The organism is Blastococcus sp. TF02A-26 (assembly GCF_003319125.1).
In the GTDB taxonomy this organism is placed as follows: domain Bacteria; phylum Actinomycetota; class Actinomycetes; order Mycobacteriales; family Geodermatophilaceae; genus Trujillonella.
The window spans coordinates 112,471-168,815 of sequence record NZ_QOHG01000005.1; the positions used below are offsets into that span (position 1 = coordinate 112,471).

Annotated in this window: 53 protein-coding genes, 1 tRNA gene and 1 pseudogene (2 of these 55 only partly in view); 29 read left to right on the forward strand and 26 right to left on the reverse strand. The window is 71.3% G+C overall.

Going from position 1 to position 56,345, the window contains the following annotated elements; genetic code table 11:
• On the forward strand, window positions 1–581 hold the final stretch of the coding sequence (locus tag DQ240_RS23225; RefSeq protein ID WP_158548583.1) for a glycoside hydrolase family 3 N-terminal domain-containing protein. The gene continues 742 nt to the left of window position 1, outside the view; the window shows 581 of its 1,323 coding nt (coding positions 743–1,323); the start codon falls outside the window, past its left edge; it ends in the stop codon at window positions 579–581.
• Between the two features lie 4 nt (window positions 582–585).
• On the opposite strand, the gene DQ240_RS07370 is transcribed toward DQ240_RS23225, so the two are convergent.
• Complete coding sequence (locus DQ240_RS07370; protein ID WP_113838980.1) at window positions 586–1,107, reverse strand: DUF4190 domain-containing protein; 522 nt, start codon at window positions 1,105–1,107, stop codon at window positions 586–588.
• Between the two features lie 153 nt (window positions 1,108–1,260).
• Here DQ240_RS07370 and DQ240_RS07375 point away from each other — a divergent pair, with 153 nt between their 5' ends.
• Window positions 1,261–1,728 carry a diguanylate cyclase domain-containing protein gene (locus tag DQ240_RS07375; RefSeq protein ID WP_113838981.1) on the forward strand — a complete coding sequence of 156 codons (468 nt, stop codon included), beginning with the start codon at window positions 1,261–1,263 and terminating at the stop codon, window positions 1,726–1,728.
• Window positions 1,729–1,775: 47 nt separating this feature from the next.
• On the opposite strand, the gene DQ240_RS07380 is transcribed toward DQ240_RS07375, so the two are convergent.
• The 3 genes from DQ240_RS07380 to DQ240_RS07390 form a co-directional block, all read right to left on the reverse strand.
• Complete coding sequence (locus DQ240_RS07380; protein ID WP_113838982.1) at window positions 1,776–3,500, reverse strand: hypothetical protein; 1,725 nt, start codon at window positions 3,498–3,500, stop codon at window positions 1,776–1,778.
• A gap of 31 nt (window positions 3,501–3,531) precedes the next feature.
• On the reverse strand, window positions 3,532–3,732 hold the full coding sequence (locus DQ240_RS07385) for a hypothetical protein (protein ID WP_113838983.1): 201 nt from the start codon (window positions 3,730–3,732) through the stop codon (window positions 3,532–3,534).
• Between the two features lie 71 nt (window positions 3,733–3,803).
• Entirely contained in the window at window positions 3,804–5,993 is a 2,190-nt protein-coding gene (locus tag DQ240_RS07390; protein WP_113838984.1) for an acyltransferase family protein, read from the reverse strand.
• Between the two features lie 195 nt (window positions 5,994–6,188).
• Between DQ240_RS07390 and gmd the strand changes: the two genes are divergently transcribed.
• Together gmd and DQ240_RS07400 are read left to right on the forward strand one after the other, a co-directional pair.
• A complete protein-coding gene (gene gmd / locus DQ240_RS07395; protein WP_113838985.1) occupies window positions 6,189–7,169 on the forward strand; it encodes a GDP-mannose 4,6-dehydratase in 981 nt (326 codons plus the stop codon).
• Between the two features lie 2 nt (window positions 7,170–7,171).
• Window positions 7,172–8,155 (forward strand): GDP-mannose 4,6-dehydratase, encoded by a 984-nt coding sequence (locus tag DQ240_RS07400; protein WP_113838986.1) that lies wholly within the window; start codon window positions 7,172–7,174, stop codon window positions 8,153–8,155.
• Window positions 8,156–8,210: 55 nt separating this feature from the next.
• Here DQ240_RS07400 and nrfD read toward each other — a convergent pair whose 3' ends face one another.
• The 3 genes and pseudogenes from nrfD to fdh all read right to left on the reverse strand — a co-directional run bounded on the left by nrfD (window position 8,211) and on the right by fdh (window position 13,742).
• Entirely contained in the window at window positions 8,211–9,248 is a 1,038-nt protein-coding gene (nrfD, locus tag DQ240_RS07405) for an NrfD/PsrC family molybdoenzyme membrane anchor subunit (protein WP_113838987.1), read from the reverse strand.
• Window positions 9,245–10,312: a 4Fe-4S dicluster domain-containing protein gene (locus DQ240_RS07410; protein WP_113838988.1), complete on the reverse strand. Its 1,068-nt coding sequence runs from the start codon at window positions 10,310–10,312 to the stop codon at window positions 9,245–9,247. The genes nrfD and DQ240_RS07410 overlap by 4 nt, the downstream gene beginning before the upstream one ends.
• Before the next feature lie 115 nt (window positions 10,313–10,427).
• Window positions 10,428–13,742: pseudogene (fdh, locus tag DQ240_RS07415) on the reverse strand (formate dehydrogenase).
• 68 nt (window positions 13,743–13,810) lie between these two features.
• Here fdh and DQ240_RS07425 point away from each other — a divergent pair.
• From DQ240_RS07425 to DQ240_RS07445, 5 genes are all read left to right on the forward strand, one after another.
• Entirely contained in the window at window positions 13,811–14,215 is a 405-nt protein-coding gene (locus DQ240_RS07425) for a VanZ family protein (protein ID WP_113838990.1), read from the forward strand.
• A gap of 95 nt (window positions 14,216–14,310) precedes the next feature.
• Window positions 14,311–15,117 (forward strand): MBL fold metallo-hydrolase, encoded by an 807-nt coding sequence (locus DQ240_RS07430; protein ID WP_113838991.1) that lies wholly within the window; start codon window positions 14,311–14,313, stop codon window positions 15,115–15,117.
• The gene (locus DQ240_RS07435; RefSeq protein ID WP_113838992.1) at window positions 15,114–15,776 is read left to right on the forward strand and encodes a DedA family protein; all 663 of its coding nucleotides are present in this window, start codon (window positions 15,114–15,116) and stop codon (window positions 15,774–15,776) included. Before DQ240_RS07430 ends, DQ240_RS07435 begins: the two co-directional genes overlap by 4 nt.
• On the forward strand, window positions 15,773–17,992 hold the full coding sequence (locus tag DQ240_RS07440) for a phage holin family protein (protein WP_113838993.1): 2,220 nt from the start codon (window positions 15,773–15,775) through the stop codon (window positions 17,990–17,992). The genes DQ240_RS07435 and DQ240_RS07440 overlap by 4 nt, the downstream gene beginning before the upstream one ends.
• Complete coding sequence (locus DQ240_RS07445; protein WP_113838994.1) at window positions 17,989–18,960, forward strand: glucosyl-3-phosphoglycerate synthase; 972 nt, start codon at window positions 17,989–17,991, stop codon at window positions 18,958–18,960. Before DQ240_RS07440 ends, DQ240_RS07445 begins: the two co-directional genes overlap by 4 nt.
• 25 nt (window positions 18,961–18,985) lie before the next feature.
• On the opposite strand, the gene DQ240_RS07450 is transcribed toward DQ240_RS07445, so the two are convergent.
• Both DQ240_RS07450 and DQ240_RS07455 read right to left on the reverse strand, forming a co-directional pair.
• A complete protein-coding gene (locus DQ240_RS07450; RefSeq protein ID WP_113838995.1) occupies window positions 18,986–19,651 on the reverse strand; it encodes an HAD family hydrolase in 666 nt (221 codons plus the stop codon).
• Between the two features lie 106 nt (window positions 19,652–19,757).
• Window positions 19,758–20,870 carry an NDMA-dependent alcohol dehydrogenase gene (locus tag DQ240_RS07455; protein WP_113838996.1) on the reverse strand — a complete coding sequence of 371 codons (1,113 nt, stop codon included), beginning with the start codon at window positions 20,868–20,870 and terminating at the stop codon, window positions 19,758–19,760.
• Between the two features lie 126 nt (window positions 20,871–20,996).
• Here DQ240_RS07455 and DQ240_RS07460 point away from each other — a divergent pair, with 126 nt between their 5' ends.
• Both DQ240_RS07460 and DQ240_RS07465 read left to right on the forward strand, forming a co-directional pair.
• Entirely contained in the window at window positions 20,997–21,455 is a 459-nt protein-coding gene (locus tag DQ240_RS07460; protein ID WP_255410878.1) for a DUF5946 family protein, read from the forward strand.
• Between the two features lie 27 nt (window positions 21,456–21,482).
• Window positions 21,483–22,151 carry a TetR/AcrR family transcriptional regulator gene (locus DQ240_RS07465; protein WP_113838998.1) on the forward strand — a complete coding sequence of 223 codons (669 nt, stop codon included), beginning with the start codon at window positions 21,483–21,485 and terminating at the stop codon, window positions 22,149–22,151.
• A 6-nt stretch (window positions 22,152–22,157) separates the two neighbouring features.
• Here the strand turns inward: DQ240_RS07465 and DQ240_RS07470 are convergent, their stop codons facing one another.
• The 4 genes from DQ240_RS07470 to DQ240_RS07485 form a co-directional block, all read right to left on the reverse strand.
• Window positions 22,158–22,754, reverse strand: a complete 597-nt coding sequence (locus DQ240_RS07470; RefSeq protein ID WP_113838999.1) for a TetR-like C-terminal domain-containing protein — start codon at window positions 22,752–22,754, stop codon at window positions 22,158–22,160.
• A gap of 97 nt (window positions 22,755–22,851) precedes the next feature.
• Window positions 22,852–23,160: a hypothetical protein gene (locus DQ240_RS07475; protein WP_113839000.1), complete on the reverse strand. Its 309-nt coding sequence runs from the start codon at window positions 23,158–23,160 to the stop codon at window positions 22,852–22,854.
• Between the two features lie 21 nt (window positions 23,161–23,181).
• Complete coding sequence (locus tag DQ240_RS07480; protein ID WP_113839122.1) at window positions 23,182–24,069, reverse strand: 1,4-dihydroxy-2-naphthoyl-CoA synthase; 888 nt, start codon at window positions 24,067–24,069, stop codon at window positions 23,182–23,184.
• 55 nt (window positions 24,070–24,124) lie between these two features.
• Window positions 24,125–24,976, reverse strand: a complete 852-nt coding sequence (locus tag DQ240_RS07485) for a hypothetical protein (RefSeq protein ID WP_147261953.1) — start codon at window positions 24,974–24,976, stop codon at window positions 24,125–24,127.
• Window positions 24,977–25,050: 74 nt separating this feature from the next.
• Between DQ240_RS07485 and DQ240_RS07490 the strand changes: the two genes are divergently transcribed.
• Window positions 25,051–25,857, forward strand: a complete 807-nt coding sequence (locus tag DQ240_RS07490) for an endonuclease/exonuclease/phosphatase family protein (RefSeq protein ID WP_233498572.1) — start codon at window positions 25,051–25,053, stop codon at window positions 25,855–25,857.
• A 28-nt stretch (window positions 25,858–25,885) separates the two neighbouring features.
• Here DQ240_RS07490 and DQ240_RS07495 read toward each other — a convergent pair whose 3' ends face one another.
• Window positions 25,886–26,347 carry an NUDIX domain-containing protein gene (locus DQ240_RS07495; RefSeq protein WP_113839002.1) on the reverse strand — a complete coding sequence of 154 codons (462 nt, stop codon included), beginning with the start codon at window positions 26,345–26,347 and terminating at the stop codon, window positions 25,886–25,888.
• A gap of 42 nt (window positions 26,348–26,389) precedes the next feature.
• On the opposite strand from DQ240_RS07495, the gene DQ240_RS07500 reads away from it, so the two are divergent.
• The 4 genes from DQ240_RS07500 to DQ240_RS07515 are packed head-to-tail and all read left to right on the forward strand — an operon-like array spanning window position 26,390 to window position 29,354.
• Entirely contained in the window at window positions 26,390–26,692 is a 303-nt protein-coding gene (locus DQ240_RS07500; RefSeq protein WP_113839003.1) for an NIPSNAP family protein, read from the forward strand.
• Entirely contained in the window at window positions 26,689–27,258 is a 570-nt protein-coding gene (locus DQ240_RS07505; RefSeq protein ID WP_113839004.1) for a TIGR00730 family Rossman fold protein, read from the forward strand. Before DQ240_RS07500 ends, DQ240_RS07505 begins: the two co-directional genes overlap by 4 nt.
• 48 nt (window positions 27,259–27,306) lie before the next feature.
• Complete coding sequence (locus tag DQ240_RS07510; protein ID WP_113839005.1) at window positions 27,307–28,215, forward strand: alpha/beta fold hydrolase; 909 nt, start codon at window positions 27,307–27,309, stop codon at window positions 28,213–28,215.
• Between the two features lie 26 nt (window positions 28,216–28,241).
• Window positions 28,242–29,354 (forward strand): NAD(P)/FAD-dependent oxidoreductase, encoded by a 1,113-nt coding sequence (locus DQ240_RS07515; protein WP_113839006.1) that lies wholly within the window; start codon window positions 28,242–28,244, stop codon window positions 29,352–29,354.
• Here the strand turns inward: DQ240_RS07515 and DQ240_RS07520 are convergent.
• Window positions 29,351–30,391, reverse strand: a complete 1,041-nt coding sequence (locus tag DQ240_RS07520) for a diguanylate cyclase (protein ID WP_233498573.1) — start codon at window positions 30,389–30,391, stop codon at window positions 29,351–29,353. The two genes, DQ240_RS07515 and DQ240_RS07520, sit on opposite strands and share 4 nt — an antisense overlap.
• 157 nt (window positions 30,392–30,548) lie before the next feature.
• Here DQ240_RS07520 and DQ240_RS07525 point away from each other — a divergent pair, with 157 nt between their 5' ends.
• From DQ240_RS07525 to DQ240_RS07535, 3 genes are all read left to right on the forward strand, one after another.
• A complete protein-coding gene (locus tag DQ240_RS07525; protein WP_113839007.1) occupies window positions 30,549–31,499 on the forward strand; it encodes a PH domain-containing protein in 951 nt (316 codons plus the stop codon).
• Window positions 31,500–31,593: 94 nt separating this feature from the next.
• Window positions 31,594–32,541, forward strand: coding sequence for a hypothetical protein (locus tag DQ240_RS07530; protein ID WP_113839008.1), 948 nt, complete (start codon window positions 31,594–31,596; stop codon window positions 32,539–32,541).
• A gap of 921 nt (window positions 32,542–33,462) precedes the next feature.
• Window positions 33,463–33,870, forward strand: coding sequence for a four-helix bundle copper-binding protein (locus DQ240_RS07535; RefSeq protein WP_113839009.1), 408 nt, complete (start codon window positions 33,463–33,465; stop codon window positions 33,868–33,870).
• A gap of 53 nt (window positions 33,871–33,923) precedes the next feature.
• Here DQ240_RS07535 and DQ240_RS07540 read toward each other — a convergent pair whose 3' ends face one another.
• From DQ240_RS07540 to DQ240_RS07550, 3 genes are all read right to left on the reverse strand, one after another.
• Window positions 33,924–34,547, reverse strand: a complete 624-nt coding sequence (locus DQ240_RS07540; RefSeq protein ID WP_113839010.1) for a DUF305 domain-containing protein — start codon at window positions 34,545–34,547, stop codon at window positions 33,924–33,926.
• Window positions 34,548–34,634: 87 nt separating this feature from the next.
• Complete coding sequence (locus DQ240_RS07545) at window positions 34,635–35,093, reverse strand: DUF6153 family protein (RefSeq protein ID WP_147261954.1); 459 nt, start codon at window positions 35,091–35,093, stop codon at window positions 34,635–34,637.
• Between the two features lie 46 nt (window positions 35,094–35,139).
• Entirely contained in the window at window positions 35,140–37,602 is a 2,463-nt protein-coding gene (locus tag DQ240_RS07550; RefSeq protein WP_113839012.1) for a cation-translocating P-type ATPase, read from the reverse strand.
• Window positions 37,603–38,207: 605 nt separating this feature from the next.
• On the opposite strand from DQ240_RS07550, the gene DQ240_RS07555 reads away from it, so the two are divergent.
• Window positions 38,208–38,474, forward strand: a complete 267-nt coding sequence (locus DQ240_RS07555) for a hypothetical protein (RefSeq protein WP_113839013.1) — start codon at window positions 38,208–38,210, stop codon at window positions 38,472–38,474.
• Window positions 38,475–38,507: 33 nt separating this feature from the next.
• Window positions 38,508–38,672, forward strand: a complete 165-nt coding sequence (locus tag DQ240_RS23570; RefSeq protein WP_199589145.1) for a hypothetical protein — start codon at window positions 38,508–38,510, stop codon at window positions 38,670–38,672.
• A gap of 319 nt (window positions 38,673–38,991) precedes the next feature.
• Here the strand turns inward: DQ240_RS23570 and DQ240_RS07560 are convergent.
• A tRNA-Ser gene (locus DQ240_RS07560) sits at window positions 38,992–39,079 on the reverse strand.
• A gap of 372 nt (window positions 39,080–39,451) precedes the next feature.
• Window positions 39,452–39,892 carry a hypothetical protein gene (locus DQ240_RS07570; protein WP_113839015.1) on the reverse strand — a complete coding sequence of 147 codons (441 nt, stop codon included), beginning with the start codon at window positions 39,890–39,892 and terminating at the stop codon, window positions 39,452–39,454.
• A 495-nt stretch (window positions 39,893–40,387) separates the two neighbouring features.
• On the opposite strand from DQ240_RS07570, the gene DQ240_RS07575 reads away from it, so the two are divergent.
• A complete protein-coding gene (locus DQ240_RS07575; RefSeq protein WP_199589146.1) occupies window positions 40,388–41,221 on the forward strand; it encodes an HNH endonuclease signature motif containing protein in 834 nt (277 codons plus the stop codon).
• Between the two features lie 13 nt (window positions 41,222–41,234).
• Here DQ240_RS07575 and DQ240_RS23105 read toward each other — a convergent pair whose 3' ends face one another.
• Entirely contained in the window at window positions 41,235–41,828 is a 594-nt protein-coding gene (locus DQ240_RS23105) for a hypothetical protein (protein ID WP_147261955.1), read from the reverse strand.
• A gap of 1,453 nt (window positions 41,829–43,281) precedes the next feature.
• Between DQ240_RS23105 and DQ240_RS07585 the strand changes: the two genes are divergently transcribed.
• The 4 genes from DQ240_RS07585 to DQ240_RS07600 all read left to right on the forward strand — a co-directional run bounded on the left by DQ240_RS07585 (window position 43,282) and on the right by DQ240_RS07600 (window position 49,621).
• Window positions 43,282–45,360, forward strand: coding sequence for a site-specific DNA-methyltransferase (locus DQ240_RS07585; protein WP_113839018.1), 2,079 nt, complete (start codon window positions 43,282–43,284; stop codon window positions 45,358–45,360).
• Window positions 45,360–47,822, forward strand: coding sequence for a DEAD/DEAH box helicase (locus DQ240_RS07590; RefSeq protein WP_113839019.1), 2,463 nt, complete (start codon window positions 45,360–45,362; stop codon window positions 47,820–47,822). The genes DQ240_RS07585 and DQ240_RS07590 overlap by 1 nt, the downstream gene beginning before the upstream one ends.
• A 122-nt stretch (window positions 47,823–47,944) precedes the next feature.
• Window positions 47,945–48,772, forward strand: a complete 828-nt coding sequence (locus DQ240_RS07595; protein ID WP_113839020.1) for an abortive infection family protein — start codon at window positions 47,945–47,947, stop codon at window positions 48,770–48,772.
• A gap of 87 nt (window positions 48,773–48,859) precedes the next feature.
• Entirely contained in the window at window positions 48,860–49,621 is a 762-nt protein-coding gene (locus DQ240_RS07600) for a hypothetical protein (protein ID WP_113839021.1), read from the forward strand.
• A gap of 73 nt (window positions 49,622–49,694) precedes the next feature.
• Here DQ240_RS07600 and DQ240_RS07605 read toward each other — a convergent pair whose 3' ends face one another.
• Complete coding sequence (locus tag DQ240_RS07605) at window positions 49,695–50,621, reverse strand: integrase core domain-containing protein (protein ID WP_199589147.1); 927 nt, start codon at window positions 50,619–50,621, stop codon at window positions 49,695–49,697.
• A 17-nt stretch (window positions 50,622–50,638) separates the two neighbouring features.
• The gene (locus DQ240_RS07610) at window positions 50,639–50,956 is read right to left on the reverse strand and encodes a transposase (RefSeq protein WP_113839023.1); all 318 of its coding nucleotides are present in this window, start codon (window positions 50,954–50,956) and stop codon (window positions 50,639–50,641) included.
• A gap of 90 nt (window positions 50,957–51,046) precedes the next feature.
• Between DQ240_RS07610 and DQ240_RS07615 the strand changes: the two genes are divergently transcribed.
• Both DQ240_RS07615 and DQ240_RS07620 read left to right on the forward strand, forming a co-directional pair.
• Complete coding sequence (locus tag DQ240_RS07615) at window positions 51,047–51,943, forward strand: hypothetical protein (protein ID WP_147261956.1); 897 nt, start codon at window positions 51,047–51,049, stop codon at window positions 51,941–51,943.
• Entirely contained in the window at window positions 51,940–52,935 is a 996-nt protein-coding gene (locus DQ240_RS07620; protein WP_113839025.1) for a tyrosine-type recombinase/integrase, read from the forward strand. The genes DQ240_RS07615 and DQ240_RS07620 overlap by 4 nt, the downstream gene beginning before the upstream one ends.
• Window positions 52,936–52,972: 37 nt before the next feature.
• Here the strand turns inward: DQ240_RS07620 and DQ240_RS07625 are convergent, their stop codons facing one another.
• From DQ240_RS07625 to DQ240_RS07635, 3 genes are all read right to left on the reverse strand, one after another.
• Window positions 52,973–53,413 carry a hypothetical protein gene (locus tag DQ240_RS07625; RefSeq protein ID WP_255410879.1) on the reverse strand — a complete coding sequence of 147 codons (441 nt, stop codon included), beginning with the start codon at window positions 53,411–53,413 and terminating at the stop codon, window positions 52,973–52,975.
• Window positions 53,397–54,089: a DUF433 domain-containing protein gene (locus DQ240_RS07630; protein ID WP_113839027.1), complete on the reverse strand. Its 693-nt coding sequence runs from the start codon at window positions 54,087–54,089 to the stop codon at window positions 53,397–53,399. The genes DQ240_RS07625 and DQ240_RS07630 overlap by 17 nt, the downstream gene beginning before the upstream one ends.
• A 668-nt stretch (window positions 54,090–54,757) precedes the next feature.
• A complete protein-coding gene (locus tag DQ240_RS07635) occupies window positions 54,758–55,537 on the reverse strand; it encodes a ParA family protein (RefSeq protein ID WP_113839028.1) in 780 nt (259 codons plus the stop codon).
• A gap of 396 nt (window positions 55,538–55,933) precedes the next feature.
• Here DQ240_RS07635 and DQ240_RS07640 point away from each other — a divergent pair, with 396 nt between their 5' ends.
• Window positions 55,934–56,345 carry the 5' portion of an AAA family ATPase gene (locus DQ240_RS07640; protein WP_113839029.1) on the forward strand. The gene runs 2,603 nt beyond the window's last position, so the window shows 412 of its 3,015 coding nt (coding positions 1–412); the start codon lies at window positions 55,934–55,936; the stop codon falls past the right edge of the window.

Below are 56,345 nucleotides of genomic sequence, written 5' to 3' on the forward strand. Positions count from 1 at the left end.
TCGGCCGGCAGTACGGCTCGACCGCGGCGGCCGTCGTCCCGGCCGCGGGCGCCGTCGTCGACGGGCTGGCGGCGCACGGCGTCACCGCCACGATCAAGCACTTCCCCGGGCTCGGCCGGGTCGAGGGCAACACCGACGACGTCTCCGGCGTGACCGACACCGTCACCACCCGCGACGACGAGCAGGTGGCCGCCTTCGGCACCCTGGCCGGCTCGGCGTCCGCGCCGTTCGTGATGACCAGCTCGGCCACCTACACGCTCATCGACCCGACCGCGCCCGCGGCCTTCTCCCCCGTCGTCGTCACCGACCTGCTGCGCGGGCAGCTGGGCTTCGACGGCGTCGTCATCTCCGACGACCTCGGCGCTGCCGAGGCGGTGCAGGACATCCGCCCCGGCGACCGCGCCGTCCGGTTCCTCGCCGCCGGCGGCACCCTCGTGCTCACCGTGACCGCCGCGGTGCTGCCCGCGATGATCGACGGTGTGCTCGCCCGCGCCGAGGCCGACCCGGCCTTCTCCGCGCAGGTCGACGCCGCGGTGCGGACGGCGCTGCTGGCGAAGGCCGAGCGCGGGCTGCTCGGCTGACCGGTCAGTAGAAGTAGGGGCTCGCGGACCAGGTGACCAGGAAGAGGACGAAGAGCACCACGCCGATCGCCCCCAGCACCAGGCCCGCGATGGCCAGGCCCGAGTTCCCGCCGTACCGCCTGAGCTGGCTCATGCCGATGGCGCCGAAGACGACGCCCAGGACCGCGCAGATCACGCCGAGCCCCGGGATCCAGCACAGCAGCACACCGAGCAGGCCGGTGACGAAGCCGGCGATGCCCATCCCCGCACCGGGCGGCTGCGCCGGCCCCGCGGCGTAGGCGGGCGGGTAGCCGTACTGCTGGGCGGCGTACGGGTTCGCGTACGGATCGGCGCCGTAGGCCGGCGGCTGCCCGTACTGCGGGGCGCCGTACGGCTGCGCTCCGTACTGCGGGGCGCCGTACTGCGGGGCGCCGTAGGCCGGCGGCTGGCCGTACTGCGGGGCGCCCTGAGGCTGCGCGCCGTACGGGGGCGGCCCGTAGGGCTGCCCCTCCGGCTGGGCCGGCCCGCTGGTGCGCTCGTCGTCCACGCCCCGATCGTCCCACCCGGGGAACCCGCCGCTTCGCTCCGGCGCGGACCGCGAGAGCTGGGTCACCTCCCCCGCGTGCGGGCGTCATCCCTTGGGAGGGGGTGCGCGTTTGGCCGCTCGGGGATCGGGCATTCGGCGCCGATCTGCTCTCCCATGAGCATTGCGCACAACCAGACCGCACTCGGCACAGCGTCCTTCCCGGTGCTGCTGCCCGGTCCCGCCGAGGTCCCCGCCGAGATCGACGCCCGGGCCGGGACGCCGACCGATCTCCTCCTCGTCGGCCTGCTGCGCCGCGACGACAGCTGGCCGCTGTCCAGCGCCACCCTCACGACCGTCACGGCGGCCCTGGCCTGGTGCATCCGCGGCGAGGACTGGCTGGGCCGCGCCGGCGCCGCCGAGTTCGCCGTCCTGCTGGACGCCGGGGCCGCCGAGAACGTCGCCGAGCGGCTCGTCACCGCCGTCACCACCGCCGCCGGCCCCGCGCTGTCGGCCGCCGCCGGCATCGCCACGGTCCAGCCCGGGACCTCCGCGCACGAGACCCTGCGCCGCGCCACGCTCAGCCTGAGCACCGCCCGCTCCCTCGGCGCGGGCACCACCATCCGCTACGCCGGCACCCGCTGAGCCGCCGCGTCCGCAACGGCGCGGACGCGACGGCGCGGGATCGGCGCTCAGGGAACCGGCGGCACCCCGCCGAACACCTGGAACTGCTCGCCGACCCCCAGCACCTGCTGCCACGGCTCGGGCACCGCGGTCGTGTCCTCGACGGCGGCCACGGTCACCACGTAGCCCGCCTCGTCGATGCGCTCGACGTACCGCTGCCCGAACGGCATCACCCACCGCGGCTGCACCTGGACGTCGACGCCGTCCCGGACCAGCTGCACCGCCAGTGCCGGACCGACGTGCGCCGACACCACGAACTCGGGCCCGGACGACGTCGAGAAGTCCACGCGGACCACCGGGGGGTCGGGGACCGTCCGCAGACCCAGCCGGTCGAGATCGGCGACGACCGCCTGCTCGAGCCGGCCGATCTCGTCCGTGGAGTCGAACGTCGGCGTCTCCGCGCGGGCCACGCCGACCGCGGTGACCACCGCGGCGATCGTCGCCAGCACCACCAGCGGCGCCCCGAGGACGACGTCCGGGAGCAGCGGCCGCCGCCCCAGCAGCCGCGCCACCCCGGCGCGGAGGTCGGGCATCAGCGCGAGGCCGACGGTGATCCAGGCCAGCACGCCGACGACCGCCGTCCACCGGGTCAGGTAGGGCAGCCACGGACCGTCGACCCGCACGAGCGCGGCCACCCCGGCGGCGGCGAGGGCGAGCGTCAGGGCGCCCAGCCACAGGGCGTCCCCCCGACGACGGCGGACGGCGACCCCGAGCGCGACGACGACGGCGATCACCCCGACGGCGGTGGCCCACCCCGGTGGCCGTCCGGCCGACGCGCCGGCCACGTACGCGGGCAGCCGGCCGAACTCCTCGCCGATCATCCGCACGGCGGTCGAGGACGACAGCGTCGGATCGGCGGGGCCCGCGCGCAGGTAGTCGACGAGCATCCCGATGTTGCCCGGTGTCCCGGCGATCTGCTGCGCGATCGGGGGCAACCAGAGCACCAGGCCCACCACGACCGCGGCCGCGCCCGCGACCGACCACCGGCCCGGCATCCGCCGCCGCTCCCGGTCCCCCCGCCGGCACGCGAGCCGGCTGCGGAGAGCCCGGACCAGGAGCCCCGCTGCGACGACCGCCCCCACGGCACCGACGGGCGCGAGGTACCCGACGTGGGACTGGACGGCCAGCGACATCGGCACCACGGCGAGCGGCAGCGCCCAGGCGTCGCCGCGGATCGCCGTCCAGCACAGCAGCACGCCCAGCAGGAAGGGCAGCACCGGGAGGTAGGGGTTCCAGACGTCCCGGATGAACTCCGCGCCGAGCAGGCGGACGCCGATGGTGAGCACCAGCAGCGCCCATGCGGCGGCCAGCAGACCGGCCCGCCGGCGGACGACGAGCACGGCGCCGACGGAGCTGATCCCGGCCAGCACGAGCGTCCCCACCACCAGCGACGCGCTCGCCCCGTCCATCAGCCGGTAGGGCACGGCGAGCAGGTACGTCGCCATCGGCCCGGGGTGGTACCAGCCGAAGCGCGAGTAGGCACCCAGCAGCTCCGGGTGCTCCCCGACGTCGTTGACGTGGAGCTCCATGATCCCGTGGTCGGCCAGGAGGTAGCCGTCGCGGTGGGCCAGCACGTCCCGCACGCCCAGGACCGCCGGCAGCGCCGCGAGCACCAGCAGGACCAGCCCGGCGAGCCAGCGCCGGCCGCGGACGGTCCACACCCGCTGCGGAGCCGGCGCCACCTCCGGCTCGACCGCCACGGCCGGGATCGGCTCGGTCAGGGCAGTGGCCATCCCGCTCCCCGACGCCGGAGGGCGCGACCCCTCAGCCCGACCGCCGGCGGACCCGGCGCCGCCACCGTACGGCCGCCGTGACGACGGCGAGCAGCAGCACGCCGCCGGTCGCCCACCCCACGCCCTCGCTCAGGGCCGGGGAGGCACCGAACCAGCCGGCGACCGTGAACCCGGCCGCGTAGCCGAGGACGACGACCAGCAGCACCGGCACGGCGACCACGAAGACCCCCACGTGGGCCCCCTCCGCCGACGACGTGTCCTGCCGGTGTTCGCGGGTCGCGGTGCATCCGGATGCGGCGGAGCTCAGCCGAGCAGGGCCGGCGCCAGCAGCGGGGCCAGCCGCTCGGCGTACGGCGCGACCATGTGGGTCCCGTCGGCGTAGATCGGCACGGTCCCGACGAAGAGCGGGCAGCGCTCCGCGGCGTCGCAGAACCACGACCTGGTGTCGACGTAGGACGCCTGCAACGCCGTCCCCCGGAACTGCGCGACCGTCTCCTGCTCCACCCGGATGAAGTCGTTCGTCTCCTCGCCGATCGGGGAGACGCAGTCCTGCGGCCCGTTGAACCGGGTCATGCACTCCTGGATGTTCTCCCCCGGCGGCGGCGTCCCCAGCACGACCATCCGCGCCGGCATCGCCTCGAGCGAGGCCAGCATGGTGGTCAGGCCCGTGCGCCACTCGGCGAGGGCGGCGTCGCCGGAGTTGTCCGACAGCAGCCGGACCAGCGAGTTCGCCGCCGACGACATGATGATCAGGTCCGGTTGGATCAGCCGGACCTGCTCGAGCGCCCACACCTGGTGCTGCGGGCACTTCTCCTCGAAGTTGTCGCCGCCGCGGTAGGCGCGGACCTCCACCGGCACCTGCGGGCACTGGCCGAGCGTGAGCACCTGGATCCGCCAGCCGGAGCCCTCGAGAGCGCGCCGGATGCCCGGCATCCAGCTGATCGCCACGGAGTCACCGACCAGGACGGCGGTCTGCTCCGCCGCGGGATCGCCGTACGAGCACCGGGCCATGTCGGCCTCGTCGGCGATGTTCAAACACTCGTCGACGACCCACTCCGGGCTGTAGACCTCCTCCCCCGGGGAGTTCAGGCCCGGGGAGAGCTCCGGCCACTCGGTCGCCGCCAGGGACGCCGCGATGTCCGCGGTGAGGACCTGCTGCGCCTGCGCGGCGAGCGCCGCGGCCTCGGCGCCGGGGTCCACCTCGACCAGCGGCGGCGCGGCGGGCGGTGCCGCGGTGGGCGAGGCCGGCTGCGGCCAGGGCCAGGTGGCGCCCGATGCCGGGAGGACGACGAAGACGGCGACCAGCGCCGCGGCGAGACCGGTCGCGGCCCAGCCGCCGAACGCCGCGACCCGTCGGCGGGGCGGGCGCGGGCCCGGCCGCAGCCACGCCGACCGCCGGATCGGCTGCTCGACGAGGTGGTAGCTGGCGGTCGCGGCGAGCAGGGCCGCCGCGCCGACCGTCGCGTAGTAGAGGCCGTCCTGCGGCATCAGCTCGGCCAGCAGCACGATCGCCGGGAAGTGCCACAGGTACAGCGAGTACGACAGCGCCCCGATGTAGCGCCCGACCGGGTTGTCGACCAGGACGATGCGGGAGTCCCCACCGGTGCCCGCGGCGATGACGGCGACGGTGCTGAGCACCGGGACCAGCGCCCACGGCGCCGGGAACGCCGTCGAGGAGTCGATGAGGACGGCGCCGGCCGCGATCCCGACCAGCCCGGCCCAGCCGAGCAGCGGGCGCAGGGCCGCCGGGATGCGGACCGCCAGCGGCGCGCAGACCGCGAGCAGCGCGCCGAGCCCCAGCTCCCACGAGCGGGAGAACGTGGAGAAGTAGGCCCAGGTCGGCGCGGACGCCGTCTCGTGCACCGCCCACGCGTAGCCACCGGCCACGACGAGGACGGTGACCACGGCCATCGCCACGAGACCTGCCCGACCGCGCCGCGCGGCCAGACCCAGCACCACCAGCAGCACGACGGGCCAGACGACGTAGAACTGCTCCTCCACCGACAGCGACCAGTAGTGCTGCAGCGGGGAGACCGCGTCGCCGGCCTGCTGGTAGTCGGTGCCGTCGATAGCGAAGTGCCAGTTGCCGGCGAACAGCAGCGCCCACAGGGCGTCGTCCACCGTCTCGCGGGCCCGGTTGGCGAAGAAGACGACCTGCGCCAGGACGGCGGTGACGACGAGGACGAGCACCGACGCCGGCAGGATGCGCCGGATCCGCCGGCGGTAGAAGTCGGCGAACGAGATCCGGCCGGTCCGCTGGTGCTCGCGCAGCAGCAGCCCGGTGATGAGGAACCCGGAGATCACGAAGAAGACGTCGACACCGATGAAGCCGCCGTGCGGCCAGCCGAAGAGGTGGTCGGCGACCACGAGTAGGACGGCGACGGCGCGCAGCCCCTCGATGTCGCCGCGGACGTGGTGGGCACCGTCGCGCGGCAGACCGGAGACCGGCCGATCCGGCACCTGGGCCGGGGTCCGGATCGTGTCAGTCGCCATCGGCGGAGGAGCTCCCGTGTCTCGGTCGTCGCCGGTCGCGGCCTTCGACCCATGCACGATACGCACGCTGAGACGCCCGCCACCCCTCCCGACGGGGTATGACGCCCGGCGACTCGTCCGGCTGTTCGCTCGTGCCCCACTAGTCTCCTCGGGGCCACGGTCTCGCGGGGGCCGACGTTCGACGGAAGGTGGCTCATGCCCACAGCCCTGATCACCGGTGTCACGGGTCAGGACGGTCTCTACCTGAGCGAGTTCCTGCTCGGGAAGGGCTACGAGGTGTACGGCCTCGTCCGCGGGCAGAACAACCCCAAGGTCGACATCGTGCGGAACATCCCCGGGCTGAAGCTGCTCTTCGGCGATCTGACCGACCTGTCGAGCCTCCTGCGCGCCGTCCACACGGCCCGGCCCGACGAGATCTACAACCTGGGCGCGATCTCCTACGTGGCGTACTCCTGGGAGAACGCCCGCCTCACCTCGGACGTGACCGGGATGGGCGTGCTCAACATGCTGGAGGCGACGCGGCTGTACGCCGGCGACGACCCCGGCCGGGTCCGCTTCTACCAGGCGTCGAGCTCGGAGATGTTCGGCAAGGTCCAGGAGGTGCCGCAGCGGGAGTCCACGCTGCTGTGGCCCCGCTCGCCCTACGGCGTGGCCAAGGTCTACGGCCACTACATGACGATCAACTACCGCGAGTCCTACGGGATGCACGCCTCGTCCGGGATCCTCTTCAACCACGAGTCGCCCCGCCGCGGGCCGGAGTTCGTCACTCGCAAGGTCAGCCAGGCCGTCGCGCGGATCGTCCTGGGGCTGCAGCAGAAGCTGGAGCTCGGCAACCTCGACGCCCGCCGCGACTGGGGCTTCGCCGGCGACTACGTCGAGGCGATGTGGCTGATGCTCCAGCAGGACACCCCGGACGACTACGTCATCAGCACCGGGGAGACGCACTCGATCCGCGAGCTGCTCGACGTCGCCTTCGCGCACGCCGGCATCGACGACTGGACGTCCTACGTCGAGCTGAACCCGGCCTTCCTGCGACCGGCGGAGGTCGACCTGCTGATCGGCGACTGCAGCAAGGCCCGGGAGGCCCTCGGCTGGCAGCCCAAGGTCGGCTTCGAGGACATGATCCGCATGATGGTCGACGCCGATCTCGCGGAGCAGCGCGCCCTGGTGGCCTGAGCATGGTCACCGCGCTGGTCACCGGGGTGACCGGGCAGGACGGCGGATACCTCGCCGAGCAGCTCGTGGACGCCGGCCACGAGGTGCACGGCATCTGCCGTGGCGAGCCCGCGCGGGCCCGGGAGATCCCGCACCTCGCCGCTCTGGGGGACCGGCTCACGCTGCACCGGGCGGACATCCGCAACCTCCCCTCGCTCATCCGCGTGGTCGACGACCTCGCGCCGGACTGGCTGTTCAACCTGGGTGGCCTGTCGAGCGTCGCGGCCTCGTGGACCGAACCCCTGATCACCTTCGACACCAACGCCCGTCCGGTGATCGGCGTGCTGGAGTACCTCCGCGGGCGCCACCGTCGCGGCGAGCGGCCCATCCGCTTCATCCAGGCGTCCAGCGGTGAGAGCTTCGCCGGAGCCGACACCGGGAAGCCGATCGACGAGACCTGCCCCGTCGACCCGGTCAACCCGTACGGCGCCGCCAAGGCCGTCGGTCACCAGCTGATGGGGATGTACCGGACGCAGGGTGTCTTCTGCAGCTCGCTGATCCTGTTCAACCACGAGTCGCCCCGCCGTCCGGCGCGCTTCGTCACCCGCCGGATCACCGCCGGTGTCGCGGCCATCGCGACCGGCCGGGCCACCCAGCTCACCCTCGGGAACCTGGACGTCTGCCGGGACTGGGGCTGGGCGCCGGACTACGCGCGCGCCATGCTGCTGGCGGCGGAGGCCGACGAGCCCGACGACTACGTGGTCGCGACCGGGGAGTCCAACAACCTCACCGACCTGATCGCGATCGCCTTCGCCCGCGTGGGCATCACGGACTGGGCGAGCTACGTGACCTCCGACCAGTCCCTGCTCCGGCCCGCCGACACCGCGGCCCTCGTCGGGGACTCGACCCGGATCCGCGAGCGCCTGGGCTGGGCGCCGACTGTCGGGTTCCGCGAGATGGTCGAGGCGATGGTGGACGCCGACCTCGCGGAGCTCGGCGCCTCCTGACCCGCACGGGCAACAGTGCGGTTCTACCCGGGGCAGGAGCGCCCTATTGCCCCGGTCAGCGGGTGATCGTGGAGGCGTGCTCGTTCTTGCGCGCCTCGAGCCGCTCCCGCTGCGGGACGACCGTGTACTTCGGGTCCCGGGCGCTGGCCATGCCGGCCTCGTAGACGCCGAACCGGGTCAGCGCCGAGCCCGCCGCCAGCAGCGCGCCGCCCAGCACGGCACCGGCCCGGCGGCGACCCACCGCCACCGTCACGGCGGCACCCGCGGCGGTGCAGGCCTTGGCCGCGCGCAGCAGCGCCCCCGCCTTGCCCTCGTGGTACGGCTCGCTGACGATGCCGTGGTCGTTCTCCACTTTGTGCATGTAGGCCAGCTCGATCACCGCGCCGGTGACGGCGAACCGCCGCGCCGGCGCGGCCTCGGCCACCGGCGACAGCGCCATCGTGATGCCCCCGCCCGCGGCCATCCCCGACGCCCCGAAGACGTAGGGCAGCTGCGTCCCGGCGGCGTGCCACGAGGGGACGGCGGTGTTGGCCAGCAGGACGCCGGTGTAGGTGGCCAGCGGACCGGCGAACACCGCCGAGCCGACCGCGCCCAGCCGCCGCAGCACCGGCCACCGGCCGAGCACGTGCAGCCCCGCCGTCGCCACCGCCAGGGCGCTGAACGGCGAGAGGATGTAGCTGCCCACCGACAGCGGCGACGTCGGCTTGAACACGCGCAGCATGTGCAGGAACCGCTCCGGGCGGCCCAGGTCGACGATGAGCAGGCCCACCGAGGCCAGCGCCCCTCCGCCGGCGAAGAGGTGCGCCGACCGGGTCATCACCGGCCGGCGGGTGAACTCGCCGAGCGCGCCCAGGATCGCCGCCGCCCCCGACGCGCCGCCGAAGAACAGGTACAGCTGGACCTCGGGGCTCTTCCACACCGGCGGCTTGATGACCGGCCGGCCGTAGTACGAGGTGAACTCGACGTCGTCGACCATGGCGACCTCGCCACGGCCGCGCCGTCCGCCCTTCCGGCGCTTCTTGCCGCGGGTCTCCGCCGGCGGGCCGTCGGCCCGGCGCCAGCCCCCGCCCGGGGTCGCGATCCCCTCGGTCACCGCGGCCGCCTCGAGCTGAGCACGGCGCCCAGCGCGGCGCCGACGATCATGACCGCCGCCTTGCCCGCGGCCTTCCACATCGCCGGCAGGTCCCGCGTGGTGACGATCGGGTCCGGCGGCAGGCCGTAGACCTCCGGCTCGTCGAGGAGCAGGAAGAACGCACCGTTGCCGCCGACGCCGTCGTCCTCGTCGCGGCCGTAGAGCCGGGCGGTCTCCACGCCCTGGTCCTTGAGCGTGGCGAGCCGGGCGTCGGCGCGGGCCTGGAGCTCGTCGAGGTCACCGAACTGGATCGACTGGGTGGGGCACGCGGTGGCGCACGCCGGCATCAGCCCGTCGGTCAGCCGGTCGTAGCACATCGTGCACTTGAAGACCCGGCCGTCGTCCTCCCGGCGGTTGATCACGCCGTACGGGCAGGACGGCACGCAGTAGCCGCAGCCGTTGCAGATGTCGCCCTGGACGACGACGGTGCCGAACTCGGTGCGGAACAGCGCGCCGGTCGGGCAGACGTCGAGGCAGCCCGCGTGCGTGCAGTGCTTGCAGACGTCGGAGCTCATCAGCCAGCGGACCTGCTTGTCGCTGCCGCTCTGCCCGGTCTGCGGGTCGAACTCGCTCAGCGCCTCGGCGTTGAGCACGCTGGCCTGGCCCAGGGCCTGCGCGTCCGGGTGGTCGTGGGCGGCCGGGGAGGGGCCGTTGCCCTGCCGGTCGTCGCCGGGCCGGCCGAAGGTGGGCATCGGCAGGTCGACCGTGCGCACCTGCTCGATGAACGCGACGTGCCGCCAGCTGTTGGCGCCCAGCTGACCGGTGTTGTCGTAGGACATCCCGGACAGGCCGATGACGTCGCGGGTGCCGTGGGAGTCGTCCATCGGGAGCGTGTTCCACTCCTTGCAGGCGACCTCGCAGGCCTTGCAGCCGATGCACACCGAGGTGTCGGTGAAGAACCCGACGCGCTTGGGGTGGCCCTCGTCGTACCCGGCCTCGGCCGTGACGTCGGGCAGCGGCCCGAACAGGCGGTTCTTCGGGTCCTTGCCGGTGAAGGCCGGGCTCGCCGAGCTGATCGAGGTCATGCCGGCCTCCCTCCCGGGGTCAGGTGTGTGGTCCGGCGACGCTCGTGCTCTGCCCGTATGTGCGGGCAGAGCACGAGCGTGCGCGGGACAGGGGTGCCCGCCGGGGTCGACGGGCTCACGAGCCGGTCTCCGTGTGGCCGGTGGAGGCCTCGACCGGGGCGCGGCCGTTGACCCCGACCCGGCCGGAGGCGACCCCGGCCCGGCGGCGGTAGGACTCGACGAACTCGAGCATCTCCGGCCCGCGCGGACGCCGGCCCGGGACGATGTCGCAGGTGCTGACCTTGTCCTCCTGGATGTGGGTGTTCGCGTCGAGCACGATGCCCAGCAGGTCGTTGGCCGAGTCGCCGGTCGACAGGCCGCTGTAGGCCCAGTGGTAGGGCATGCCGATCTGGTGCACGACCTGCCCGTCGCGCAGCTTGATCGGCCGGATCCGCTCGGTGACCAGCACCTTCGCCTCGATCGCCGTCCGGGCGCTGACCAGCGTGGCGAACTCCCCGTGGGTGAGCCCGCGCAGCGCGGCCAGCTCCGGGCTGACCTCGACGAAGAACTCCGGCTGGAGCTCCGACAGGTAGGGCAGCGTGCGGCTCATCCCGCCGGCGGTGTGGTGCTCGGTCAGCCGGTAGGTGGTCACCTGGAACGGGAAGACCTCGCTCATCGAGGGGTTCTCCCGGTTCCACGGGCCCTCGATCCGCTCCACGGTCGGGCTCGCCTGCTGCTTGTAGAAGGCGTTCTCGACGACGGACTCCACCGGCTCGTAGTGCGTCGGCAGCGGCCCGTCGACCAGCCCGGCCGGCGCGTACAGCCACGCCTTGCCGTCGCCCTGCATGACGAACGGGTCGTTGCCGGCCAGCGCGTCCTGCGCCTTGGCACCCTCCGGCGGCACGTAGTCCGGGCGCTTGTTCTTCTCGAAGTCCGGGACGTCCGGGCCGGTCCACTCACCGGCGGCCTCGTCCCAGTACACGTACTTCTTGCGCTCGCTCCACGGCTTGCCGTCCGGGTCGGCCGACGCGCGGTTGTAGAGCATCCGCCGGTTCAGCGGCCACGCCCAGCCCCACTCGGAGGCGACGGCGCCCTGCTCCGACCGCGGCTTGCGCCGCGCGGCCTGGTTGACCTCGTCGGCGTAGACGCCGGTGTAGATCCAGCAGCCGCCGGTGGTCGACCCGTCGTCCTTCATGTCCATGTAGGTCGACAGCGCGCGACCGTCCGGGCCGGTGCCGTTGATCTCGCGCAGCACGGCCTCGGCGTCGGGGTCCTGGGTCTCCCCGTGCAGCGGGTAGTCCCAGGTCATGTGCAGCAGCGCCTGGTCCCGCGGGTCGGTGGAGTCCTGGAGCCGCTCCCGCAGGATCCGGCCCAGGTGGTAGTAGAACCACAGGTCGCTGCGGGCGTCGCCCGGCGGCTCGACCGCCTTCTCCCGCCACTGCAGCATCCGCTGCGTCTGGGTGAAGGTGCCCTCCTTCTCCACGTGCGAGGCGCAGGGGAGGAAGAAGACCTCGGTGCCGATCGTCTCCGGCGCGAGCTCCCCGGTCTCGACCTCCGGTGACTCGTTCCAGAAGGTGGCCGACTCGATCATCTGCAGGTCGCGGACGACCAGCCAGTCCAGGTTGGCCAGGCCGAAGCGGTTCATCCGGCCGTTGGGGTGCCCGACCGTGGGGTTCTCGCCGACGAGGAAGTAGCCGGAGACCTTGCCCTCGATCATGTCGGCGATCGTCCGGTAGGAGCTGTGGTCGCCGTTGATCTTCGGGATCCAGTCGAACCGGAAGTCGTTCTCCGGCTGCGCGGCGTCGCCGAACCAGGCCTTGAGCAGGCTCACCATGTACGCCCGCTTGTTGCCCCAGAACCCGGCCTTGCCGGCCGCGTCGGCGCAGTACTCGTCCAGCGTCTGGTGCTGCATCGCGTGCGGCATCGGCAGGTAGCCGGGCAGCAGGTTGAACAACGTCGGGACGTCGGTCGAGCCCTGGATGCTCGCGTGCCCGCGCAGCGCCATGATCCCGCCGCCGGGACGGCCGATGTTGCCCAGCAGCGTCTGCAGGATCGACGCGGTGCGGATGTACTGCGCGCCGACGCTGTGCTGCGTCCAGCCCACCGAGTAGACCCACGCCGTCGTCCGCTCGCGGTTGGAGTTCTCCGTGACCCACTTCGCGACCTGCTCGAACACCGCCGGCTCGATGCCGCACACCTCGGCGACCATCTCCGGGGTGTAGCGGGCGTAGTGCCGCTTGAGGATCTGGAAGACCGTCCGCGGGTGCTCCAGCGTCTCGTCGCGCTTGGGCTTCGCCGGGATCGGCGGGCCGCCGCTGCCGGCCGCCTGCGCCCGGTCGGAGTCCTTGACGTCGGGGTGCTGCTCGCTGCGGTCCTGCTCGGCTGCGCCGGCGGGGTCGTCGGACCCGGAGTGGGCCGGCTCCTCCGGCTCGTACTGCCAGCTGGCCTCGTCGTAGTGGTTGGTCTCCGGGTCGAAGCCGGAGAACAGCCCGTCGAGCTCCTCGGTGTCGACGAACTCCTCACCGACCAGCGCCGCGGCGTTCGTGTAGGCGACGACGTACTCGCGGAACCAGAGGTCGTTCTCCAGCACGTACCGGATCAGCCCGCCGAGGAACGCGATGTCGGTGCCGATCCGCAGCGGCACGTGCAGGTCGGCGACGGCGCTGGTCCGGGTGAACCGCGGGTCGATGTGCACGATCTTGGCGCCGCGCGCCTTGGCCTCCATCACCCACTGGAAACCGACCGGGTGGCACTCGGCCATGTTCGAACCCTCGATGACGATGCAGTCGGAGTTCGAGAGGTCCTCCAGGAAGTTCGTGGCACCGCCACGACCGAACGAGGCACCCAGACCGGGCACCGTGGAGGAGTGCTATATGCGCGCCTGGTTCTCGATCTGGATCGCGCCCAGGGCGCTGTAGAGCTTCTTCATGAGGTAGTTCTCCTCGTTGTCGAGGGTCGCCCCTCCGAGGCTCGCTATCCCCATGGTCCGGTTCACCCGGTGCCGGTTCCCCGGCGGTCCGTCCTCGTCCTGCCAGTGCTTGCGCCGGGCCTCCAGCACGCGGTCGGCGATCATCTCCATAGCCGTGTCGAGCTCGAGGTCCTCCCACTCCGTCCCGTACGGACGGCGGTAGCGGACCTTCGTCACCCGGGACGGGCTGGTCACCAGCTGCTTGCTCGCCGCGCCCTTGGGGCACAGCCGGCCGCGGTTGACCGGCGAGTCCGGGTCGCCCTCGATCTGGGTGATCCGGCCGTCCTCGACGTAGACCTTCTGCGCGCAGCCGACGGCGCAGAACGGGCAGACGCTCTTCGCGACGTGGTCGGCGGTCGCGGTGCGGCTGACCACCGCCTCGGTTCCCTTGCTGCGCGCGGCCTTGCCCCGCCCCAGCGGATCGGAGCCGGTGAGCTGCCGGAACACCGGCCACGCGTCGAGCCACGTCTTCACCCCGCCGATGCTGCCACCGCAGGCGGCCACCCGCGCGGGGAGCGGGAACGGATCCGTCCGGCGGCTACCGTGCGCGCATGGTCCGGGCGGCACGCATCGCCCTGGCGCTGTACCTGCTCGCCGGTGCGGCGATCACCCTCGGTCCGACGCCGGACGGGGTGTTCGGCCGCGGGCAGCGGGCCGTCGGGGAGGTGACCGACGGGGCGCTGTCGGCGGGGGCCATCGAGGCCGGCGCCAACATCGCGGTCTTCGTCCCGCTCGGATTCCTGCTGTGCCAGGCGTTCCCCGCCGTGCGCCGCTCCCTGATGTGGCTGCTCTGCGTCACTGCCTCCGCGGGGATCGAGGCGTACCAGTACCTCTTGCCGGGCCGCGACGCATCGGTCCGCGACGTCGTCATGAACGGTCTCGGCGCCGCGCTGGGCGTGCTGCTCAGCTGGGTCCTGGACGGCGTCCTCGCCCGTCGGCGGGCCCGCTCCGGATGACCGCCACCACATGTGTCGGAACGGACGCACCTCCAGGGGGTGAACCAGGGGAAACCCCGATGTCCCTGTCGGTGGCGCGGAGGACACTGGTCCCCGTGACCGCCCCGGTGCTGCACTTCCTGGGCCACTCGACCGTCCGCGTCGAGCTGGCCGGCCGCACCGTGCTCACCGACCCGGTCCTCACCTCCCGCGTCGGTCCGCTGCGGCGGGTGGTCCCGCTCCCGGACGCGGCCTCCTGGGCCGGCGTCGATCTGGTGCTGCTCAGCCACCAGCACGGCGACCACCTGCACCTGCCCTCGCTGCGGCTGCTCGGTCCGTCGGTGCGGATCGTCGCCCCGCGCGGGGCCGGGGCGTGGCTGCGCGCCCGCGGGTTCCGGCACGTCGACGAGCTGGCGCCCGGGGAGTCGCTCACCGACGGCGGGCTCCGGGTGACCGCCGTCCCGGCCGCGCACAGCAGCCACCGCTGGGGGCCGCGGCTGACCCACGGCCCCGAGGCACCGGCCGTCGGGCACCTGCTCGAGGGCGGCGACCGGACCGTCTACGTCTCCGGGGACACCGACCTGTTCGACGGGATGTACCGGCTCGGCGACACCGGCATCGACGTGGCGCTGCTGCCGGTGTGGGGCTGGGGTCCCTCGCTCGGCCCCGGTCACCTGGACCCGACGCGCGCCGCGGAGGCCGTCGCCCGGGTCCGGCCGAGGGTCGTCGTCCCGGTGCACTGGGGCACCCTCGCGCTGCCCGGCAGCACCGTCGTCCCCCCGCTGCGCGCCCGGATGCGGCGGCTGCTGACCGAGCCGCCCCGCACGTTCGCCGACGCCGTCACCGCCCGCGGCCTGGACACCCACGTCGCGCTCACCGAGCCCGGCGCCGCCGTCCTCCTCCCGACCGGGGACCGGACGTGAGCGCGCTCGCGTCGAGCTGGACCGACGCCTCCTCGCTCGGCTACCCCGTCGTCTTCGGCGGGGTGCTGCTCGGCTCGATCGTGCCGGTCGTCCCCACCGGCGCGGTGGTCGGCGCCGCGGCCGCGCTCGCCACGACCTCCGCCGGGCTGGACCTCGTCCTCGTGCTGCTCCTGGCCACCGTCGCGGCCTGGACCGGCGACGTCGTCACCTTCGCCGTCTGCCGGTTCGGCGGGCCGGCCGCCGTCCGCTGGGTCGCCCGCGGTCAGCACGCCGACCGGATCGCCGAGGTCCGCGAGCAGTTCCGGGCGCACGGCTGGCAGATCATCGTGGCCGGCCGGCTGCTGCCCGCCGGACGGATCCCGGTGCTGCTCGCCGCGGGGGCGCTGGCCTACCCGTGGCGGCGGCTGGTGCCGGCCAGCATGCTCGCCGCGCTCCTGTGGGCGGTGGCCTACGCGCTGCTCGGTGTGGTCAGCGGCGGGATCTTCGACAGCCCGCTCATCGCCACCCTCATCGCCACGCTGCTGGTCCTGCTCGTCGGCGCGCTGCTCAACGTGGCCGGCGCGGCCCGCCGCCGGACGGCCCGGCGGGCGGCAGCGCCGGAGCCCGTCGAACCGACGCCCGCGGCCTGCGGTCCCCGCGAGCGCAGCGGACCGGCATGACCCGCCCCGCCGAGAGCGGTCGCGCCCTCCGGCGCGGCCGCACCCCCGCCCGCGTGCTGGTGACCTGGCTGGCCGCGACCGTCGCGCTCGGCCTGCTCGACGACCGGCTGGAGCGCTTCGACCTCGGCTCGTGGTGGCAGCCCCCGCTGGTCGCCCTGCTGCTCGGTCTGCTGACCGCGGTCGTCTGGCCGCTGGTCATGCGGATCGCCCTGCCGCTGGCCTTCCTCACCCTGGGCCTGGGCAGCTTCCTGCTGCTCGGGCTGGCCGTGCTCGGGCTGTCGTTCCTCGTCCCCGGCGTGGTGGTGGAGGACGTGCGCACCGGCGTGCTCGTCGCCGTCGTCATGGCCGCGGTCTCCGGGCTGGTCAGCAGCGCCCTGGCGATCGACGAGGACGAGCTGTTCTTCCGCCGCGCCCGCCGCCGGGCACGGCGGGGCGGGGACACCGGCGAGCGGCCGCCCGGCGTGCTCTTCCTGCAGATCGACGCGCTGTCGTACGAGACCGCGCGCCGCGCCGTCCGCGACGGGTCCATGCCCAACGTCGCCGCCTGGCTGCGCGAGGGCAGCCACGCGATGACCTCCTGGCACACCGACTGGAGCTCGCAGACCGGCGCCGAGGTCAGCGGCATCCTCCTGGGCAGCAACCACGACGTCTTCGGCTTCCGCTGGTACGAGAAGGACCGCGACCGGATCGTGCGCATCTCGCATCCGGAGGACGCGGCGATGGTGGAGCGCCGGCTCTCCGACGGGCGCGGTCTGCTCGCCGGGGGCGGCGCCGGCCGCGGCAACCTGTTCACCGGCGACGCGCCGCACGTCAGCCTCACGATGAGCTCGCTGGCGCACGTGGTCCCGGCCGGCAGCCGCCGCGCCCGCACCCTCGACCGCGTCGGCTCCGGCTACTACGCCTACTTCGCCAACCCGGTCAACGCGCTGCGCACCCTCGCGGTCTCGGCCGTGGACATCGGCCGCGAGTTGGTCGCGGCCGCGCGCGAGCGCCGCGACGACGTCCGCCCGCGGGTCAACCGGGGCGGGCTGTGGCCGCTGCTGCGGCCGGGCACCACGGTGATCAGCCGGGACGTCGTGGTCTTCGCCCTGCTCGAGGACATGCTCGCCGGCCGGCCGGTGGCCTACGCCGACTTCCTCGGCTACGACGAGGCCGGCCACCACGCCGGGCTCGAGCGCGCCGACACCCTCGCCGTGCTGCGCACCATCGACCAGCAGATCGGCCGGCTGCACCGGGCCGCCGCGCTCGCGCCGCGCGAGTACCACCTGGTCTGCCTCTCCGATCACGGCCTCACCCAGGGCGAGGCCTTCGAGGCGCGCTTCGGCGAGACCGTCGAGGAGCTGGTGGGCCGGCTGTGCGGCGCCGATCCGCGGACGGTCCGCACGGGCGGGCGGAGCAGCCGGCACCCCGCCGACGGCGGCTGGCAGATCGGCGCCGCGCTGGGCGAGGGCGCCGGACCGGTCGCCCGCCGGCTGCGCGCCCGCGTGCAGGCCGGCAGCGACCACGACCACGAGCTCCCCGCCGGCCGCGAGGGCGCCGTCCCGCGGGTGGCGCCGGGCGTGGTGGTCACCGTGTCCGGCCACACCGCCTCCGTCTCCTTCGCCGACGTTCCCGGCCGGGTGCCGCTGGAGGAGATCGAGCACCACTGGCCCGACCTGCTGCCCGGCCTGGTCGACCACCCGGGGGTCGGCTTCCTCCTGGTCCGGTCCGCCGAGCACGGGCCGGTCGTCCTCGGCCGGGACGGCCTGCGCCGGCTGCGCACCGGCGAGGTGATCGGCAGCGACCCGCTGACGGCCTACGGCGAGCACGCCCCCGCGCTGGTGGCCCGGGTCTCGGAGTTCCCGCACTGCCCCGACGTCGTGATCAACAGCGCCTACGACCCGGTCACCGACGAGGCCTCGCCGTTCGAGCCGCACGTGGGCTCGCACGGCGGGCTCGGCGGTCCGCAGCAGCGCGGCTTCCTCGTGTACCCGCGCTCGCTCACCCCGCCCGGCCAGGTCGTGGGGGCCGAGCAGCTGCACCGGGTGTTCCGCGGCTGGCTGACCGAGCTCGGCCATCCGGAGCCCGCCGCCGAGGGGGCGGAGATCGGTCCCGACAGCGTCACCGCCCGGGCGCTGGCGCGTGTGGCCGGTGACCGGACACACGGTGACCTGCAGGTGAATCCCGACGCCGGGGCCTGGCGGCCCGCGGGCACAGCACCGACAGTGGACCGGTGAGACCCGACGCGCGCGCCTGGTTCGAGACGCGGACGACGTCGGCCCCCGGGCCGGCCGAGATCGACGCCGCGGCCCTGCTGCGCGCCAAGCGGCGCGGCGGGCACCGGATCAGCGTCGTCCTCCCGGCCCGCGACGAGGAGGCGACCGTCGGGGGCCTGGTCGCCGACATCGTCGAGCGGTGGATGCGCCGCGTGCCCCTGGTCGACGAGCTGCTCGTCGTCGACTCCGACTCCACCGACCGCACCGCCGAGGTCGCCCGGGCCGCCGGCGCGGACGTCGTCGCCACCGCCGACGTGCTGCCCGCGCACGGCTCCCGCCCCGGCAAGGGCGAGGCGCTGTGGAAGTCGCTGGCCGCGACCACCGGCGACCTCGTCGTCTTCCACGACGCCGACCTGCTCGGCGACGTCTCCCACTACGTGCCCGCGCTGCTCGGTCCGCTGCTGACCGATCCCGCCGTCGGCTACGTGAAGGGCTGCTACACCCGCCCGCTGTCCGCCGACGGCGTGACCGCCCCGGGCGGGGGCGGGCGGGTCACCGAGCTCACCGCGCGGCCGCTGCTCAACGCCTGGTGGCCCGAGCTCGCCGGCGTCGTCCAGCCGCTGTCCGGCGAGTACGCCGGCCGCCGCGAGTTCCTCGAGCAGGTGCCGTTCTCCTCCGGCTACGGCGTCGAGGTCGGGCTGCTGCTCGACCTGCTGGAGCTCGTCGGCCTCTCCGGCCTGGCGCAGGTCGACCTCGGCGAGCGCCGACACACCTCGCAGACCCAGGACGCGCTGAGCCGGATGGCCGGCCAGGTCCTCTCCTCGATCCTGGCCCGCGCCGGGCACGGCCGGGCGGTCAGCGGGCTGCTCACCCAGTTCCGCCGTGACGGCGACGGCTTCGAGGCCTACAGCAGCCCGGTCGCGGTGGACGAGCGGCCGCCGATGGCCTCGATCCCGGAGTACCGCGCCCGACAGGCCGCCTCCAGCTGAAGGCCTTTCGCGCGCGACGTGCTCCTCAGGCGAGGGGGGTCTCGTCGAGGTTCGCGGCGAGGTCCCCCGGGGTGTCGAAGATGGCCACGGCGCCGGCGTCGTTCAGCTCGTCGTCCCCGAAACCGCCCGACCGCACCACGATGGCCGGCATCCCCGCGTTGTCGGCGGCCTTCACGTCCCAGACCGAGTCGCCGACCAGGACGGCGGCCGCGTCCTCCGGGGCGCCGATCTTCTGCAGCGCCACCTGCAGCAGGTCCGGCGCCGGCTTGGTCGCCTCGACGTCGTCGCTGGTGGTCCAGCCGTCGGCGACGTCGCGGGCGTCGAGCAGGTCCAGTGCCAGGTCCACGTGGTGCGGCTTGCCGGAGCTGGCCAGCACCACCCGGTGACCGCGCTCCTTGAGCGCCAGGAGCAGCTCGCGCCCGCCGGGCAGCACCGCGACCTCCTTCATGAGCGGGTCGGCCTCCTCGACCCACCGCTCCCGCAGCTCCGAGCCGATCCGCTCCTCGAGCTCGTCCCCGCCGATGGCCGCGACCAGCTGGTCCCCGCCCATGCCGATCAGCCGGTGGATCCGCCAGATCGGGAAGGTCTCCCCCATCGACCGGAACGCCCGGTACCAGGCCAGCGCGTGCTGGTAGTTGGTGTCGACGAGCGTGCCGTCGACGTCGAGGACGGCGATCGCGGAAGCAGCCATGGGCGCAGCACTGCCCGTCCCGCCGCCCCCGCAACCCCGCCCGAGGCATGGGAAGCGATCCCCACGTCTCGGGCGTCAGGACGTGGGGATCGCTTCCCATGCCTCGTCAGCCGTGGACGAGCAGGCCCCGCACCGTCTCGCCGGCCGCCTGGTCGCGGTAGCCCTGGGTCAGCTCGTCGAGCGAGTAGCGCCGGGTGATCAGCCGGTCGAGCTCCAGCCGGCCCTCCTCGTGCATGCGGAGCAGTCGCGGGATGTCGCTGAACGGGTTGCAGTGCCCGAAGAGCGTGCCCTGCACGCGGTGCTCGAACACCGTGGTCAGCTGCCCGTTGATGGTGCCCATCCCGTCGGCCGGGCGGTCGGCCAGCGCGGTCAGCACCAGCGTGCCACCCTTGCCCAGGCAGCGGCTGGCCCCGGCGTAGACCTCGCCGGACATCTTCCCGACGGTCACCACGACGACGTCGGCGCCGGTGCCTCGGGAGAGCTCGCGGGCCAGGCCCGCGGCCTCCGCGACGTCGGCGACGGTGTGCGTGGCACCCAGGGTCTCGGCGAACGAGCGCTTCATCTCCACCGGGTCGACGCCGATCACGTGCAGCGCCCCGGCGTGCGCGGCCCCCTGGACGGCGTTCACGCCGACGCCACCGAGGCCGACGACGACGACCGTGTCCCCCGGGGCGACTCCGCCCGCGTAGACCGACGACCCCCACCCGGTCGGCACGCTGCAGGCCAGCAGCGCCGCGGTGTCCAGCGGCACGTGGGCGTCGATGCGCACGCAGGAGAACTCGTGCAGCACGGTGTGCCGGGCGAACGCCCCGACCATGCAGAACCCGCCGACCGGCTCGCCGTCCAGCCGGAAGGGGAAGGTGCCCGTGGGCAGCTGGCCGGTGGCGATGGTGGCGCCGGCGTCGCAGATGCTGGACCGGCCGGTCGCGCAGTAGCGGCAGTGGCCGCAGGCGGGCAGGAAGCTCGTGACGATGTGGTCGCCGGGCGCGACCCGCGTGACGCCCGGGCCGACGGCGAGGACGACACCCGAGCCCTCGTGCCCGCCGACGATCGGGTACGCGCCGCCGGGGTTGGCGTGCCGCATGTGCTCGTCGGAGTGGCAGAGCCCCGCGTAGGCCATCTCGACCAGCACCTCGCCCGGTCCCGGGTCGACCACCTCGAGGTCCACGACCCGGTAGTCGGTCTCGGGCTCGAACAGCACCGCTCCTGTGGTCCGCACCGGGCACCGGCTCCTTCCGTACCTGCGACGACGTCGTCCTCAGCTTCCCCGGACGGCACGGCGGCCCGCCCACCGGGTCGGCCGGCGCCCCCGTGCGACCGGCGGGGTTCCGCCGGTCGGGGGACCATGGGACGCGTGCCTGCTCCGGAACCCCCCGCCACCCCGGCCGCCTGCCCCGGGTGCGGAGCCGTGCTCGCACCGCCGTCCGGTCTGACCGGTCCGGCCGGCGCCGCGGCCGCGTGCCGGCGACTGTTCGAGGAGACGACCCGCGGGATGCGCGAGGAGGCTGCCACCGACGCGCGCGCCGCCGCGACGGTGGGACTGGCCGACACCGCCTACGCCGCGCAGCACCCCGATCCCGACCACCCGGCGGCCGTCCACGCGGTGGTCGACGCCCTCGTCCGGCGGCTGGCCGACGACCCGAACCCCGACCCCGCGCCGCAGCGGCCGACCAGGTGGCAGATGACGCCGGCGGACGTGGCGGCCGACCTGGACGTCGTCGGGCTGGAGGCGCTGGTGGACACCTGGGCCCGCACCGTGGCCGAGGACTGGAGCCGCGCCGCCCGCTCCTCGAGTGGCCTGTGATGACTCTCGGTTGATACGGTGCTCGCGATGAGTGAGGGAGGCGACCGGCGGGCTCGAAAGAAGGCCGCGACGCGGGCCCTGGTCCTGCAGACCGCCCAGCGCCTCTTCGAGGAGCGCGGCTTCGACGCAGTGACCATCGCCGACATCGCCGGCACCGCCGATGTCGCCGTCCAGACGGTGTTCAACCACTTCTCCACCAAGGAGGAGCTGTTCTTCGCCGACCGGGACGCGTGGGTCGCGGCATCGGCGGCGGCCGTCCGCGGGCGCGCGGCCGCCGAGGCACCCGAGGAGGCCCTGCGGCGCTCGTTGCTGGCCACGCTGGAGGACTACCTCGGTCGCCTGGGCGAGCCCTCGCACCGCAGCATGGTGGCGACCGTCGCAGCGACGCCGGCCCTCCAGGTGCACGAGCGCGAGCTGACGGAGAAGTCGCGGCGGCTGCTGCAGGAGGCACTGGTCGAGGCGTGGGCCGAGGTGGTCGAGCGGCGCAAGCCCGATGCGCTCCGCCGCGCCGCCGCACTCGTGGCCGCCACGTGGACCACGAGCGTGCGGACGGTGGCCGACGAGTACCGCGAGCCGATGCCCCCGCCGGAGGAGGCTCCGGCCCTCGCCCAGGAGGCCGTCGCGCTGCTCGATCGCGTGCTGCGCGGTCTGGAGAGCACGCTGCGGACCTGCGAGACCCTCCACGGGAGGGACTGAGCCGGCTCAGACCGGGGCGGTCTCCCGCTCGGGGGCGACCAGGGGCATCAGGACGTCGTCGACCAGCCGGGCCAGCCGCTCGGGGGTGACCGATCCGTCGCCGGCCGCGGTGTACCGCTGCCAGTAGAAGGCCTCGACCACCGAGCGCAGCAGCGCCAGGCGCGCCTCGGGGACCGGCTCGTGCCGCGCGGCCGCACGCTCGCCGACCGCGGCGACGGCGAGGGTCAGGGGCCGCACGAGCGCGGCGTCCAGGCCGGCGCGCAGGTCGTCGTCGTGCCGGGCGGCGCCGACGATGCTCGCGACGGCGCACTCCTCGTGGGACAGCGGCCGGCGCAGCCGGTCGACCAGGGCGGCGACGTCACCGCGCAGCGACCCGGTGTCCTCGGGCGGGTCGACCAGCTGGAAGCGGCTGACCGCGTGCTTGGCCAGGGCCGACATGGTCGGCCAGCGGCGGTAGATGCCGGCCTTGCCGGCGCGGGCGCGGGCGGCGACCCGGTCGCTGTTCAGCCGCCCCCAGCCCTCCTCGGCGAGGATGTCGACCGCCACCGCGAGCAGCTGTTCGGAGAGTTCGGCACTCAGGGGTCTGCCGGGGGTCCCGCTCACGACGCGCTCCCGTCCGTGGCTGTGCGCACCGCGACATCCTGGCCGCTCGCTGGACCGACCACAAGGACGGATGGCGTCCAACCGGTTGTGTCCGGCGTCACGCTCCGGCGGCGCTCTCCACGCTGACCTGCAGCGGACCACCCGCGGCGGAGCCGACGAGCTCCTCCCACCGGGAGGCCCAGTCCGCCGTGGTCGCGCTCCCCTCGGCCGCCGCACGCAGCGCGTCCACGTGGAGCGAGGCCGTGTCCGCCCCGTCGAGCCGGCCGAGCCCCGCCGCCTGCAGCGCCTCGTCGGCCTCCGCGTCGGTCACCTCGCCGAGGGCCAGCACGACCCGGCTCAGCTCGTCGACGTCCACGACCCGGACCTCCGGGCGCTGGTCCGCGCCCCCGACCACCTCGACGATCACGACGTCGTCCTCTCCCGTGCGTCAGACGTGCCAGGGGAACCGGGAGAAGTCCGGGTCCCGCTTCTCGAGGAAGGCGTCCCGGCCCTCCACGGCCTCCTCGGCCATGTAGGCCAGCCGGGTGGTCTCCCCGGCGAAGAGCTGCTGACCGACCAGACCGTCGTCGATCAGGTTGAACGAGTACTTGAGCATCCGCTGCGCGGTCGGGCTCTTGGCGACGATGCGCCGCCCCCAGTCCAGCGCGGTGGCCTCGAGCTCGGCGTGCGGCACCGCCCGGTTGACCATGCCCATCGCCACGGCGTCCGCGGCGGAGTACTCGTCGCCGAGGAAGAAGATCTCGCGGGCGAACTTCTGCCCGACCTGCCGGGCGAGGTAGGCCGATCCGAACCCGCCGTCGAAGCTGCCGACGTCGGCGTCGGTCTGCTTGAAGCGGGCGTGCTCGGCGCTGGCCAGCGTCAGGTCGCTGACCACGTGCAGGCTGTGCCCGCCGCCGGCCGCCCACCCCGGGACGACGCAGATGACCACCTTCGGCATGAAGCGGATGAGCCGCTGGGCCTCCAGGACGTGCAGCCGGCCGCTGGACCCCGCGGCGTGCTCGTAGCCGTACCGCCCGCGCACCCGCTGGTCGCCGCCGGAGCAGAAGGCCCAGCCCGCGTCCTTGGGGCTCGGGCCGTTGCCGGTCAGCAGCACGCAGCCGACGTCGGTGGACAGCCGGGCGTGCTCCAGCGCGGTGATCAGCTCGTCGACGGTCTGCGGGCGGAACGCGTTGCGGACCTCGGGACGGTCGAAGGCGATCCGGACCACGCCGGCGTCGACCGCCCGGTGGTAGGTGATGTCGGCGAAGTCGAAGCCCTCGACCTGCCGCCACGCCGTCGGGTCGAAGATCTCCGAGACGTCCTCGCGCGCGCTCATGACCGGCACGCTAGTGCCGGGTGGGCGCCCGGCTCCGGCCGGCTGCAGGTCGCGGTCACCCGCCGAGCAGTCCGCCGACCCCGTTGGTGACACCACCGACGACGGAGCCGACCCCGCCGGTCACCCCGCCCACGACCTGGCCGCCACCCTCGACGAGGCCACCGACCGGGTCGCCGCCGGTCACGCCGCCGACCACCGAGCCGAGCCCGTCACCGACCCCGTCGACGACCTGGCCCAGACCGTCGGTGACGCCGCCGACCGGGCCCTGGACGACCGGCGGGAGCGCGGGAGGCGGCGGGACCGGAGCCGGCCCGGGCGGCGGCGGCGCCGCGGGACCGGAGGGCAGCGGAGCCGTGCTGCCGGGAGCCGGGGCCGGCGCCCCGGGAGCGGGGGCGGCCGGCGCGGGCGCGACCCCGGGCGCCGGAGCACCGGCCGTGCCCGGGAGCGGCGCGCCGGGGAGGACCGCCGCACCGGCGCCGGACCCCGGCATGGCGAAGTCGACGAGGAAGCCCTGCAGCCGGGCGCCCGCGCGACCGATGCCCTGGACCTCCGCGGCGGAGAACCCGCCGCTGACGGTGTTGAAGGGCCAGCCGTCGAGCCCGGCCGCGCCGAAGAGCGGGGAGAGCCGGCCGAACTGCTGCGGCGCCGTGGCGTCGGGGCCACCGGCGACGGCACCCGCGCCGCCACCGGCACCGCCGGCAGCGCCGCTCGCGGCCGCGTCGGCGGCCTCGGCGCCGGGGCTCGCGGTGGCCAGCACCGGGGCCACGACCAGGCCCGCGACCGCTGCCGTCATGAGCACCCGCCAGGTGCGGCGGTCGGCCGCGGAACCGGCGGTGGCACGGGCGGCGGAGGAACGGTCGGACGCGGTGCGCCCGGTGGGCTCGGACGCGCGGTGACGGGTGCTCACGGGCCCGCCCATACCCACCGTGCTACGTGTCACACATCGATGTCACGAAGGTCGGGTCCCGTAGCGTCGAGCGGGTGGCCGACGGCTCGGTGCTCCGCGTCGGCACCCTCAACCTGGCCTCCGGCCGCGGCCCGGCGGGCGCCGTCCTGCCGGCGGACCGGATCGCCCGCGCGGTCGCCGGGCTCGACGTCGACGTGCTCGCCGTCCAGGAGGTGGACGCCGCCCAGCCCCGCTCCGGCAGCACCGACCAGGCCGCGCTCGTCGCGGGTGCCCTCGACGCCGTCGACTGGCGCTTCGTGCCCACGGTGGCCGGGACGCCGAGCCCCGTGCGCAGCTGGTCCCCGGTCGAGCACCTCCTGCACGGCCCCGGGGACGAGCCGCGGGAACCGCACTACGGCGTCGCCCTGGTCAGCCGCCGGCCGGTGTTGGCGTGGTCGGTGCTCCCCCTCGGCGGCGGCCGGGGCCGGCTGCCGGTGCGCGCGACCGATCCCCGCACCGGCCGGCCGCGCTGGTGGTGGGTGCCCGACGAGCCCCGCGTCGCCGTCGCGGCCCGCCTCGCCGGACTGACCGTCGTCGGCACGCACCTGTCCTTCGCCCCGCCGACGGCCCTGCGGCAGCTGCGGGCGATCCACCGGTGGGCGGCGGGTCTGCCCGGACCGGTGGTGCTGGCCGGGGACCTCAACCTCCCGGGAGGACTGCCCGCGCGACTGCTGGGCGGCGTCCCCCTGGTGCGGACGGCGACCTTCCCCGGGCACGACCCGCGCGTGCAGCTGGACCACCTGGTGTCCCTCGGCGCCTCGCCGGCCGGCCCCGGGGAGGCGGTCGGCCTCGACGTCGGCGACCACCGCGCCCTGGTGGCCCCGGTGCGTGGAGGAGGGTGAGGACCCCCGCAGATCTCCTCCGGGCCCGCTAGAGCAGCGGGAGCAGGCGGGGCAGCGAGGCGGCCAGCCCGGGATGCAGCGGCACGCGGTCCAGCCCGGTCAGCGGGATCCAGCCGACCGCGGTGCTCTCGCCGTCCAGCCGCAGCTCCGCGGGGTCGATCGCCCGGGCCGGACGGGCCAGCACGGTCGTGTAGGCCCAGCCGCCGTGGTCGTCGACCGAGCACTCGCCCAGGACGACGTCGTCCTCGGTGAGCCCGAGCTCCTCGTGCACCTCGCGGAGGGCGCCCCGCGCCGGCGCCTCGTCCAGGTGCAGGGCACCACCCGGGGTGCCCCACGTCCCGCCGTGGTGGGACCACTCCGCGCGGTGCTGCAGGAGGAGCTCCGGTCCGCCGACGCCGTCCCGGTGCAGCAGCAGCCCGGCGGCACCCGCGCGCCCCCAGTGCCGGTGGCCGAGGTCGCAGGTGGTCCAGCCGTCGGTCGGGGAGAACACCGCCCCAGTGAACCGCACGGCGGCGCTGGCAGGATCGAGCCGATGACCACCGTGCAGCTGCGCCGCTACCGCGTCGAACCGGGCCGGATGGCCGAGTTCCTCGCCTGGTTCCCCACCGTGTTGCCCGTCCGCGAGCAGTTCGGCTTCCGGGTGGTGTTCGCCTACGCCGACCACGCGCTGGACACCTTCACCTGGGCGGTCGCCCACGACGGCGACGAGGCGGAGTTCACCGCCGCCGTGCAGGCCTACGACGCGTCGCCCGAGAAGGCGGCCGCGTTCGAGACCTTCCCCCGGGTCATCGCCGAACAGGTGAACGGCTTCGTCGAGGACGTCCTCGCCCGATGAGGGTCGCCGTCTTCACCGGCTCGCAGAGCGGCCCGGAGTCCCACCGCGCCGCCGCCGCGGCGCTGGCCACCGACCTCGCCCGGGCGGGGGTGGGCATCGTCTACGGCGGCGGGGACGTCGGGCTGATGGGCGTCGTCGCGGACGCGGCGCTGGCCGCCGGGGGCGAGGTGATCGGGGTGATCCCGCAGCACCTGGTCGACGACGAGGTCGCCCACCGCGGTCTCCCCCGCCTCGACGTCGTCGGCTCCATGCACGAGCGCAAGGCGCGGATGGCCGAGCTCTCCGACGCCTTCGTCGCGCTGCCCGGCGCCGCCGGCACCCTCGAGGAGCTGTTCGAGGCGTGGACCTGGGGGATGCTCGGCCTGCACGCCAAGCCGACGGTGCTGGTGGACGTCGACGGCTTCTGGCAGCCGCTGCTGATCCAGCTGCGCCGGATGGCCGACGACGGCTACCTCGACCGCCGTCGGCTGGACGCCCTGGGCGTGGTGTCCGACGCCGCGGGGCTGCTCGCGTTCGTCGAGGGCTACGAGCACCCGCCGCGGAAGTGGACGCCCACCCCGCCCTGACGGTGCGCGCGTAACGCCCGCGCAAAGGGACGGTGGTCCACTGGGCGGGTGGACGTCGAGGTGGTGCGCGAGACGCGGGTGGTGCACGGGCACCGCCGGGCGTTCCTGCGCGCCGGCAGTGGCCCGGCGCTGCTGCTCGTGCACGGCATCGGCAACAACGCCCAGACGTGGGCGAGCGCGATCGGATCGCTCGCGGCGGAGCACACCGTCATCGCGCCCGACCTGCTCGGGCACGGGGAGTCGGACAAGCCCCGCGCCGACTACTCGATCGCGGGCTACGCCAACGGGATGCGCGACCTGCTCTCGGTGCTGGACGTCGAGCGGGTCACGGTGGTCGGCCACTCCCTCGGCGGCGGGATCGCGCTGCAGTTCGCCTACCAGTTCCCCGAGCGCTGCGAGCGGATCGTGCTCGTCGGCAGCGGCGGGCTCGGACCCGAGCTGTCGGCGGGGCTGCGGGCGGCCACCCTGCCGGGCGCGGAGCTGGTGCTCACTGGTCTGGCCGGCGTCTCCGGCGCCCTGCGGGCCGGGTTCAAGGCGATGGAGGGCCTGGGCCGGGTGGCCGGCTGGAAGCAGGCCCGCGACCTGGCCGAGGCCGGCGAGGCACTGCTGGCGCTGCGCGACGTCGAGGCGCGCCGGGCGTTCCTGCGCACGCTCCGCAGCGTCGTCGACGCCCGGGGCCAGGCGGTGACCGCCGTCGACCGGCTCTACCTGGCGAACGCGATCCCGATGCTCGTCATCTGGGGCAGCCGTGACCCGATCGTCCCGATCAGCCACGCCGACATCGTCCGGGATCTGGTCCCGACGGCGCGGATCGAGGTATTCGAGGGGGCCGGGCACTGGCCGCACATCGACGACCCCGACCGCTTCTGCCGGGTGGTGACCGAGTTCCTGCGCGCCACCGAGCCCGCCGCGCACGACCGGGACAGCTGGCGCTCCCTGCTGGCCCAGGACCGCTGACCGGTCCGTCGTCTAGCGTTCCGGCGGTGGAGAGCTGGGACGTCGTGGTGGTCGGCGGCGGCCCGGCGGGGGCCGCGACGGCCCTCGCCGCCCGGCGCAGCGGCGCGTCCGTGCTCGTCCTCGACCGCGCCGACTTCCCCCGCGACAAGGTCTGCGGCGACGGGATCGCCCCGGAGGCGCTCGACGTCCTCGCCGTCCTCGGCGCCGACCCGGCCGCGCTCGTCGCCGGCCACCCGGAGGTGCCGCGCCTGTCGCTGCGGGCGCCGCGCGGGGCCGTGGTCGAGCGGGACACCCACCGCCCCTCCCACGTCGTGCCCCGGCAGGTGCTCGACGCGCGCATCCTGGACGCCGCCCTCGCCGCCGGCGCGACGTTCCGCCGGCACCGGGTCCGGTCGCTGGAGGTGGACGACGACGGCGTGGTCGTCGACGGCACCCTCCGGGCAGGGGTGCTCGTCGGGGCCGACGGAGCGGAGTCCGTCGTCCGCCGCGCGCTCGACCTGCCCCGCAACCCCGACGACCGGATCGCCGTGGCGATCCGCGGCTACGCGCCCGAGCCGCGGCTGCGCCCCGGCACCCAGGTGCTGGTGACCACCGAGCAGCGGTGGCCGGCCTACGCGTGGTCGTTCCCGCTGGGGGACGGCCGCGCGAACGTCGGTTACGGGGAGCTGGTCCCCGGCGGGGCCAGCCGCGAGGCGCTCGTGGCGGGCCTGCACCGGCTGCTGCCCGACGTCGAGCCCGCGGACCTGCGCGCGCACCGGCTGCCGCTGTCCACCGGCCGGCCCCGCCAGCCCGACGGCCGGGTGCTGCTGGCCGGGGACGCGGCCTCGCTGATCAACCCGCTGACCGGGGAGGGCATCTTCTACGCGGTGCTCTCCGGAGCGCTGGCCGGCAGCGCCGCGGCGGCCGGCGCGGACGCCGGACGGGTGTACCGGCGGGCGCTGGGCCGGCGGCTGGGCGCGCACCTGCGGTCGACGAGGGCGGCCTCGCAGCTCTCCCGGTGGCCGCTGCTGATGGACGCCGCCGTCCGCGGGGCGGCCGCCGACCAGCGGGTGTTCGACGACGTCGTCGCTCTCGGCCTGGCCGACGGACGGCTCGGGATGCGCACCCTCGCCGCCGCCGTGCGGCACCTGGGGCGCTAGGCGGCGGCGACCTCGACGCGTCCGCGGCCGCCGTTCTTGGCCCGGTAGAGGGCGGCGTCGGCCGCCGCGTACAGGCCGCGCATGCCGCTCGCGTGCTGCGGCGCGTGCGCGACGCCGACGCTCACCGACAGCGCGAGCAGCGCACCGTCGGGCAGCGTCATGGGCGTCGACCGGACCGCCTCGAGGAGCTCCCCGGCACGCTGCGTGGCCACCTCGGCCGGGCAGCCGGGCAGCAGGACGGCGAGCTCGTCACCGCCCAGCCGGCTCAGGACGGCGTCCCCGGCGCGGACGTGTCGGCGGACCAGGTCCGCCAGGTGCACCAGCGCGTCGTCGCCGACCGGATGGCCGTGGCGGTCGTTGATCTGCTTGAACGAGTCGACGTCGACGAGCACCAGCGCGGTGCCCTCGGGGCGCGGCGCCCGGTCCAGCGCGTGGCGCAGGGCCTCGTCCAGCACCCGGCGGTTGACCAGCCCGGTCAGCGCGTCGACGGTCGCCTGCTGCTGGAGGGCGGCGACCAGCGCCGCCTGCACGGCTCCGGCCCGGTCGAGCATGGCCGCGATCACGACGAGCACCGACCCGAAGAAGACGACGTCGAAGAGGGCGTCCTCCAGCGGGAGGAGGAACGACAGCGCGACGAGGTCCCCGGCCACCGCGAGCGTCGTGACGGCGACGACCGCACCGCGCCGCAGGTGGGAGGCCGCCCACAGCACGGGGAAGGCGAAGAACGCCTGACCGGCCGCGGAGGGGTCGTCGGTGGCCACGTTGAGCGAGGCGGTGAGCAGGACCGCGCCGACCCCGATGCCGAGGAAGGCGCCGTACCGGTCGAGCGTGCGGGGACGGATCGACACCGCCGCCACGCCGAGGAGGCCGACCAGCCCCGCACCCACCCACGACGCCGTCCGGGTCGTGCTGCTGACGGAGTTGGGCCCGAAGACGGTGGAGACCGACAGCACGACGGCGCAGACGAGCGCGATCACGGCACCCGAGCGGGCCGCGGTCCGCGGCTCGCGGGCGCGGAACGTCGTCGGCAGCCTCACGCGAGCAATATCGGCACGGATCCGTCCCCTGCCCACCGGGTGCTCCCTCCGGAGGGGGAGGCGCGGCGTCGCGCCGGGAGGCGTTCCGGCGCGGGCTCGCCCCTGGCAGAGTCGGGCACCCGCCGGGACGGTCCCGGCGACGCCGGAGGGACATCCGATGGTCGACGCGAACTGGCTGCCCGACCCGAGCGGGACCCACGAGCTGCGCTACTGGAACGGCACCGCCTGGACCGAGCACGTCTCGGACCAGGGGACGACGGGCGTCGACGCCCCGACCCGCGAGCTGCCGCTGCCCGGGGAGGCCGCTCCGCCACCGCCTCCGGCCCCCGGGGACACGAACGTCCTCTACTACGGCTCCTCCGACGCCGGCTTCGGCGCCCCGCCGCCCGCGCAGGCGCCGGCCCCGGCCCCGGCCGGCAGGTCGAGCTGGAAGGACCGGCTCAAGCAGGTCGCCGACCAGGGCAAGGCGGTCGCCGAGCAGGGCAGGGCCAAGCTCGCCGAGCAGTCGGCCAAGCGGACCGAGCAGTGGGCCAACGACCCGACCACCCTCTGGTTCGGCGAGAGCAAGGGCGGGGCGACCGGCGCGGCGGGCGTGGCCAAGGCGCGCTACCGGATCACCCGCGACCGGATCTGGATCGAGAGCGGGCTGCTCGGGACCCGGACCGAGAGCGTCCCGCTGTGGGCGGTGCGGGACATGGACATCCGCCAGGCCGTCTGGCAGCGCGGCAAGGACGTCGGCGACCTCGTCCTCGGCCTGGACGACCCGGCGTACGGCGTCCAGCAGTCCACCTTCGACCTGAACGCCGTCCCGGAGCACGGGCACACCAGCGGGCAGGTGGTCCTCGACGACATCGAGGGCCCGCAGCAGGTCTACGACCTCCTCGCCCCGCTGGTCAGCGAGGCGCGGCAGAAGAAGACCGTCGAGCGGCAGTCGCAGTACGTGCACCACATGACGCCGGGGCCGGCCACCACGCCGCCGCCCTCCGCCCCGGCCGCAGCGCCGCAGCCCGACCTCATCGAGCAGCTGCGCAGGCTGGGCGAGCTGCGCGACGCCGGGATCCTCACCGAGGAGGAGTTCGCCGCGCAGAAGGCCAAGCTGCTCGGCTGAGGCGCGCCGGGAGCCGCCCCACGGTGCCCGGAGCGGTGCCACCATCCACGGTGCGCCGAGCCGCCGGTCCGGGATCGACCGATGGGGGGACGACGTGGCGCTGGCCGTCGTGGACGACGACACCCTGGTGAAGTCCTACCGCTATCTGCGCCTGGCGATGGTGGGGCTCCTGCTGTTCCTGGCCGCGGCGGTCCTCCGGCAGACCGTGGCGCAGGAGTGGGAGATCCTGTCGTCGATCAGCGCGTACTTCCACACACCCGCGCAGAGCGCCTTCGTCGCGGCGCTCGTCGGGCTCGGCGTCTGCATGATCGCGCTGCAGGGCACCACCCGTCGCGAGGACGCCGTGCTCAACGTCGGCGGCATGCTGGCCCCCGTCGTCGCGATCGTGCCGACGGCGCGGGACGGGGACTTCCGCCGGACGAAGGAGGTCTGCGAGAACGCCCGCGCTGCCGCCTTCGGCGTCCCGTCCGAGGCCGACTGCCCTCGTGTCAGGGCGCTGGAGGAGGCCTCCGAGGCGAGCGTCGCGACGAACATGTGGGCGCTGCTCGTCATCGGGTTCATCGGCCTGTTCGCCGCGTACCTGCTCTCCCGGAAGGGCCGCCGGTGGAGCGAACGGTCCCGGACCACGCGGAGGGCGTTGCTCGTCGCGGGCGCCCTCTGGCTCCTCGCCGCGGGGACGTTCTGGTTCCGCCGGGACGACTTCATCGACGCGGCGCACTGGGTCGCGGCGGTCGGGCTCTTCCTGGCGATCATCGTCGTGGTCGTCGAGAACGCCCTGCGCAGTCCCGGCCCCGGGTCGCTCGGGACGATGACCCCTCGGCAGCGGATCCGCGCGGTGGTGACCGCGGCGCCGTCGGTGCGGCACCCCTATCCGGTGCTGGCCCTGACCATGGTGGCCGTCGGGATCGTGGGGCTGCTCCTGGTGGCCGGCGGTGCGCTCTCGGTCTTCTGGCTGGAGGCCGCCCTCATCGCCCTGTTCGCGGTGTTCTGGGGCTACCAGACGAAGGAGCGGTGGGACGACGACCCCGCGCCCACCTCCTGAGCGCCGTCCCGACGAGCAGCACCGTGCGGCCGAGGCCGGGGCGTCACGCGGGCGGTACGCGAAAGAGCAAAAGGCCAGGTCACCGGAGGCAACAACGAGTAGCCATCTCGACCCTCCACCGCCGCCAGGTGTGATTCTCCACTGGAGTGCAGGGATTCATACCTGCGGATGCGCCCGACGGTGAGCCTGAGCGAGCAGCGGAGCAGGGACGCGCCAGCGTCCTGACCTCTCGGTTTGGACCTCGGTGGACGGCCGAGCATCTAGTTCAGTCGTCGCCCGTCGCGTCGCGACGATCCTCCTCGGTCCACGTCTCGGGCAGCCAGCGCGCCACACCGTCGCGACTTTGATGGCCCGCACCGAGTTGTCCGGCGTGTACAGCGCGGCGTTGACAGCGTGCCCTGTTCCCGTCCGTGAGAAGTGCGGGGTCCGCGCACCGACTAGCGGTCACCGTGGCCACGCCACTGTCATGCCGGATGGCCCCGCTCCGACCCCAGTCCTCTGGGGGCGGAGCGGGGTGCCCGAGTCGCGGTCATCTGACTCGGACAACCTTCTGGGCCGACCGCTACGCGGTCCAGAGGGTCCGTGAGCCCAGGCGCGGCCATCCACCCTGGGATCGCGGCGGAGCCGTCTGTCATCCGGCTCCGACCGGCCAGGACCGTAGTCCCCACCGGGGACAAGTTGCCTACCGGCGACCACCGTTCCGTGACGCAGCCACCGCGCCGCCTGCATGCCCACGCTGGTCCAAGACGCGGCGAAGGGGGCGGGGGCCGTCTACTGCGCCGAGGTTGCCTGCTCGCTGGGTGGCTGCTTACCCGCCCAGAGTCCGCGTTGCCAGTCAGACATCACGGGTAGGGGCTCGGAGTGCCAGTGGACCTCGCCGACGGCATACGGGCCGTCGGGCGCTGGCCCTGAGGAGGGCTCATGACTGTCGCCGCCCAGATGCTCGACACCTACCCGAAGGACCTCGGCGGGGTCGACAAGGACAACTTGCGGGCCTGCATCGAGGCGTGTATCGAGTGCGCCCAGGCGTGTACCGCGTGCGCGGATGCCTGCCTGAGCGAGGACATGGTCGCGGACCTGTCCAAGTGCATCCGCACCAATCTCGACTGCGCGGATGTCTGCGACGCCACCGGGAGGGTGTTGTCCCGGCACACCGGCTACGACGCCAACCTCACCCGCGCGGTCCTCGAAGCCTGCGCGGCGGCCTGCAAGGCGTGCGGGGACGAGTGCGAACAGCACGCCTCGATGCACGAGCACTGCCGGGTGTGCGCGGAGGCGTGCCGCCGCTGCGAGCAGGCGTGCCGTGACCTGATCGCCAGCCTGGGCTGACCACCAGCCGGTGCCCGGCGGCAGCGGGTTGCCCGCCACCGCCGGGCCGGGGCTCAGCCGCCCAGTTCGGTGAGCATCTGCCGCATCTCGGCGATCTCGGCGTTCTGCGTGTCGCGGATGTTGTTGGCCATCGCCAGCGCCTCGGTGTTCTGGCCCTCACCGGCCTCGGTGGTGGCCATCTCCACGGCGCCGGTGTGGTGCTCGATCATCTGCTCCAGGAACAGGCGGTCGAACTCCGCGCCCGAGGCGCCCATCAGGGCGTGCATGTCCTCCTCGGACATCATTCCGCCGCCGTGGTCCATGCCGCCGTGGTCCATGCCAGCCATTCCGTCGTCCTCGACGCCCCACTCGTTCAGCCAGCCGGTGAGGGTGTCGATCTCGGGCTGCTGGGCGGCCTCGATGCGGCTGGCCAGGTCGAGCACACGCGGGTCCTGCGCCCGCTCGGACGCCATCTGCGCCATCTCAATGGCCTGCTGGTGGTGCGGGATCATGCCCTGGGCGAAGGTGACGTCGGCGTCGTTGAACGCCGCGTTCTCGCTGGCGGACGTGCTGGTCGATTCGGCGCTGCCGCTGCCCATCGAGTCCGTGTGCGAGGCGCCGGGGTCATCGGAGCAGGCGGTGAGCGCGAGCGCGCCAGCGAGGAGGGCACCGGCGAGCAGAGTGGTCTTGCGGGTCATTTCCATCTCCTGAGTACGGGTCTGAGGGAACGTGCGAAGGCGTCGCCGCAGCCGCGAGGGCTGGGGACGTGGAGCGCGACGTTCGGCCTAGATCCGCATCAGGCAGAGGGAGTAGAGGTCCGGCGGCCGGGGTGGGCGCAGCCAGGTCCAGGGGCCGCCGGGGGTGCGGCGGGTGAGTGGCAGCCGGAACTCGGCTATCCGGCGGGTCAGGACCAGGAGCATCGCGGCGAGCCCGGCGGCAAGGACGGCCAGGCACACCGCCCACAGGTGCCCGCCAGCGTGCGGCGCACTGTCGTGGCCTGCCGCGAGGGATGCGCCGATCGCCGTCCCGGCGGCGAGGGCGGCAGGGGCTGCTGCGGTCATGGCGTCGGCCGACTCCATGACCAGCCCGGCCGTGTGCAGCGCGGGGTCGGGATCGGCCCGGCTCGTGTGGACGGTGCCATGTGCAGCGGTGGTGGTCCCGGAGTCCGCAGCGGCGCACTGGAGACCGTGCATGGCGAAGACGGCGGCCAGCAGCAGCAGGACCCATCCTCGTCGCCCGCGCATGCTGCTCACCTCCGTCCTCGCGTCGTTGATCTCAGGTTAGGTCGGGTCAGCGCGACACCGGCTGCGGGGCTCGGGGCGCCGCCGGTTCCGGAGCGGGCGCCTCCGGAGCCTCGGGCAGCCGCAGCCGCTTGAGCAGCAGCGCGTTGACCGCGACTAGGAACGATGAGCCGGACATCGACAGCGCCGCGATCTCCGGCCGCAGCACCAGCCCGAACGGCGCGAACAGTCCGGCGGCGATCGGCAGTGCGATCGCGTTGTAGCCGATCGCCCACCCGAGGTTCTGCCGCATCTTCCGCAGCGTTCCCCGGCCGATCTGCAACGCGATCGGCACGTCGAGCGGGTCGGACCGCATGAGGACCACGTCGGCGGTCTCGATGGCCACGTCGGTGCCCGCGCCGATGGCGATGCCGAGGTCGGCCTGCGCCAGCGCCGGGGCGTCGTTGACCCCGTCGCCGACCATGGCCACCCGCTTGCCCGCCTGCTGCAACTCGGTGATCTTGGCGGCCTTGTCGCCGGGCAGGACCTCTGCGATCACGGTGTCGATGCCCAACTGGTCGGCGATCCGCCGGGCCGTGGCCTGGTTGTCGCCGCTGAGCATGACGACCTGCACCCCGGCCTCGTGCAGTGCGACCACGGCCGCCGCAGCCGTCTCCCGAGGCGCGTCAGCGAGCGCGATGACACCCATGGCACGGCCATCGACGGCGACCAGCACAGCGGTCCGACCACTGCCCGCCAACTCGTCCCGGCGCGCCCCCAGCGACCCGAGGTCGACGCCCTCGTCGGCCATCAACTTGGCGCTGCCCACCAGCACCCGGCGTCCGTTGACCTCGGCGCTCGCCCCGTGGCCGGGCACGTTGCGGAACCGCTCGGCGGCCAGGACCAGTACGCCACGGGCGTCGGCCTCGCGGACGACGGCCTCGGCCAGTGGGTGCTCCGACTCACGCTCGACGGCGGCGGCCAGGGCGAGGACCTCGTCCTCATCCATGCCCTCCACGACCACGTCGGTGACCTCGGGCTCGCCCTTGGTCAGCGTGCCGGTCTTGTCCATCACCACGGTGTCGATCCGGGCGGCGGTCTCCAGCGCGGTGGCGTTCTTGAACAGCACGCCACGGCGGGCACCGAGCCCGGTGCCGACCATGATCGCCGTTGGGGTGGCGAGGCCCAGGGCGTCGGGGCAGGTGATGACCACGACGGTGATCGCGAACAGCATCGCCTCGGAGAAGGAGGCCCCGGCGAGCAGCCATCCGATCAGGGTGGCCGCGCCGCCGATCAGGGCCACCAGCACCAGCCAGAAGGCTGCACGGTCTGCCAGCCGCTGTCCCGGCGCCTTGGAGTTCTGCGCCTGCTGCACCAGGGCCACGATCTGCGCCAGCGCGGTGTCCGCGCCGACCTTGGTGGCCCGCACACGCAGCGTGCCGGTGGTGTTCACCGAGCCGCCGATCACCGGGTCCCCAGGCGCCTTGTGCACCGGCATGCTCTCGCCGGTGACCATGGACTCGTCGACCTCGGACTCGCCGTCCTCCACGACGCCGTCGACCGGGATCTTGGAGCCGGGCCGGATCAGCAGCAGGTCCCCGACGGCGACCTCGGCGGTGGGTACCTCGACCGGCTGGCCGTCGCGGATCACGACCGCCCGAGGTGGCGCCAACTCCAGCAGCGCCCGGATGGCGTCGTTCGCCCCGCCGCGGGCGCGCATCTCGAACCAGTGGCCGAGCAGTACGAACGCCGTCAGCACGGTGGCGGCCTCGTAGAAGACCTCACCGCCCCCGGTCAGCGTGACGACCAGGCTGTACAGCCAGCCCGCGCCGACCGCCACCGCGACCAGCACCATCATGTCCAGGGTGCGGGCGCGCAGCGCCCGATAGGCGCCGTCGAAGAAGATCCAGGCCGAGTAGAAGATCACCGGCAGCGACAGGATCAGCGAGAAGACGTCGTCGCGCAGTCCGAACGGCGCCGCCGCCTCGAATCCGAGCACCTCCCGGCCGATCGGGGACCACAGCAGGATCGGGATGGAGAGCAGCGCGGCGACCAGGAAGCGGTTGCGCATGTCGCGGGCCATGTCGTCCATCGACATCCCGGCGTGGTGACCGCCGTGACCCATCGCGTCCTGCGACGTCATCCCCGCATGCTCACCGTGCCCAGCGTGCTCGCCCTCGGCCTCGGTGAAGGGCGTCGTCATGGCCGCGTGGTCGTGTGGCCCTGCGCTCGCTGGCGGACGGTGACCGTCGTGAGCCATCGCGTGGTCGCGTGGCTCGGCGGCCGGGTCGCACACGTGCTGCGGGACCGACTGTCCAGCGCAGTGGTAGCCGCAGTCGCGCACCCAGCCCGCCAACTCCGCCACCGACGTGCGCGATGGGTCGTAGGTGACCGTTGCCGTCTGGGAGACCGGGTTCGCCTCGACGCTGAGCACGCCGGGCCGCCTGCCCAGCACCGTCTCCGTGACGGCCTTCTCCGAGGCCCAGTGCACGCCCGAGACCTCCAGCACGGTGGTCTGCTGCTGCGTTGGCATGACCCACTCCCTCATGTCGGTGTGCTCTGCGCCGCCTCAACGGCTGGTACCCCCTCGGGGTACCCGCCCAATACTAGTACCCCCTGGGGGTATTTCAACAGGCCAGGTTTTCACTTCGAGGTCACCATTGGTCGGGCGCGAGAGCGAGCGGGCAGGCATCAGTACGGCAGCGGGACGTGGCCCCCACCCGAAGCGGTGAGCCCACATGACGAGCTACACCGTCCGGGCAGTCGCCTGCGGGAGTACCCAGGCACTGGGGGTTCAGCCCGAGTAGCGGGAGGCGAAGGAAGTGCCGCCATCGGTGCTGACGAGGATGGTCGCCGGAGAGACCGCGACGTAGATGCTCTCGACACCGTCGCGGTTGTCGACGAGCAGCGCTTCGGGTTCTGCCTGGACCGACCCCTGCTCCTTCCGTGTCGTTCCGCCGTCGGTCGACTCGTGAACGGCGCCGTCCGGCGTGACTCCGTAGAGAGGCGAGGTCGCCGCCCAGCCGAGCAGGGCGATGGTCGGCGCTTCCGGCAGGCCACCGGCCGGTCTACGAGACGCAGATCAACGGACGAACGGTAGGGCTCCTGGATCGGCCGATCGCTCGTGCCGACGAAACCGTGAGCACCGTCCTCGACCAGGTTCGGGACGAGGTGCCAGTTCCCGAGCCTGCGGACTACGGGTTCGACGACGACCGACTCAACCGGGTCTTGGCCTTGATGACCCCGGAGGAGCGCAAGGTCTGCCTGGCCCACACCGGTCCCGGCTGCACCTGGGCCGACGCAGCGGTCATCGCGGGTCTTCCCCCTGAGTTTGGCGAGACGGTCCGCCGCAAGCGGATCCGAGTCGTCAAGGAGGTCTCACGGCGAGCAACTGCCCGCCGCTGAGCAGACATCGCGAGAGAGAAGGGAGGTGATGAGATGGCCACCAACCCTGGGAAGGGCTATCGCCGCGGGAGCGTGACCGGGCGCAGCCAGACCAAGGCTCCCAACGGCAACTGGGTGAAGCGCGGCTCGAACGGGCGCTTCATGGACCAGAAGACGTCGTCGGCGACGCCGTTCAAGGGCGTCCGCCGGGAGAAGTGACGGCCGGTCCCCCTAGGGGGACCTGACACGTGGGCGGCGGGTTCGGAGATGAGGCAAGCACCTCCGGGCCCGCCGCTCGGTCCCTGCTTCCTATCACTCCGGTGAGCCGATCACAGCCCGAGACAGGCTGATGCCGGGTCCGCCCAGTGGCTGCTGGCGTCATAGCCACGCATAGTGCTGACGTTCCTCTAGCGCCCGGCGACTTCTCGCGGCCTCCGGTTTCAGGGTTTCTCGACACCCCTTCGAGCCGCCCAGCAGGGCGAGAGCGGATCGAGAGTTTCCCGTATCCACGGCCTCGGCTTACGCGTAGCCGCCCACGCGGAGGGCGTGGGATTCGAACCCACGAAGAGGGGTTACCTCTTAGCGGTTTTCAAGACCGCCGCACTAGGCCGCTATGCGAGCCCTCCTAGCAGCACAGATGCGCTCTGGCCTGCATCAATGCCACGTCAGCGTGCAACTGGTGCTGCCCTCTGTTGACCGCCAGGAGCCGCTTCGTGCCACTGCTTGTTGCACGAGTTGTTGCACGCCACGGCCATGCTACGGAGGCCCGTCAGCAAGCGGCTAGCAAGCCTTCGTCTTGCGAGTCCCCGGTGGCGCGGCGCTCGGCGAGTTCGCGGTCGAAGCGCGCGAAGCCTCCGACTTCGTCGAGCTGCCAAGCGGACTCGGCGGCCAAGCAGGCCTCACAGAGGCGTCCCTCTTCGCCACACACCTCGCCTGTCGCCTCGTCGGTTGCGGGGTCGTGAAGGTCGCTGATGCACTGACCCCCCACGCGCAGGAAGTCAGCGCTCAAGGCCCTGCTCACGGTCGCGGTCGAGCTGCCAGGCGTCGGCTGGTTCAGGCAGGCCGAGGCTCCGGCGAGCATCGACGGCTGCCTGATACTCCTCCACCACCTCGGCCGTGAACTCAACGCTGAGGTCATCGACGCGAGCGCGAGCGGCTCGCTCGCGCTCCTGCGCCTGGTAGCGAGCGTCGTTGGCGACGGCCAAGCGCCGTGCCGCAGCTGTGCGGTCATCACCGCTCATGCCGGGGGCCCGCTCGTAGAGGGCATCGTGATAGGCCGACTCGGCCTCGTCGAAGCGAATCTGGGCAGCATCAATGAGCCGAAGCTGCTCGTGTGCCCGGTCCTCAGGCAGCGGCTGCCTGGCTTCTGCGAGAGCCCGCCGGGCTGCTTCGTAGTCAGCCTTGAGTCGGTCGAGCCTGCGGAGCTGATGCACGACCATTGCCCTTCGACCGACGCTGTTGCTGCCAAGTGTGCGACGCACCCTCGCCGGCGGTCATGCCCGAGCCCACCGCCCGCGGGAGCGTGCAACCCGGAGTTTGAAGTACCGCGGGTGTCTTAGGTACCTCAGGCACCCGCTCGCCACAGACCGCGACAGGACGACAGTCGATTACGATCTTGATGGCTGATCGCAGCCTGGCCCACAAGATCGCCAACATGCCTGAACTCGCCTTCTCTCCCCCAGTCCCTCCGCCAGACACCGACGCGCATCGCGTCTGCCACATCAGATGCGCCTGCACGGTCGCCATGGCCATGTGCGGGCTGCTCCTCAACGGCGAGGACTGCTGCGGATGCGCCAATCAGGAGCCCCACGACGGTAAGGACTGTCCTGACTGCTGCATCGTGTGCGCGGACGTTGAGGCCATGGGCTGTCCTCGCTGCGGCTGGTAGGCGCAGACGGGTTGCCGGAAATCCGACCTGCGCTCACGGTCAGGCGGTGGCAGTACCCGCTTGGCAGCTCGAGCTGGTCGTGGCTGGCTGGTCTCCACCTCGGGCGATGCGCACGCCAGAGTTCGTCCGCGAAGCGGTGGTCGCCCTCACCGTCGTGAACGCCCATGGCTGCTGGGTCTGGCAACGAAAGACGCGCAAGGGCTACGGCTACTTGTGGGGCCACATGGCCCATCGGCTCACCTATGAGGCCTTCATGGGCCCCATCCCCCGAGGCTTCCACCTGGACCACCTTTGTCGGGTCCGAGCCTGTGTGAACCCCAAGCACGTCGAGCCAGTAACGCCGGCAGAGAACAACCGCCGCGCCATGGCCGTCGTCCAGCAGCACCCCGGCGAACGCGTCCATCACGCTGCGAAGCGGTGGTGCACCCACGGCCACGCCTTCGACGAGGAGAACACCGGACGGGACCGCCACGGCAAGCGCTACTGCCGGGCCTGTCGTCGAGATGCCACCCGACGAACCAGGCAGAAGCAGGGCCAAGCGCCCCGTGGACGCCAGTGGCATATCGACGAGGCCAAGTGGGCCGACCTGCGGTCATCTGTCGATCGCAGCGGTCCCACGGTCACCCGCGTCGAGTTCGCGAAACTGGCCGGCATCACACCCCAGGTCCTGGCTCAGTGGTTCAAGAACCACAAGGGCCTGATTTGGCCCGTGGCTTCCTCCCGTCCTCTGCGCTACTACCGCTCCGAGGCCGAGCTGCTCATCGAGTGCCGCACCGACGAGAACTGGCCGAAGACTGGCCGCAGCTACCAAGACCATGCAGCCAAGCGCGGACGAGGAGGGCTTTCCTCCGATCGCACTCATGTCGTAGTTCTGTCCTGACACGGCACTACGTTCACCGCAACGCCCGCCGAGCCATGGCGATACTCGCAATAGGGCTGGGGGGTGACTCGATGGTGGCCGAGTCGCTGTCTCCTTCAGAACTCAACCTCGATCGGAAGGGACTCCCAGGCGCGAAGTCGTCATCAGTGAAGCCAGGATCAAGGATCAGAACATTTCCCGACGAGGTTTGTACTGTTCCGTTAGGAACAGAGGGGTTTGACCGGACGTCGATGTCCGGTCGGTCTGACCTGCGTTTGCGCCGCTCTAACGGTTCCACGACGAACTGGTAGACGTTGGTGAACATGCGCCCGATGACCCCGCCAGCACGTCGCTCGAAGGGCGCCCGGACCGTCCGGATGAGCCCAGCGCGCTCCAACTCCGCGCGGTAGCGCCGAACCTGACGATCCGAGCAGCCGATCTCCTCTGCCTGGCCGGTCTGCAAGCCCCACACGGGCTTGGCCATGGCGTTGGAGCGCTTGGCCAGCGCCACAGCCCAGGCGACCGCGCCGCGGCTGACCCCTGAGCTGACGACTGCATCAAGCCAGCGCCCACGACGGCTCTTGTCACCGCCGCGGCGGTACGAACGATTCTCTTTGTTGGACGACACGGGACATCTCCATGATGAAGGAACCCGGCGTTTGGCAACTGCGCTGCCGATTGGGCGCGTACATCTAGCCCTACGGCAACGAAAGCCTGCACACAGGTGAACGTGTGCGCTAGAGTCGTCAGTAACTGATGGTGACGACCGGGGTGGCTTTTGCGCCAAGGTCTCTATGCGAGGGCTGGTCTTTGGCGGACCGGCCCTCGTTGCATTTCGTTGGCTGGTTGGCTAGCTCGCCTTCGCCGAGACCTCCTGCGAGGACTTGTTCTCAAGGTCCGACAGCAGCAGGGATCGCAGATACTGCGCTGGGGTCATGTTCTCCCGGTTAGCCACCTCGGCAAGACGTTGCTTCGTTCCACGAGGAAAGCGAGTCGCAACAAGGTCGCCTCGACCGCCCTCTGGGCTGATTGCTTTTTGAGACATGGGTTAACCATCACGCGAAAAGCAGCCGCGCGCGCGGATGGTTGCGCTCATGCCGAGCGAGCAACGCGAGCGAGGCCCGGCCAAATCCAGCCGAGCCCCGCCATATCCTAGAAGGGCCACCCCGGAAGGCGGCAGTCCCCAGCAGGCCGTGGCCGCCAGTACAGGTCTCGCTCAACGACGTTCCTACCGCAGATCAAGAGTTGCTCCAGCTCAGCAAGGCTGACGTAGCCCCACTCTGCGCTTATTGGATCGCTGAGGCAGGCGTACCCGAACGCCAGCGCCTCTTCCTCGTCGTACTCGATGACCCACCAGTCGCAACTTCCGAAGAAATAGTGCTCCGTCACAACCCGCTCCCTGAGCGGGATGCGCTCGGTCCGGTGGAGACCTGGCGTAGTGCCCGGCTTCGGATAGAACTCATGGCCTCGCCGCTCACGGTGAATCTCCGGGCGGCTCATCGCTCGCCTTCCAATGTTGGCGAGGCGAGCAGGACATCTAGCTCCAACTCCCAATCCAGGCACACGAGTCGCCTCGCTCGCGCAGGTTCGCGAACATTCATTTCTTGCGATAATTTCAGCTCAGTAACCAAGGCTGTCTCCTTGTTGCTCATGGCCCCGGCCGAATCCACCCGGCGCGGGGCCCTTTTCTCTTCGCGGAAGCGCCTCCGCTTCTTTGGCGGAGGCGCCAAAGGCTCTTGCGTCCTGCCGGAACGGCGGGTCAAGCAGCGGGAGCCGAGCTGTTGCTGCCGGAGTTGAGAAGCAACCGGGGCGCGAAGCGCCACCGCAGATGCCGGCGCGAGAGGTCGGCGGGAGCGCTTGACGCGTCGGGCCGTCAGGACCACGACGCCGAAGGCGTCGTCACGCCAGGTCACGACGCGCCAGGGCTGACCGCGGTAGCTGTACTGCTACGTCTCGCGCGTCTCCCGCGTCGCGAGGCCTGCACGGACGGTCGCGACTGGCCGATTAGTCTTGCCTTCGCCACTGGCCGAGGTTCGGCCGACGGAGGAGCGGTCGCGGCCGCTATCAGGGGGGAACGCTTCGTGCCGAGGTATGAGGGTCGCCTAGAGCTGACCTGGACCAACAAGCACGAGCAGCTTCTTGCTCACGAGGACGGCACCTACGAGTGGTTGCCAGCGTCCGACTATCGGGTCGCAGAGGTGCGGCTTCTGCGCGAAACCGAATCAGTTGGAGACGTCAGCGAGCGCAGAGCGGGCGACAACCTTCTTATCCGCGGTGACGCGCTGCACGCACTTAAGAGCCTCTCGAAGCTGCCCGAGTTCTCGCGCGAATACGTCGGCAAGGTCCGTCTCTGCTACATCGACCCACCCTTCAACACCGAGCAAGCCTTCCCGGACTACGACGACAACCTCGAGCACTCCGTTTGGCTCACGATGCTGCGTGACCGCCTGATGGAGATTTACCCGCTGCTTACCGATGACGGATCCGTGTGGGTACACCTCGACGATGCAGAAGTACACCGCTGCCGGGCCGTACTGGACGAAGTGTTTGGGGCAAAGAATTTCGTCGCGACCGTCATCTGGCAAAAGGCTTACTCACCTAAGAACGACGCGCCTGCTCTGAGCACAGACCAGGACTACATCCTCGTCTACTCGAAGAACCCGGACTGGCGTTCCAACCGACTGCCACGACTGGCCTCTCGCGATGCGCTCTACACAACGCCTGACGGCGACCCGCATCCGTGGGTCTCAGGCGACCCCGCCGCGCCCAGCGCTCACCGCAATCAAACTTGGGTATACGCCATCCAGTCACCATTCACGGGCGATCTGGTGTACCCAGCAGACGGCCGGTGCTGGGGATCGAAGCAAGAAACCATGAAGGAACTCGTCGAGGAGTGGGGAGTTCCCTACGAGGTTCGCGAGATCGGCGACGATGAGCGTCGAGCGCATATCTGCGGCGTCTCTGTAGAAGACGTCCGTAAGGGCATCGGCGCTCTCATGGTCAAAGGCGACCTCGACGAAGCACGAGAGACCGTAAGGGAGCGATACGACGCGGGCTCCTGGCCGAGGCTCTACTTCACTCGAGGCGGCCGCGGTGGCCTGAAGCTAAAGCGCTACCTCGGCGAGATCAGCCAGAGCCGAGTGCCACAAACGTTGTGGCTGAACGACGAAGTAGGTCACAACCGAACGGCGAAGGCGGAGATCAAGGCTCTTTTCCCTCAGCTGAACCCGTTTGCGACGCCCAAGCCAGAGCGGCTCATTCAGCGCATTCTGCAGATCGCCACAGACCCCGGCGACATTGTCTTGGACTGTTTCGCAGGGTCCGGCACAACCCCGGCTGTCGCTCACAAGATGGGACGACGCTGGATCGCCGTTGAGCGGTCGCCCGAGACCATCGGCAAGTTCACCCTGCCCCGCCTCACCAAGGTTGTCCTCGGTGAAGATCCGGGCGGGGTCAGCACCGTCAAGGTGCCAGCGGGAGAAGACCTCCCCGAGGGGGTCTTCCCAGGCCAAGCAAAGGCCGCGGCCAAGGTTGTGAGCACCTTCCTCGAAGCGGGCGCCCTCGACGACGTCGAGGGCATCGAGGCTGGTGCGGCCAAGGCGCTGGTGGCTCTGCTGCGCAAGGCGGACAAGACAACCACCGAGGTTCTCTGGGAGGGCGGTGGTGGATTCCGCGTTCTGGCTGTCAGTGAGTCGATGTTCGAGAGCGACCCCGATGGCCTTGTCTACCTGTCGGATTCGATCAGCAACGGTGAACTGGCCGAGGCAACAGCTGCGCAGCTGGGCTACGAGTACAGGTCAGATCCTCCCTTCGCCGGCATCAAGGGGAGGACCCGCCTGGCAGTAGTGGACGGCGTGGTGAACGACGACGTCGTTCGCCTCCTCGTGTCAGCACTAGCCGATGACGAGCGGGTGCTGGTCTGCGGGACCGGCATCGATCCCCAGGCACGAACCCTGCTAAAGGACCTTCGCCCCGGCTCCACGCTGCGCAAGGTGCCCGCCGCGCTCCTGCAGCGCTACCGCAATGCGCAACGTCGGGAGCGCCGCGCTGGACTCGAGCGCCGATCGACGGAGCCTTCACAGCAGACGACGGAGCCCGAGGCGACGGCCTCGAGTAGCGACCCGACACAAACAGCGACGGCAACGGGGGCGAGCGCTTAATGGCCGGTGACCTGGAGCTCCACGAGGACGTTATCGCTGAGGTGGCAGCGCGACTTGCCCTCCGCGAGCCGAACAAGCTGGCCGTCGAGACCCTCGACGCTGAGCTCTCACAGCACTACGACGTGGACGCGCAGCAAGAGCCGCTGGAGGTCGTCTTCGACGTGGCCACCGGCGTTGGCAAGACCTTCATCCTTGCCGGTGCCATGGAGTTGTTGGTCGAGGCGTATGGCGTCCGCGACTTCGTGATCATTACTCCGGGCAGCACGATTCTTAACAAGACTCGCGACAACTTCACCGTAGGGCACCGGAAAAGTCTGCTGGGCCCCATGTGCTTTCAGCCGGTCGTAATCACCGCCGAGAACTTCGCGACGCCAGCCATGCGCGCGTCGATGGAGGATCAAGACAAGGTCAAGGTCTACCTGTTCACGGTGCAGTCCCTACTGCGGCCGACGGCGAAGACCAACCGCAAGGTGTATCGGTACGAAGAGGGCCTTGGGGCGGAGTTCTACGAGCACCTGCGGAGCACCAAGCCCCTGGCCGTGTTCGCCGACGAGCATCACGCTTACTACGGCAAAGCCTTTTCTGCGGCGGTGCGAGACCTCAACCCATGGCTGCTCCTCGGCCTCACGGCGACTCCGCATAAGCAAACCCCGAGGGAAGCCATCGTCTACCGGTATCCGCTAGCGGCCGCGATCGCGGACAAGCTGGTCAAGACACCGGTCATCGTCGGGCGCAAGGATGACCGCACCGACTCGCTGACGAAGCTGGCCGACGGAGTAACGCTGCTGCAAGCGAAGGCCGAGGCCATCGCATCGCACGTCGCCACGCTCGACGCCGAGGTCGTCAACCCGGTGATGCTTGTGGTCGCTAAAACGATCGAGGAGGCGGACGAGTACGGCGAGATCCTCCGCTCGGATGAGTTCTTCGCAGGTGCATACGCCGACGCGGTTCTTGTCGTGCACTCGGAGTCCCCGGACGAAGCCCTGGCTGCGCTGGACAAGGTTGAGGACGCCGGCTCCCCCGTGCGCGTCATCATCTCGGTCGGGATGCTCAAAGAAGGCTGGGATGTTCGCAACGTCTACGTCATCGCCTCGATGCGAGCCAGCGTCTCAGAGATTCTGACCGAACAGACTCTCGGCCGCGGCATGCGCCTGCCCTTTGGCAGCTACACCGGCATCGAGATTCTGGACACGGTCGAGGTCATCGCGCACGAGCGGTATCAGGACTTGCTGAAGAAGGCCGGCGTGCTCAACGAGGCCTTCGTCGATCACCGCACCCGCGCCGTCGTGCGGAGGAACGCCCAGGGGCAGCAGGTCGTCGTCACCGAGACGACCACCGCGAGCGTTGAGCCCGTAGTCGCCGGTGCCGACGAGGAGGCGCCGGCTCCCAATCCTGATGACAACCCCGCTCCGGTCGTGACCACGGTTCAAGACCGAACGAAGCAGGCGACCGAGGCAGTCACGAAGCTGAAGCAAGAGATCGCTCGACTGCCCGAGGCACCCGCCATCAAGCTTCCGGTGCTGCGGATGACGGCTGTTCAGAGCAAGTTCTCGCTTGCGGACATCACCGACACAGACGGCTTTCGCAAGCTCGGGGTGTCTTTGGCTGCCGACCCTGCCGGCGAGCTGAGTCGAACACTGCTCAGTGCCCGCATCGTCAAGGGACGGGACGGAATGCGCCGCACGGAGCTCGTCACGAGCACCGCTGCAGATCGCGTCCGTTCCGCCCCGACGCTGGTCCCCGCGGACGAGCTGCGGACCAACCTGGCGGAGCTGGTGCTCGCGTCGCCATCCGTGCCCGCTCGCAGAGGCGAGCGGGCCGCACTTCAGCCGCTGCTCGACACGTTCTTCGAGGGCCTGGGAGACAAGGCTGTCGAGATTCTGTCCGCCAACCTCGGCCGCGCGGGCGCTCGACTGGTTCGGCTGGTCGAGCAGGAGCAGCGTCGATTCATGGCCAAGCCGAGCTACGACGAGGTCATCGAGCTGGCCAGCTTCAGCCCCATCCGAGTCACGGACCGAGACGTGTCGGGCGACCGCCACGGGGCCTTCTCGCGGTCTGTCGCCTACGAGGGCTGGGCGCGAGGCATGTTCCCCCTCGCCTGGTTCGACTCAGCTCCCGAGCGAGCCGTCGCCAACATCGTTGATGACGATGACGGGGTTGCCTGGTGGGTACGTCTCCACAACGGTGACCTGCCCATCCTTTGGAACTCGGGCGGCCAGCAGTACAACCCCGACCTGATCGTGATCGAGACCGATGGCACCCACTGGGTGGTGGAGGTCAAGATGGACAAGGAAGTCACCTCGGCCGATGTCCAAGCCAAGCGTGAGGCAGCTAAGCGCTGGGCGAATCACGTCTCCGCGGACGCGAGCGTTAACACTCGCTGGCGGTACCTGCTCATCTCCGAGGCCGATGTTTCCGATGCAAAGGGCTCCTGGCCCGCGCTGAAGGGTCTGGGAACGTAACGTCTGCGCGAGGCTCGCCGAGATGCCCGGGGTCTCGGACCACAACCCGTTAGGGACGCCGCAGGTTGAAGCGGTGGCTAACGTCAAGCCATGCACTCGCCTGGCCGTAGCGACCTGACCTAATGGACCTCATCGAGTTAGGTGCTGCCCTTGGCGACTTCTTCGAGCGTGACGGCAAGCACGGTCACGCCGGGCCATCACACGACCAACTCACCTTCGCCATCCGTCGCACTGGCCTCGAGGCTCATGACCCTCGAAACCTTGAGCCCATGGTTGGCAAGACGCGGCGTCTTCGTCGGATTCTCACCGAAGCGACAGACCACAACCCGGCCGCCGGCTTTAACTTGGCCAAGCATGTGATCGCGGAGCTTCGTGCCGCAGGCGCCTTCGACCCCCGCCTCTCGGACTACGCCGGGGATGCCAAGGTGGCCAAGCTCCGGAACGCGCTCGACGCCCTGGGCTACGACCTCTCCCCCAGCGGGACCGTGCATGCAAAGGTCATCGACAACTTGCACGGCAGCGAGCTCACCGCTGCCCTGCAAGCCATCGTGCGGCGCATGAACGTCAATGCCGACGACGCCGAACTGCACATCGGGAGCGGCAAGGAGCTTGACGAGGCTGCTGCGCGACACGTCCTAGAAGAGCGGACCGGAAGCTATCCGGTTGGGGGCCCTGCGGGAAACTTTCCGGTGACCTTGGCAAACGCCTTCACGGTCCTGGGGCTAGCTGTGCCTACTACGCTGCCGCCACTGGACAGCGACCCGCATAGAGAGGTGCAGCAGTGTCTGTACCTGCTAGCCGTCGCCGTCAACCGACTGCGCAACGACGCCGGCACGGGTCATGGTCACCCCAGCGGTCCCAGGAAGACGGCGCCCCTGACGCCAGAGGAGGGTCGCGTGGTTGCACGGGCGACAGCCCTCATAGCGGGAACTCTCCTTGACAAGCTGTAGCCCAACCGACCGAGTCGCTCCACCTCGGCGTCGCGCACCGGCCAGCTTGACGACGCCGTCGCCCGTCACCGCTGCGGGAGGCTCGGTATGGCGCTAAGGGATCAAGTCCTCACGTACCTCGTCACTCCCGGCCGCGACACGCGGTTCAGCGAGTCCTACCTCGTCTCACAGATCTGTAGCGAGGCCAGCTGCCGACCACATGAAGTTTGGGAAGCGCTCTGGGCCCTGGTAGCCGACGGCCTCATCTATCTCAACCCGAGCGGCCAACGGTCAAGCACCGACAACTGGCGTTGGCAGGTCAGCGCGATTGGCCAGAGGGTCGCAACCTCTGGGCGTTGGGAGCCCCACGATCCCGACGGCTATCTGCGCCGGTTGCGCCGCGAGGAGCCAGCCATCGACGCAGCTGCCCTCGGATACCTCGAAGAAGCACTGCGCGCCTTCAACGCCCGGTGCTATCTGGCGTCGTCGGTCATGCTCGGGGTCGCCTCGGAGCGGGTCTTTGACACGCTCTCGCGCAGCTTCGTCGCAGCCAGCGGTCCGGCCGGCGCGAGATTGGGCGAGATGCTCGATAGCCCTGCGACGAGTCAGTCTCGACGTTTCACCGAGCTACGGAAGCGCCTTGAGCCGATGCGTCCAAACCTGCCTGCGGAATTGGCGGACAACCTGACGCTCGACGCAGTCGCAGAGCTGCTCCGAATCACCCGCAATGACGCTGGGCACCCTACCGGGGCGCTGGTCGATGAGGACACGGCCTACACGCATCTGCAGATGGCAGCCAACTACCTCAAGAAGATGACTCGCCTGAAAGCACACTTCGACTCAGTGGCTCATCGAAGCCAACAGCCGTAACCCACAACTTCGACAATGATCCTCAGATAAAGGACGTTATCTGAGGGTGGCTGTCTCACCCCCTTGTCCCGCGTCAAGTAGCTGGCAGATCTTCGGTCTCGGGAAAGTTGGGGATCAGCGGGTCGGCCAGGCCGAGGTGGACGTCTCGGGGCCGGTTCCAGGCCAGCGCCTCGTGCGGCCGGATGGTGTTGTAGTCGAGCCGGTAGTCCTCGGCGTGGGCGATGAGGTCCAGGGCGTCGGGGATCTCTTCGAGGAACAGCTTCTCGTACTTCAGCGAGCCGAAGCCGCGCTCCCGTGAGCCGTTCTGCCCGGGGGTCTTGACCCGGGTGCGGACGTGGCGCAGCTCGGGGTGGGTGGCGATGAACGCCTCGAACCGGAAGGACCGGAACGGTCCGCCGTTGTCAGTCACGATCGTGACCAGCGGAACCACGTTGCCCTCGGCATCGCGCTGGGCAAGGTCGATCAGCCGGCGGCCAGCCAGCTGCTCGGCCTCGGCCAGTGCTAGCTCGATGGCGGCGATCGCGTCGTGCTGGTTCGCCGTCGGGGCGATGTGCCAGCCCAGCTCGTACTTGGACCAGTAGTCCCGGCAGCCGGCCAGCCGCCACGTGCCCCCGGCGGTGGTCTCGAATTCGGAGAAATCCAGCTGCCACACCTGGTTCGGGCCGGTCGGCTCGGTAGCGAACGCGGCCTTGCGGCGAGCGGCCAGCGCCCGGCGTTCTCGCTGGTAGTTCGCCTCCAGCAGCAGTCCCTCGTCGCGCAGAAGCCGCAGCACGGTCGCCTGGGAGACCCGGCGGCCGTCGTGGCGGCACATCGCCCACACCTTGCGGTGCCCCCACGCCGGATGAGCCAGCGCGTGCCGCCGGGCGGCGTCCCGGACGCGCTCGCGGGCCGGCCGCGGCCACGGACCCCGCGCCGGCCGGTCGGCCCGGGTCCGGGCTTGGTAGCGGCGCCAGGTGCGCTCGGGCACGCCGATCAGAGAGCAGAACCTCGTGGTCGGCATGCCCGCCTCGACGCGGATCACCTCGAGGTCCGCGAAGGGCCCAGGCGACCCTCGGCGGACTTCTTCCACACCCGCAGCTCGACCGCGGCCTCACCCAGGGCCTGGGTCAGCTCGGAGACCTCGGCCTCCAGCTGCGCCTCCCGGGTCGAGGGACCGGACTTGCCGGCCAGCAGTCCCGTCTTGCCCGCGTCGAGGAACTGGCGCTTCCAGTTCCCGACCGACTGCTCGGACACCTTCGCCCGCCGCGCGGCCTCGGCGACGGTCACCTCACCGGCCAGGATCGACAGCACGATCCGGACCTTTTCCTCAGCCGGGAACGCCGGCGGTCTCGCCATGAACGATCAGACTCCTTGCCAGGTCAGACCCGCAAGCAACGGGCCCTGCCAGAAAGTCTGACGCGCGACACCCTGAGTAGCGTGGCGGGCGTGACTGAGTCTCCCAAAGGCGAAGAGCCCGAAGTCGTCTCCCTCGTTCTGGCCACTCTCTTCTCCGGGGTGCAACCGGACCCGTGGCCCGATCCGCACCCGCTGGCAGTACGTACTGCGCTTGAGTGGCAGCAGGTCGGGACTCACGCCGTCTTTGCCGAGCTACATGGGACCACGCACGGGCTGCCTCGTGGTCGCCTCGCCGAACTAATCGGCCGGATCGCTTCCACGGGCGAGCAGCTTGGGCTCTCTTGGACATGCGAGCAGGACATGCGGCGCTGGCTTGCCCCCGACGCGCAAGAGCGAGACAGCTGGGCTGTGCCCGCGCGCGCGCTCGCAGAGATCACCGGCTACTACGCGATCAGCGCTGGACACGGCGTTGCCAACGTGACGCTGAGGTCGCTGCTGGTCCAGCCTGAAGCGGCTGCGGTCATCAACCAAGACAAGGACCTCAAGCGTGCCAAGGGCTTCGACCCCTTCAGCACCGTTCCGGCCGCTTGGGTACCGCTGAACGAGAAGGTCGCAACGGTGCTGCTTAACGCTGCAGCGGGACGGGGCGCAGCGCAGGAGATGGCCGAACTGGTCGTGGCCCTAACTCGGGACGCGCGGTGGGTGGCCCTGACGAATCGCCGCCACGTGGACTTCCATCGCTGGCGCCCTCAAAGCGTCAGCGGTGGTGTGGCCACAAGCAACCCGTGGGAAAGCACTGACACCGGGTCCTACTCGCTGACGATGTACGGCAGAAGTCAGCACGAGCCGCCCAACACCTCCGAGCTGATCGCGGAAGCGTCGGATGGCCTCGAGGCGTTGGCCGAATGCATGGAGCGCTGGTTGGACGTCTGGCCGAGCGCGATCCGTGACCTCGGCGTGCCGCTCTTCAAGGACGAGGAGGCATGACGCTTGTCCCCATCGCCGCGGCGCTCGACGCGCCACTCCCCACCTTCCGTGCGGACCCTCTGGGTCGCTTGCCGGGCACCAACGACGACGACCCGTTCCTGCGCTTGGCTGCTGGGTGGCTCGTCGGCTACCCGAAGAACACAGCAACCGCCTACCGCCGCGACCTCGAAGGCTGGGCAAAGTGGTGCAGCAGCCTCGGGGTGCATCCCCTCGTGGCCGAGCGCCACCACGTCGATCTGTGGGTACGGCATCTGACGACGGAACCCCAGCCGCGCACCGAGCGCCCTGCTTCGCCGGCCACCGTGGCCCGCAAGCTTTCCGCGCTGTCGGGGTTCTACGACTACGGCGTCCATGACGCCGAGGTGCTGACCCACTCCCCCGTGGCCTCTGTGCGCCGGCCCAAAGTGTCGGATGAGTCCCAGGCCATCGGCCTCACCGCCGATGAGCTGAAGCGCCTACTCGTGGTGGCCTCGGCTCACTCTGGCCGCTCCGCTGCGCTCGTGACGCTGCTGACCTTCTGCGGGTTGCGCATCTCTGAAGCACTCGGGGCCGACGTGCGCGACTACGGCTACGACCATGGTCACCGCGTCCTCAAGGTGACGCGCAAGGGCGGCAAGGCTGCGCGGGTTGCCCTTGCTCCCCCAGTTGTCCGAGCGCTCGACGAGTACCTCGACGGGCGCGACGGCGGGCCCCTGTTCCTGTCGGCATCTGGCGGCCGATACGGCTACCACGTGGCCTACGAGCAGCTTGGTCGGCTGTGTCGCTCCGCGGGGCTCCCCAAGGGAGTCACGCCCCACAGTCTGCGTCACTCTTACGCAACCGAGTCGCTCCGCCTGGGAGCGGCCCTCCAAGACGTGCAGGACGCGCTCGGCCACGCCGACCCTCGGACCACCCGCCGCTACGACCGCAGTCGGAACAACCTCGACCGCTCCCCGAACTACTTGCTGGCCTCGGCGCTCACCGCCGAGGCGGACTCGTTGCCAGACACCTGAGGTACCCGAGGCACCGAACGAAGCTCGCGAACGCTCCTCAGGGGTGCAGGCGGTCGATTCGGCCCTCGTATACGCCGTAGATGAATGGCCCAGGCTTCCTGGCTTGGCGCGAGATTCGGGCCAGGTTGTCCAGGTAACGCTGCGCCATCACTGCGCCCACCAAGTTGCCATTGGTGATGACGAACATGCGCAAACCATGGGCAACGACGGCAGCGATCTCGTCAGCCTTGCGCCGGATGTTGTCGTCTTTGTGGAACGCCACCCAGCCTCGGTCGCCGACGTCGGCGATCCAGTCAACGTCAGCCATTTGGGCGCCGGCTTCCTCGCCGTAATGCTCGCGCATGGTGACCACGGTGAGACCCTGCTGGCGCAGAGCATCGGGGACCACAGCGCCACCCAGACTTCGGTCAACGAAGATCGTCTCGCGGTAGATCGGTAGGGACTGGTCCCCCGCTGCCCGCTTACGCGCTGACGGCAAGGGCCGCGCGGAGCTCAGGAACCCGGAGGCCGAAGTCCTTGGCCGTCACCTCGAGGGGCTCGCCGGCCCGGAGGCGGCCCAAGACGTTCTCCACCTCGACACCAGCACGGTCGAAGATGGGATGCCCGTAGCTGCGCGTGGGGTCCATAACCACGTCAGCACCTTGGTACTGACGCAGGTGAATAAGCCCCGCGTAACCGTCATCGAAGCTGATCTCCCGCAGGAAGCTCTCCACGACCTCCGTGAAGACCACCTGGCCCGAGCGCGGGACGACCAAGCGCCGGACGTTGTCCCCTTCACCCATGTGCTGCGCCACGTCCCAAAGAACCTCCGCACCATCGGTGCTGAGCTTCTCGCTGGCAAGCGCGTACGGGCCAACTTCGGCGATAAGAGCGTCGAGCGAAGCACGGATGCGCTGCAGCGGGACGCCAGCAGCGCGGAACGCATTGAGTACGTAGGCCTCGGCGAAGCCGACGAAGGGAAGCCGCGGGTACCCAGGACGGCTCTGGGCTGCCGCGGTGACAAGCGGCTTGCCGACCACGGTTCGTCCCTCAGGATGACGGACGTACCCATCGACCCAGGTCTTGAGCGTCGCCCGAGGGACGCCGAGGTACTGGGCGGCTTCGGTCACCGAGTACAGCGGCAACGTGAACCGACGATCGTCGAGTTTTCCCATCTGCGTCCCTCCTTCCTCTCGCTTAGCAGGCACGGTGCAGGGCCACGTGACCGCCAACAACGTGGCGCAGTCTTGCACCAACGCGCAAGGTGACGTCGCATGCCTGATCGGCGCTGCGTAGCACCCTCTTAAGGCCAACGCTCAAGGCCACAAGGGCTCTCCCCGCCGGACCGTCCGCGCCGTCGTAGCGCCGACGAGGCATCAGCTTGGTCGTGACTGCAGTAGATCGAACAGGGCTCGACCAGCCCCGCAGCCTTCGACAGGGTGTCTCGGGAACCTCAGACACCTGGGTGCCCGAGACACCCGGCGGTAGCGACTACCGAAGACGGCCGCGGGCAGGGAAGTCTTTGCCTTCGTTGTGCTCAGCCTTCGCCGCCGCCAGCCATGCCTCGACCGCCTCGTCGAGTAGCTCGCCGAGTTGGACTCGCGGCCGGCCATGCTCGGATAGGAACCAGACGGCGGCCCGAACCTCGTCGGCAAGGTCACGGCGCAACTTGACGTGATCCCGAGCTGACGGGCGCCGGGGTGCTCCCGAGGCACCTCGGTCCTCCGCAGGCCCTCGGGTATCCGAGACACCTGAGGTGTCCGAGGTACCTCGTGGGTCGGTAAGCGTGTCCAGGGTCCGGTCAATGGGGCGCACATAGCCGTCGCTGCGACGGGGGAGTGCGTTACGCGGAGACACCAGCCACCTCCCGGCTGCGCAATTCGGCCAGCACCGCGCGATAATCCTGATCGCCCTTGCCGTCAGGATCGAAGAGTGCCATTGGCTTACGCCAGGCAGGTGCCTCGCGGAAGCGGTTGTCATCGCGGATGACAGTGTCCAAAACCTCACCCGAGGCAAACTCGCGACGGAGTTCGTCACCGGCCTCTCGGCCCAAGACGGATGTATGACGACCATAGATGCGCACTTGAGTGAGAAGGACCCCAGCGATCTGTAGCGCGGAGTTGAGGCGACTCTGCACCTTTTCAACTGTGGCGCGGACTTTGGGCACCTCGTCGAGTTCCATCGCGCCGGCTGGGACGGGGATGAGCACATCAGTCGCCGCAGTGAGCGCCATGATCGTGAGCGGCCCGAGATCACCCGGGGCGTCAAGAAAGACCCAGTCGCGATCGGTCGTCTTGGCCAATGACTCTCGCAGCAAGAACTGATGGCCCGGTTCGGCGGTAAGGCGTTCCGTCTGCGCCAGCGTGATCGATGCGGGAACTAGCTCCAGCCCGGTCACCATTGTCTCGACGGCTATCTCGTCAAGGGAACGTCCCTCAATCAATGCCGCCATGAGGTCATCGTTGTCCGGGGAGTGATCCAACCACTGGGTCGCTGACCCTTGCTTATCGAGATCGACCAAGAGCGCCCTGTGGCCAGCCAGCGCAGCCGACGTGGCCAGATTGACCGCTGTCGTCGTCTTGCCGGTCCCTCCCTTCGAATTCACGACTGCAGTGATGCGCATGTCTCCACCTTTCCCAGAGCAGCCGTCTAGCCGCCTTGTGATCTTGGTTAGAGACGCTAGCCAGGTGCCTGAGGTACCTGGGGGACCCAAGGCACCCGAGACACCGAGGCACCGCCACGTCGCGTCGGCTACCGGCAAAGCGCGCCAGGTAGACGGAGATTTGGTGACGTTGCGTGATGAACAACGGTTCGCGCGAGGCGGCAGTGGGGAGCCATGGCGAACGGTGGGCTACATCGGTAAGCAGTGGTCAAAACCCCTGGTAGTTCAGCATTCGGCGCAGCCGAATGCGTCTATGTGCGCTTCTTCATTTCGCTCTTGACGGCGGCCCGCAGGGGCGACAGGCTGCGGGCATCAGTCACTTAGCGTGCTTGGCGGGCGAGGAGGGGAGCAGCGGCCGTGGCGACCAGAAGCAGCAAACTCACCGGGTCTGCCGCGTCCGTCTTCAAGTACCTGAAGGACGACGAGAAGGTGCTCGGCTACTACGACGTTGCCGAGGGCTTTAACGACGTGTGGGGGGATCTCGCCCAAGAACTCGGGCTTGAATCCGGCATCACGAAAGAGCAGTGGTCCGAATTGTTCGATGGGCGCTGGAACGGCGAAAAGCTCGTTTCCAGCGGCTATCGCCAGGTTCGTGATTCCGAAACGAAGGAGATCATCGGTCGAGAACTTGGCGTGCGTACACCCATGATCGACGTCGTATTCGCCGTCCCCAAGGGCATCAGCGAACTCTACGCCCGGGCCCACTCAGAGGCAGAGGCCAAAGCCATAGCTGACGCGGTGCTGGCTGCGGCCAAGGTTGCTTGGACCG

What these genes read in the sequence shown, in the direction of transcription:
- DQ240_RS23570 (WP_199589145.1), top strand. Translation starts at nt 38,508, where the DNA reads ATGGCCACCAACCCTGGGAAGGGCTATCGCCGCGGGAGCGTGACCGGG.
- DQ240_RS07535 (WP_113839009.1), top strand. Translation starts at nt 33,463, where the DNA reads ATGACTGTCGCCGCCCAGATGCTCGACACCTACCCGAAGGACCTCGGC.
- DQ240_RS07480 (WP_113839122.1), bottom strand. Translation starts at nt 24,069, where the DNA reads ATGAGCGCGCGCGAGGACGTCTCGGAGATCTTCGACCCGACGGCGTGG.
- DQ240_RS07570 (WP_113839015.1), bottom strand. Translation starts at nt 39,892, where the DNA reads ATGGTCGTGCATCAGCTCCGCAGGCTCGACCGACTCAAGGCTGACTAC.
- DQ240_RS07500 (WP_113839003.1), top strand. Translation starts at nt 26,390, where the DNA reads ATGACCACCGTGCAGCTGCGCCGCTACCGCGTCGAACCGGGCCGGATG.
- DQ240_RS07595 (WP_113839020.1), top strand. Translation starts at nt 47,945, where the DNA reads ATGGACCTCATCGAGTTAGGTGCTGCCCTTGGCGACTTCTTCGAGCGT.
- DQ240_RS07635 (WP_113839028.1), bottom strand. Translation starts at nt 55,537, where the DNA reads ATGCGCATCACTGCAGTCGTGAATTCGAAGGGAGGGACCGGCAAGACG.
- DQ240_RS07400 (WP_113838986.1), top strand. Translation starts at nt 7,172, where the DNA reads ATGGTCACCGCGCTGGTCACCGGGGTGACCGGGCAGGACGGCGGATAC.
- DQ240_RS07380 (WP_113838982.1), bottom strand. Translation starts at nt 3,500, where the DNA reads ATGGCCACTGCCCTGACCGAGCCGATCCCGGCCGTGGCGGTCGAGCCG.
- DQ240_RS07620 (WP_113839025.1), top strand. Translation starts at nt 51,940, where the DNA reads ATGACGCTTGTCCCCATCGCCGCGGCGCTCGACGCGCCACTCCCCACC.
- DQ240_RS07465 (WP_113838998.1), top strand. Translation starts at nt 21,483, where the DNA reads ATGAGTGAGGGAGGCGACCGGCGGGCTCGAAAGAAGGCCGCGACGCGG.
- DQ240_RS07525 (WP_113839007.1), top strand. Translation starts at nt 30,549, where the DNA reads ATGGTCGACGCGAACTGGCTGCCCGACCCGAGCGGGACCCACGAGCTG.
- DQ240_RS07545 (WP_147261954.1), bottom strand. Translation starts at nt 35,093, where the DNA reads ATGCGCGGGCGACGAGGATGGGTCCTGCTGCTGCTGGCCGCCGTCTTC.
- DQ240_RS07600 (WP_113839021.1), top strand. Translation starts at nt 48,860, where the DNA reads ATGGCGCTAAGGGATCAAGTCCTCACGTACCTCGTCACTCCCGGCCGC.
- DQ240_RS07630 (WP_113839027.1), bottom strand. Translation starts at nt 54,089, where the DNA reads ATGGGAAAACTCGACGATCGTCGGTTCACGTTGCCGCTGTACTCGGTG.
- DQ240_RS07440 (WP_113838993.1), top strand. Translation starts at nt 15,773, where the DNA reads ATGACCCGCCCCGCCGAGAGCGGTCGCGCCCTCCGGCGCGGCCGCACC.
- DQ240_RS07550 (WP_113839012.1), bottom strand. Translation starts at nt 37,602, where the DNA reads ATGCCAACGCAGCAGCAGACCACCGTGCTGGAGGTCTCGGGCGTGCAC.
- DQ240_RS07505 (WP_113839004.1), top strand. Translation starts at nt 26,689, where the DNA reads ATGAGGGTCGCCGTCTTCACCGGCTCGCAGAGCGGCCCGGAGTCCCAC.
- DQ240_RS07460 (WP_255410878.1), top strand. Translation starts at nt 20,997, where the DNA reads ATGGGACGCGTGCCTGCTCCGGAACCCCCCGCCACCCCGGCCGCCTGC.
- DQ240_RS07450 (WP_113838995.1), bottom strand. Translation starts at nt 19,651, where the DNA reads ATGGCTGCTTCCGCGATCGCCGTCCTCGACGTCGACGGCACGCTCGTC.
- DQ240_RS07390 (WP_113838984.1), bottom strand. Translation starts at nt 5,993, where the DNA reads ATGGCGACTGACACGATCCGGACCCCGGCCCAGGTGCCGGATCGGCCG.
- DQ240_RS07610 (WP_113839023.1), bottom strand. Translation starts at nt 50,956, where the DNA reads ATGGCGAGACCGCCGGCGTTCCCGGCTGAGGAAAAGGTCCGGATCGTG.
- DQ240_RS07590 (WP_113839019.1), top strand. Translation starts at nt 45,360, where the DNA reads ATGGCCGGTGACCTGGAGCTCCACGAGGACGTTATCGCTGAGGTGGCA.
- gmd (WP_113838985.1), top strand. Translation starts at nt 6,189, where the DNA reads ATGCCCACAGCCCTGATCACCGGTGTCACGGGTCAGGACGGTCTCTAC.
- DQ240_RS07410 (WP_113838988.1), bottom strand. Translation starts at nt 10,312, where the DNA reads ATGACCTCGATCAGCTCGGCGAGCCCGGCCTTCACCGGCAAGGACCCG.
- DQ240_RS07540 (WP_113839010.1), bottom strand. Translation starts at nt 34,547, where the DNA reads ATGACCCGCAAGACCACTCTGCTCGCCGGTGCCCTCCTCGCTGGCGCG.
- DQ240_RS07425 (WP_113838990.1), top strand. Translation starts at nt 13,811, where the DNA reads ATGGTCCGGGCGGCACGCATCGCCCTGGCGCTGTACCTGCTCGCCGGT.
- DQ240_RS07375 (WP_113838981.1), top strand. Translation starts at nt 1,261, where the DNA reads ATGAGCATTGCGCACAACCAGACCGCACTCGGCACAGCGTCCTTCCCG.
- DQ240_RS07605 (WP_199589147.1), bottom strand. Translation starts at nt 50,621, where the DNA reads ATGCCGACCACGAGGTTCTGCTCTCTGATCGGCGTGCCCGAGCGCACC.